17 protein-coding genes (2 of these 17 only partly in view) are annotated in these 57,671 nt (G+C 66.2%); 3 read left to right on the forward strand and 14 right to left on the reverse strand.

Translation table 11 applies throughout. The features are described 5' to 3' along the window. A protein-coding gene (locus AC1AYN_RS05240) for an FtsX-like permease family protein (RefSeq protein ID WP_476532439.1) crosses the window boundary here: on the reverse strand, window positions 1-2,627 show its 5' portion. The gene continues 451 nt to the left of window position 1, outside the view; only the first 2,627 of its 3,078 coding nucleotides appear in the window; the start codon lies at window positions 2,625-2,627; its stop codon lies off the left edge, out of view. 194 nt (window positions 2,628-2,821) lie between these two features. Here AC1AYN_RS05240 and AC1AYN_RS05245 point away from each other — a divergent pair, with 194 nt between their 5' ends. After that, a complete protein-coding gene (locus AC1AYN_RS05245) occupies window positions 2,822-4,309 on the forward strand; it encodes an amino acid permease (protein ID WP_476532440.1) in 1,488 nt (495 codons plus the stop codon). Between the two features lie 429 nt (window positions 4,310-4,738). On the opposite strand, the gene AC1AYN_RS05250 is transcribed toward AC1AYN_RS05245, so the two are convergent. The 10 genes from AC1AYN_RS05250 to AC1AYN_RS05295 all read right to left on the reverse strand — a co-directional run bounded on the left by AC1AYN_RS05250 (window position 4,739) and on the right by AC1AYN_RS05295 (window position 39,992). Then, entirely contained in the window at window positions 4,739-5,476 is a 738-nt protein-coding gene (locus tag AC1AYN_RS05250) for a response regulator transcription factor (RefSeq protein ID WP_476532441.1), read from the reverse strand. Beyond that, window positions 5,473-6,396 (reverse strand): sensor histidine kinase, encoded by a 924-nt coding sequence (locus AC1AYN_RS05255; protein ID WP_476532442.1) that lies wholly within the window; start codon window positions 6,394-6,396, stop codon window positions 5,473-5,475. The genes AC1AYN_RS05250 and AC1AYN_RS05255 overlap by 4 nt, the downstream gene beginning before the upstream one ends. Before the next feature lie 11 nt (window positions 6,397-6,407). Then, complete coding sequence (locus AC1AYN_RS05260; protein ID WP_476532443.1) at window positions 6,408-6,857, reverse strand: hypothetical protein; 450 nt, start codon at window positions 6,855-6,857, stop codon at window positions 6,408-6,410. A gap of 233 nt (window positions 6,858-7,090) precedes the next feature. After that, entirely contained in the window at window positions 7,091-8,119 is a 1,029-nt protein-coding gene (locus AC1AYN_RS05265; RefSeq protein WP_476532444.1) for a Gfo/Idh/MocA family protein, read from the reverse strand. Window positions 8,120-8,254: 135 nt separating this feature from the next. Further along, window positions 8,255-14,260 carry a beta-1,3-specific beta-L-arabinofuranosidase gene (locus tag AC1AYN_RS05270; protein ID WP_476532445.1) on the reverse strand — a complete coding sequence of 2,002 codons (6,006 nt, stop codon included), beginning with the start codon at window positions 14,258-14,260 and terminating at the stop codon, window positions 8,255-8,257. 1,275 nt (window positions 14,261-15,535) lie between these two features. Next, window positions 15,536-20,161 carry a family 43 glycosylhydrolase gene (locus tag AC1AYN_RS05275; RefSeq protein WP_476532446.1) on the reverse strand — a complete coding sequence of 1,542 codons (4,626 nt, stop codon included), beginning with the start codon at window positions 20,159-20,161 and terminating at the stop codon, window positions 15,536-15,538. Window positions 20,162-20,579: 418 nt separating this feature from the next. Continuing rightward, the gene (locus tag AC1AYN_RS05280; RefSeq protein WP_476532447.1) at window positions 20,580-25,667 is read right to left on the reverse strand and encodes a family 43 glycosylhydrolase; all 5,088 of its coding nucleotides are present in this window, start codon (window positions 25,665-25,667) and stop codon (window positions 20,580-20,582) included. A gap of 485 nt (window positions 25,668-26,152) precedes the next feature. Beyond that, window positions 26,153-29,365 (reverse strand): immunoglobulin-like domain-containing protein, encoded by a 3,213-nt coding sequence (locus AC1AYN_RS05285; RefSeq protein ID WP_476532448.1) that lies wholly within the window; start codon window positions 29,363-29,365, stop codon window positions 26,153-26,155. Between the two features lie 435 nt (window positions 29,366-29,800). Continuing rightward, window positions 29,801-33,511, reverse strand: a complete 3,711-nt coding sequence (locus tag AC1AYN_RS05290; protein WP_476532449.1) for a family 43 glycosylhydrolase — start codon at window positions 33,509-33,511, stop codon at window positions 29,801-29,803. Between the two features lie 358 nt (window positions 33,512-33,869). Beyond that, window positions 33,870-39,992, reverse strand: coding sequence for a LamG-like jellyroll fold domain-containing protein (locus AC1AYN_RS05295; RefSeq protein WP_476532587.1), 6,123 nt, complete (start codon window positions 39,990-39,992; stop codon window positions 33,870-33,872). A gap of 1,188 nt (window positions 39,993-41,180) precedes the next feature. Between AC1AYN_RS05295 and AC1AYN_RS05300 the strand changes: the two genes are divergently transcribed. Both AC1AYN_RS05300 and AC1AYN_RS05305 read left to right on the forward strand, forming a co-directional pair. Beyond that, window positions 41,181-45,803 (forward strand): family 78 glycoside hydrolase catalytic domain, encoded by a 4,623-nt coding sequence (locus tag AC1AYN_RS05300; protein ID WP_476532450.1) that lies wholly within the window; start codon window positions 41,181-41,183, stop codon window positions 45,801-45,803. Between the two features lie 108 nt (window positions 45,804-45,911). Beyond that, a complete protein-coding gene (locus AC1AYN_RS05305; RefSeq protein ID WP_476532451.1) occupies window positions 45,912-46,976 on the forward strand; it encodes a LacI family DNA-binding transcriptional regulator in 1,065 nt (354 codons plus the stop codon). Between the two features lie 439 nt (window positions 46,977-47,415). On the opposite strand, the gene AC1AYN_RS05310 is transcribed toward AC1AYN_RS05305, so the two are convergent. The 3 genes from AC1AYN_RS05310 to AC1AYN_RS05320 all read right to left on the reverse strand — a co-directional run. Further along, window positions 47,416-50,478, reverse strand: coding sequence for a family 43 glycosylhydrolase (locus tag AC1AYN_RS05310; protein WP_476532452.1), 3,063 nt, complete (start codon window positions 50,476-50,478; stop codon window positions 47,416-47,418). Between the two features lie 455 nt (window positions 50,479-50,933). Then, window positions 50,934-54,278: an immunoglobulin-like domain-containing protein gene (locus tag AC1AYN_RS05315; protein WP_476532453.1), complete on the reverse strand. Its 3,345-nt coding sequence runs from the start codon at window positions 54,276-54,278 to the stop codon at window positions 50,934-50,936. A 553-nt stretch (window positions 54,279-54,831) separates the two neighbouring features. Then, window positions 54,832-57,671 carry the 3' portion of a family 43 glycosylhydrolase gene (locus tag AC1AYN_RS05320; RefSeq protein ID WP_476532454.1) on the reverse strand. It continues 808 nt past the right edge of the window, so 2,840 of the gene's 3,648 nt are visible here — the last part of the coding sequence; its start codon lies beyond the right edge, outside the window; it ends in the stop codon at window positions 54,832-54,834.

Below are 57,671 nucleotides of genomic sequence, written 5' to 3' on the forward strand. Positions count from 1 at the left end.
ACGACGGCGGGGTCGTCGGCGAGCTTGTCGACGTAGGCGGTCTGGGCGGCGTCGTCGCCTTTGAGCGTCGCGTAGACGGCGTTCCAGACGGGGGTGACGGAGCCACCGGAATCACCCGAATCACCGAACAGACGCTGGTACAGTGACTCGCTCACGTACACGTCCGAACCGACGAGACTGCGCGTGACGGCGGCGACGCGCGTTCTCGCGCGCGTCAGGTCGCCGCCGCGCAACGTGACCATGTTGCCCGCGCGCACGCCGAGCGCGTTCGCCGCGGATTGGCTGACGATCGCGCCGGAGTCGTCGAGCGTGACCTCGCCGCCGCCGGAGCGGCCGAACATGCCGCCGCTGTAACGGTAGAGGTCGTTGTCGCTCGCCTCGCGCAGGTCGATCATCGTGTTGAGGCGTTTCAGCGACCGTTCGGGGACGACGATGAGCTGAATCGTTTCGCTGGAGGCGGGAGCGGATGTGGGCTGGGTGGTACCGGATGTGGTGGCGGTGCCGGCCGCGGCGGATGTCGTGGAGGTCGACAGCTCGCCGCTTTCGACGCGGATGCGCAACGTGGCGGTGGTTTTGCCGTCCTTGTCGAGCCGCGCGCGCAGGGCTGGCGCATCGGCGTCGGCGGAGACGGCCATGAGGTCGTACCGGTAGATGCCGTCGTACTGTTTCGGGCCGATCGCGGCGACCGTGTCGTTGATGGCGAGGCCGCACAGGATGAGCGCGGTGCAGCCGGCCACGCCGCCGACCGTCATCACGAGACGCGACTTGAAACGGAAGATGTTGCGCGCGGTCACCTTGTTGAGGAAGCCCATGCGGCTCCAGACCGGGCGGATGCGTTCGAGGAGGATGCGCGCGCCGGCCTTCGGCGCCTTCGGGCGCATGAGTTCGGCGGGCATGTGGCGAATGTCGCGGCGGCAGGCGAACGCGGTGGCGGCGAGCACGCCGACCACAAACAGCGCGATGCCGGCTGAGCCGTACAGCCAGTCGTATTCGAGACGCGCGCCGGGCAGCGTGTACAGGCCTTCGATCACGACGAGCAGGAACGCGGGGATGCCGAGGAATCCGGCGAGCAGACCGAGTCCGCCGCCGATCAGGCAGGCGAGCAGCGCGAACAGCAGATAGCGGGAGGCCACGGCGATGCCGCGGTAGCCGAGACCGAGATAGGTGCCGATGAGACCGCGGTCCTCCTCGACCATGCGGGCCATCGTGGTCAGGCTCATCAGCACGGCGACGAGCAGGAACACGACGGGGAACGCGCGGCCGATCGATTCGATCGAGGTCATGTCCGATTTGAAGGCGCTGAAGCCGCCGATGTCGGCGCGGGTGGTCACATACCAGCGAACCTGCGGGATTTGGGAGGCAACCTGTATGGTTTGGGAGTCGATCTGCTGAATCGCGGCCTCTTTCTGTGCGGTGAGGTCCGCCTGCGCCTGGTCGAGCTGGGATTGGGCCTGTTGCAATTCCGGGCTTTTCACGATGACGGATTGCCGGACTACTGCGGGGTCGTATGCAGGTTGGGAGGAATGTTCTGCAGGTTGGGCGGAATTTCCTACAGATTGGGGCATCAACCCTGCAGATTGCGCCGCCAACCCATCAACTTGGGCGTCGAACTGCGCGCGTTGCTGGTCGAGTCGGGCTTGGGCGTCCGCGAAACGCTGTTCGGTCTCGGCGCGGGCCTTATCGAGTTTCGCCTGGGCCGCATCGGTGAGCTGTTGACGGCGGGCCTTCTCGCGCTTGGACTGGATGGTGTTCTCGATGCGGCTCGCCACCGTGCGCACGACGGTGTCGTAGTCGTCGGAGAACGTGTCGAGGTCGGAGGTGCCGGTGACGCGCAGGCTGATTGATGTGTAGAGGTCGTCGGCGGTCTCGGAGGCGATGGCGGTGGTGCTGTCGGTCTCACTATTGGTCGGGCTGTCGGCCGTACTGCCGGCCGTACTGTCGGTCACGCCGCCCGCCGGTACGAAGAACGCGTAGTCGTCGGAGGCGGTGGAGCGGAAGGCATTCTTCGAGGCGTACCCATCCGGATTGGCGAGGTCCTGCGGGTCGATGACCACGCCGGTGATGGTGAGCTTCGTCTTCTCCGACTGTTCTGTCTTCTCCGACTGCCCTGACTTGACGGTGAACCGGTCGCCAATCTTGAGGCCGCTGTCGTTGAGGAACCGCTTCGTGACGGCGATCTCGCCGGTCTTCCGCGGCAGCCGGCCCTCCGTGAGGTACGGGCGGTCGAGACCATCCGAAGAATCGGCGCTCGCGGAATCGCCGGACGTACCTCCATCATCCGCGCCGCCGCCGGCTCCCCCGATTTCGCGAATCACCGCGGTCTTGTCCGAACCATGCACGCTCACGGTCACTGTCTGCGAGCGCTCCGCCTGCACCGATTCCACACCGCGCACCTTGCGTAGCGCGGCCACGTCGTCGTCGGTGAGGCCCGCGGTGGAGACGACCTGGATGTCGCGCAACCCCTGCGATTCGTAGAAGCGGCCGGCGGCGAGGAACGCGTCGCGGCAGCCCGCGTAGATGCCGGTGAGCACGGCCACGCCGAGCAGGGTAATCAGCGCGATGGAGACGAACCGCTTCCACGACCGCCGCCAGCAGCGCAGCATGTCCTTGAGAAACGCCTGCGACATCACGCACCTCCTTGTCCTCTTCCATTGTCTTCGCGCCGGTCCGCGGACGCAAACGCGATCGCCGTGGGGAAACGGCATACAATACCGTGGTTGCGAACCGTCGCGCACGGCCCACAAGGTCTCCCGCGGCGGGCGGACGGCGAAGCCGCCCGTGAGACACGACGTGAGATATGAGACAAGAGAGAGAAGAACATATGGCTTCCGAGAACAAGGCCGGCGACACGGCCACGAAGCCGCGCGAAACCGACGATGTGCCGGTGCCCGCGACGTTGCGCAAATCGTTGAAGAACCGCCACATCCAGCTGATCGCGCTGGGCGGCGCGATCGGCACGGGCCTGTTCTACGGCTCGAGCGAGTCGATCGCGCTGGCCGGCCCGTCGATCCTGCTCGCCTACCTGATCGGCGGCCTCGCGATCTTCATGATCGTGCGCGCACTGTCCGAGATGTCGGTCGAGGATCCGAAGGCGGGCGCGTTCAGCTACTACGCGACCCGCTACTGGTCGAAGCGCGCCGGCTTCATCTCCGGCTGGAACTACTGGTTCAACTACATTCTCGTGTCGATGGTGGAGCTGGCCGTGGTGGGCAGTTTCGTCAACTACTGGTTCCCGGCGATTCCGACGTGGGTGTCGGCGGCCGTGTTCCTCGTGGTGATCTGCGCGGCGAACCTGCTCGGCGTGAGCAAGTTCGGCGAGTTCGAGTTCTGGTTCGCGATCATCAAGATCGTGGCCGTGATCGCGATGATCCTGGGCGGTCTCGCGGTGATCGTGTTCGCGCTGCCGACCGAGTCGGGCGCGAAGGCGACGTTCGCGAACTGGTTCACCGTGGGCGGCGGCTTCTTCCCGAACGGCCTGATGGGCCAGGCGAAGGACGGCTCGTGGACGGGCCTGCTGATGGCGCTCGTCGTCGTCATGTTCAGCTTCGGCGGCACCGAGCTCATCGGCATCACGGCCGGCGAGACGGAGGATCCGAAGACCACGATCCCGCGCGCCACGAACGACATCATCTGGCGCATCCTCGTGTTCTACATCGGCGCGCTCGGCGTGATCATGGCCGTGGTGCCGTGGAACCAGATCGACGGCAAGTCCAGCCCGTTCGTGCAGATCTTCGATTCGGTGGGCGTGCACGCGGCCGCCGGCATCCTCAACTTCGTGTGCCTGACCGCCGTGATGAGCGTCTACAACTCCGGTCTGTACGCGAACTCCCGCATGCTGTACTCGCTGGCGAAGCAGGGCAACGCGCCCGCCTACCTCGGCAAGCTGAACAGGCACGGCGTGCCGGTGGCCGGCGTGCTCACCTCCGCGGTGATCACCGCGATCGCCGTGGTCGTCGTGTTCGTGTGGCCCGAGTTCGCGTTCAACTACCTGATGTCGATCGCCACGATCGCCGGCATCATCAACTGGACGATGATCATGGTCACCGAGATGAAGTTCCGCCGCGTGGTCGCCGCCGGCGGCGCACCGGACGACACCGATCTTGCGGGCAAGTCGGGTGCCGAGGCGTTGGCCGCGATCCACTTCAAGCTGCCGTTCGCGAAGGTGACGCCGTGGGTGGTGCTCGCGTTCCTCGCGCTGGTCGTGGTGCTCATGTGCTTCTCCCCCAGCTATCGCGTCGCCGTCATCGCCGGCGTGATCTGGCTCGCGATCCTCTTCGTCGCCTACCAGCTCACCCAAGCGAAAAAGTAGGATTCCGAGCGAACCGAAATGGGGTGCCGGCAGTCATGTCGGCACCCCGTTTCGCGTATTTGGCCCGCGTATCCGACACCGCAGCCCGACAACCGCACGCCCGACACCGCGACCCGACACCGCATACCCGATGCGACAGCGCAGGGTTCACCGATGCCTGCCGCGCCGCACGCCCCAGCACCTTGGCGTCTAATACCGTTACGAGGGGTACATTCTCCGTCGTCTTTACACCTATCTGCGTTGCAAGGGGTATCCCAACAGGGGCATCCCGGGGATATACGGTCTGAAATCGCCCTCGGCGCCCGGAATATCCCCATCCGAGTACCCCTCGTAACGCAGATGGCCTTTCACGAAGCGGCGGAAGTACCCCTTCTAGCGAAGAAACATGCAACCGAAACATGCACCGACGGCGAAGAGCCGCCAAGGCCACTACCGCCGACCGATCTGACGCAGCCAGGTCACCACGGCCTGGGTGAGGGTGGCGGCACCGAGCTTGCGGCGGGCTCGCATCGAATGCGTGCGCACGCTCGCCGGGGTGATGTCGAGCCGGTCGGCGATCTCGTTCTGCGTCAGTCCGTCCGCCGACATCGCCAACACCTGCGATTCCTGAAAACTCAACCGTGACGAAGACGACGCAGCACCAGCACCAGCAGATCGGTCGAGCCGCGCAAGCAGCCGCCGCCGTGCCTCCCGCGGCAGCAGGAACCGCGCGTCATCGGCTTCGCCCGAGCCATCGGCACCTCCGATATCGGCCCCTTCCCGTGCCGGTACCGGCGTCGGCACGGCGAATACGCGCCCGGCGCGGGCGAGCCGGATGGCCCGTTCCAGCCACGGGTAGTCGGCTTTGCCGACGATGCCCTGTGCGCCGGCGCGCGCGGCGTCCCGCCGGTAGCGTTCGGGCGGGTACGCGGTGATAACGAGCATCGCGCACGTACCGTTGCCGGCGCGCAGCCGTCGGCATACCTCCGTGCCGAGCTCGTCGCCGAGTTCCGCGTCGACGAGCAACACGTCCGGCCATCGTTCGTCCTCAAGGCAGTTGACGAGCGCCTGCCGCCCCGATGATGCGGTCCAGATGACGTGGAAGTCGTCGTTGCGTTCCAGCAACGCGGCGAGCGCCTTCACGGTGATGATGTCGTTGTCGACGATCCCGACGGTGATGACGCTCATTCCCAAGCCTCCGCACCCATCCCGGCTCCCTCAGACGAGGGGGCTGTCGGCGGAGCCGACTGGGGGAGCGTCCGCCCTGTCTCCCCCGCAAACGGCACGTGGACCCGCACCCGCCAGATGCCGCCCTCCGCCGATACCGTCATGACGCCGCCGCACGCCTCGACGCGGCGTTGCAGCAGTGCGAGCCCATGCCCCTGGGGCAATGCGACCGAAGCCCCGACGGCATTCCCGCCAGCGCTCCCACCCCAGCCGGCACTCGCATCCGCCGGATTCCTCTTTTCATCGATGTTCCCGAAGCCATTCATCGGATTGGTCTGCACGATGTCCACTCCCCGACCGGACGCGTCGACGTCCAACGTGTAGCGCCTGCCGTCCTCGCCACCATATCGGACGATGTTCGCCGTCAGCTCGCGCAGCACGGCGGCGACCACATCGGCGGTATCAGCGGTCCCCGTAATCCCGTCCTCGGCACGCCCCGCACCGGAATCCCCGCTCTCCCCCAATGCGACATCACCGTCGCCGACACCGCCACCGTCGCCGACACCGCCACCGTCCTCATCCTTACGCCCACCGCCGCCATCCTCCGCAAGAATGCGGATGATGCAATGCACATGTTCGAGCGCCTCGCCCGCGCGCGCCATGATGTCGGCGAACAGGTCGCGCTGCCGTTCCGATACGGCGTCCTGCACGCCGAGCCGCGCCATCAGACTGATGGAGGTGAGTTCGCCGCTAGTGGCGTCGTGCAACCGGTGAGCGACGTCGAGATTGCGCTCGACCTGCCGCACATGCATCGCCTGCCGGCGCAATGTGGCGAGTTCGGTCTGCCGGCGCGCCATCAGTCCGATGATGACGGCGGCGATGTACGTCGAGTTGAGCGGAATCAGCATGTTCAGGGCGATGCCGCCGCTCCACGTCGCCATCTCCAGCCATTTCATCCCGACGAGATAGCCGACACGCCGATGGTGAGCGGCACGCGCGCCCGGTAGGCGATGTATCCGAGCGCGATGGCGAGGCACCATCCGTTCGATTCCAGATACGGGTACGGCAGCAGCACGTCGACCGAGTAGGCCGCGATGGTCAGCACGCTGGAGACGGACGGCGTGACCGCGAACAGCGCGGTCGACGCGATGATGACGAGCTGCATCAGCAGTTTGGGCCATGCCCAATCCTGCGCGCCCATCAGTTCGACGCGCCACTGCGATGCGGACAGCGTCAGCGCCGCCAATGCGATCGGTACCGTCCAGCACCGCCATCCCAACGTCTCGCGGATGCTCCGCCCGACCGCGGCGATGCCACCGCCCCAGCCACCGGCCGCACCGCCGCCGGACCGAGTACCGCCACCGGCCGCACCGCCACCGGAACCGCCTTGTTTCGCCGTCATGGTCCGCTCCTCTCACGTCACCGTGCGATTACGCTTCCCAGCCTACGGCCGCGAATCCGCCGCCGGACCGTGCTTGTCGACTTCAGTCAACACGTGTTGACCGTCTGTCTCGCTCCCCGACTATCACAGTTCACTCCCCGATCATCACGGCTCGCTCCGAGGTTTGCCACGGAATAGTGCGACAAACCCCGGAGCGAATCGTACGCATCCGGGAGCGAACCGTCCAGTTCCCCCTACTCCTCTTCCGGGTAGGTCATGTGCCACTGGTCGCGGCGGATCTCGGTCATCATGTCCATCACGTCGCGCGTGTAACCGATGTGCAGGAGGCCCTCGACCTTCGCCGCGGCCTCATCGGCCGGAATCTCACCGGACAGGCCCGCCTCGTACGTGGCGATCGCGGCCTCCATATCCGCGACCTCGTAGGCGAGCGCGTGCGCGGTATCGCCCGCCTCGACCTCGCGCACCACGGCGCCGGTTGTGTCGTGGATCGTGGCGCGTTCGCCGCGCGGATAGTCGAAGATCTCCACGTAGCCGTTCTCGAACGCGATGGTGCCGCGCTTCGGCTGCTTCGCGTGCAGCGAGAGCGTGATCGTGGCCATCTGCCCGTCCGGGTTGGTCAGGAGGATGCCGGCCTGCTCGTCCACGCCGGTGGGCGCGGCCTTGACCTGCGAGACGATCCGGTCGGGCTTGGAGCTCATGAACCAACGCATGCAGGAGAGCGCGTACACGCCGATGTCGAGCATCGCGCCGCCCGCGAGATTGCGGTTGAAGAAGCGGTTGGCCATGTCGTACTCCTTGTAGGAGCCGAAGTTCATCTGGATGAGCTTGACCTTGCCGAGTTCGCCGCCTGCGATGATCCGGTCGAGTTCGCGGTACAGCGGCATGTGGTAGAGGGTCATCGCCTCGGCGAGCAGCACGTGGTTCGCTTCGGCGAGCGCAATCGCCTCGTCGAGCTCATCGGAGTTGAGCGTGATGGATTTCTCGCACAGCACGTGCTTGCCGGCGGCGAGCGCCTTGCGCAGGAATCCGATGTGCGTGTTGTGCGGTGTGGAGATGTAGATGACGTCCACGTCCGGGTCGGCGAACACGTCGTCGATCTCGTCGTAGACCTTGCCGATGCCGTACTTCTCGGCGAACGCGACGCCCTTCGCGTGCGTGCGGTTCGCCACCGAGTACAGTGTGCGTCCGCCCTGTTCCAGCGCCTGTTCGAGTTGGTTGGCGATGACGCCGCATCCCAGCGTCGCCCACTTGAGTTCGCGCATGTCGGTTTCCTTCCACGTCGATGGTTGCCTGCGGATGATTACGCCCCGATTATAGCCGTGGGATGCGGAAGGGCCTCCGCACCCGGGTGAGTGCGGAGGCCCTTCGATCAGTGTGACCAGTCAGCCGGTCAGCCGCTACGCGCGGCGCTTGCGCCAGATGGTCAAACCGATGCCGGCGGCGGCCAGTACGGCCACCACGCCGAGCACGCCGGCCACGGCGGCACCGGTCGAGGCGGTCACGCCGCCCAAGACACCGCCCAGGCCGGAACCGTTGCCGGCGCCCGGCTGTTCGGCGGCGGTCTTGGCGACATTGACCGCATCCCAGATGAGCGCGCCGTCGGCGAACTGGACGACGAACTTGGTCGCGCCCTGCGCGAGGTCGGCCGGCACGGTGACGACCACCGTACCGTCCTCACCCACGGTCACGCCGGAGGCGACGAGCACCGTCTTGCCGCCCGCGATCGCGTACACGTTCACGGTCTTGCCGGCGAACGCCTTGCCCGCGTTGAGCGTGAGCTTGGCGCCCGGCGCGACGGAGTCGACGCCAATCAGGCCGGTCACCTTGTTCGCGTCGGTCAGATCCTTCTCGGCCGGAGCGGGCTGCTCAGGCTGGTCAGGCTGATCCGGCTTGCCGTCATCCTTCGCGCTGACGGTCACCGCAATCGCGTCGGACTTGGTGTTGTCGACGGTGGAGGTGGCGGTGATGGTCGCCTTGCCGGCGGCCACGGCGGTCACCTTGCCGTTCTCGTCGACCGTGGCGACCGCGGCGTCGGAGGAGGTCCACGCGACGGTCTTCGCCGCGTCGCCGGTCACCTTCACGTCGGCGGTCAAGGCGGCGGTTTCGCCGGCCTTGAGCGCCAGCTTGCCGTCCTTGACGCCGTCACCGGTCACGGTCACGGAATCGACGCTCGCCGCCGGCGGCACCGGCGTCGGATCGGTCACGGTGATCTCGACCGGCGCGGACTCGACGCCGCCCGCGACGGCGACGACCTTGGCCGTGCCCGCCTTGACGGCGGTCACGAGCCCGGTCGCGCCGACGGTCACGACGCCTTCGCCCTCGCTCACCTTCCACGTGACGGTCTTGTCGTCGGCGTTCTCCGGCGCGACCGTCGCGTTGAGCTGCACGGTCTTGCCGGTTTCGAGCGCGATCTTGCCATCCGCGACGCCGTCGCCGAACACGGTGACGGACTGGACCGGAACGGCCTTGCGTACCAGATTGACCGTGTAGGTCTTGACGGTGGTGCCGTCGGCGGCGGTCACCTTGACGAGCACGACGCCGTCGGCGATGGTCGCGACGGCCTTCGCGCCGGAATCGTTGACTTCGGCGACGACGTCGGACGCCTTGACGGCGGCCGGATCGTCGACGGTGATCGACGCGCCGTCAGCGGAGGCGGCGGCCTTGAGGTCGACCGTCTGGCCGGCGACGGTGAGCGACTTGAGCGTCGCGTCATCGGACGGGGCCGGAGTCGGCTCGTCGGTGTCCGGGTTGAACAGCTCGGCCGCGGTGAGCGCGCGGTTCCAGATCTGGAAGTTGTCGACCTGGCCGCCGAAGTACGGGTCGTCGTAGAACGACTTGCCGAGGTAGCCGGAGATGTCGGACGTGCCGATGAAGTCGGCGGCGGTGAGCGTGGTCGACTTGGTGGCGACGAGCGCGCCGTCGAGGTAGTAGTCGATGGACTTGCCGCCCTTGACGACCACGTCGACGTGCACCCACGCGCCCTTGGCCGGGGTGGTGCCGGCGAGCTGGGTCTGCGTGCCGTTCTTCGACGCTTCGACGCGCGTGTTGGAACCGCAGGAGACGATGTTCACCAGGTAGTTCCTGTTGTTCTGGCCGAGCGCCCACGGGTAGATGCAGGTGTTGTTGCCATCCCACTGGTAGTCGGCGGAGATGGTGACGTCCTTCTGGTCGGCGGTGATCGCGCCGGCCGGAATCTGCACGTACGGGGAGGCGGTGCTCTTGGCGCCGCCGGTCAGCGTGAGCGCCTTGCCGTTGTCGGCGTGGTCGGACGCGGACGCGCCGTCGTTGACGACCTTGCCGTCGAGCTTGGAGCCGGCGGAACCGCTGTTGGCGATCGTGCCACCCTTCGCAATCGTGTCCTTGTCGAAGGTGTACTTGAGCACCGGACCGGTCGCGGCGGGCACGACGGCGCCCTCACGCACGATCTGCACCGAGTAGTACACGGTCGCCTCGTGGTTCTGCGCGACGGAGGCGATCTCCACGGTGGTGACGTCGCCGTCGAGCGCGATGGCGCGGGCCTTCGTGTCGTCGATGACGATGCCGTTCACCTTCACGTAGGCACCCGGCTTGTTCACGCCGATCACGGCCTCGACGGACTTGGCGTCCGCCGGAACGGTGAGCGTGTACTGGTGCTTCGCGGCGTCGAACGCGGGCGCGAGCGTGCCGGCGCTGAACTTGAGGGATTCGAGCGACGCGTCGGAGGAGAGCGCCTTCGCGTTCTGGATGCGCACGCCGTAGACGCCGCCGACGAGGCCGCCGTTGGACTTGAACATGACACGCACCTTGCCGTCCTTGACCTTCGCGAGGAGGTCGGCGGGCAGCTGCTGGACATCCCAGTAGAACTCGGTGTTGCCGACGGACTGGGTCTTGCGCGTGAGCTTGACCGCGTTGGCGGAGAGCTCGCCCTTCGAGTTGTCGGCGACCGGGGTCGGATCGACGTAGACGTCGAAGCTGCGGCTGTTGTCCGCGCCGACGTACTGGACGCCGAGATACTCGTCCTTGTCGGAGGAGACGGCGAGATCGTAGCTGAACCAGCCGCCCGCCTTCGCGTCACGGTACTGCTTGCCCTGCCACGTGCCGGCGGTGGAATCGTCGGACTTGGCGGCGTTGTGGGCGAGCTCCTGCTGGAACTCGTTGTCGAACGCGTCGACCGCGTCGGAGACGAGATCCGCGTTGGCGGCGTCGTTCTTCTTCTTGAGGATGTTCTGCTGGTAGGCGTCGGAGTCGACCTCGGCCATATCCCAGTAGATCGCGTACGTGGTCTTGTACGTCGAGTAGTAGGGCTGCAGCGTGAGGTTCGCGGCGTCGCCGTCCACGTTGGCGAACTTGAAGCTCAGGGTCTCGCGGGCGCCCGTGTTCGGGTCGTCGGTGCGCACCAGGTTGCCGGACAGGCCGTCCTCCTTGATGCCCTTGAGCCACTCGGTCACGGTCTGGCCGTTGGTCGGGATGACCGCGGCCTTCGCGTTCGCGTCGGAGTCGTAGTTGGCCACGCGGACCTTCACGCCACCGTACGAGTAGTTCGTCTTGTAGTTGGTCTCGGTGAGCGCGCCGGCGAGCACGACCGGGCCGTACTGGAAGGCGACCCAGTTCTTGTTGTCGGCGGTGTCGATGGCCTGGAGCTTCGCGGGCAGCGTGTAGGCGATCTGCGTGCCGTTCTTGACGGCGACCGTCACCCAGCCGTTCTTGTCCTTGGTGAGGGCCTGCTGCTGGCCGTCGACGACGAGTTTGATGCCGGAGGCGATGGCCCAATCCGGCACGCGCAGCTTGAGGTTCGCGGAGCCGGAGCCGGCCACGGAGAAGGTGACCGTGTCCTGCTTCGGGACGTTCGCGGTCTGCGTGATGGTCAGGTCATGGCGCTTGTCCGTGTAGGTGGACGACCAGAACATGTTCACGTAGACGTCGTTCTTGTCGGTGAAGTAGAACGAGTCGTTGAGCTTCGCGAAGTTCTCGATGCCCGTGCCCTGGCAGCACCAGTACTCGCCGATCGCGTTGCCGAACCACTGGGAGTCGTAGTCGGTTCCGGTCACGCCGAACACCTTCGGGTAGCCGGCCTTCATCGGCTGGAAGTACGTGGTCATGCCGGTCTCCGGGTTCTGCGAGGCCACGATCGCGTTGATGAACGTGTGCTCGTAGTATTCGGAGTACTTGGAATCCTTCGTCACCTGGAACAGGAGGCGGGCGAGCTTGAGCATGTTGTACTCGTTGCAGGTCTCCACGGTGGAGAAGTTGCGGTAGCCGCCGTTCTGGTCGCCGTTCTGCGTGGCGTCATGCCACAGCTGGTCGGCCACGTGGAAGTGCTCGGACTGCGAGTTGCCGCCGTTCACATACGTGTGGTCCTTCACGACGATGTCGAAGAAGTTCTCGGCCGCCTTGAGGTACAGGCTGGTGAGCTTGTCCTGCTCGTCCTTGGAGAGGCTGTTGTACAGGTCCTCGTCCTCGGTGTAGGCGACGTAGCGCTGCATGGCGCCGGTGAGCTTCGGAATCGTGGTGTTCGCGTGCAGGCCGTTGAGGACGTCCTGGCCGTTGGCGAGCTTCTCGAACAGCGCGGTCTCGTCGAAGAGATGCGCGGCCTCGAGCACGGTCTGCTTGTCCTTCGCGTCGGCGATCTCGGCGACCTGGTAGAGGGCGTCGTTCATGCCGCCGTATTCGGTCTTGAGCATGTTGGTGGAGGCGTGCGCCTTCTTCCAGGCGACGACCCACTTGGCGAAGTCGACGGCGGACGCCTTGGCGGCGTCACGCGTGTCCTGGTCGGTGCCGTACTCGTAGGCGAGCACCATGCCCTGCTCCACCTTGTGCAGGTTGTAGAACGGGACGAGCAGTCCGCCGCCGCCGTTCGGCACGTAGCTCACCGGGAACGCGGGGAAGAAGCCGGCGTTGGTGGCGTCATTCTTCGCGTAGGCCTCCTGCGCCTCGCGCAGGCCGGTGACGACCGCCTTGAGCTTCTCGGCGAGCTGCGCCTTCTGCTCGGGGGTGGCGAACGTGGAGCGCTGCGCCTGCGACGCGGCGGAGATCCAGTGGCCGACGAAGTGGCCGGTGAATCGGGTCGGGTTGCTGGAGCCGTCCGGGTTGCGGGAGGCGGACGGGCCGTTCTCCCAGCCGCCGTAGTTCTTCGCACCCTTGGTGTCGAGGCCCGCGTTGGCGCGGAATTCGGTGAGCAGTCGGTCCGGCTCGAAGCTCAGGAGGTATTCGACCTCTTTCTTGCCCGCGTTCTGCAGGTAGGAGTCGGAGACGGTCACGTTCTCCATACCCTGCTCGGACAGGTAGTTCTTCAGGTACTGGACGTCATGGTCGCCGCCGTTCTCGGTCTGCGCCGGCACGGTCACGGTGAACGTCTTCGAGACGGCCGCCGAGCCGTAGCTCGCGGTGACGGTGATCTTCGCGGTCGCGTCCTTCTCGCCCACGGCCGGGCGGGTGACGACGCCATCGTTGGAAATCACGGATTCGTTGTCGGAGGCATAGGTGAGCGTCGAACCGTTCGCGGCGTCGGCGGCGAAAGTGAGGTTCGCGGTCGCCTCGCTGGCGATGTCGACCTTGTCGAGCGCCGCCTGGGCGAGCGTCTTCGCGTCGAACTTGGCGTCGCCCTCCTTGACGAGGTTCTCGACGTCGGCGGTGGTGGCGACGGTGCTGTACTGGCGCACCTCGTCGATCGTCGCGTTGAGCGAATCGATCTTGTACTGGGCGCCGTTCCAGCCGAGGCCCTTCTCGTCCGCGGTGGTGCCGATCACGCCGGTCGCACCGTCCGCGCCGTAGTTATAGGTGACTTCGGTGGTCTGCTTGACGCCGTTGCGGTAGATTGCGGCGGCCTTCGTGTCGGAATCGTAGGTGACGACGACGTTCGTCCACTGGCCGGCCGGGAAGAAGTCGTCGCGCGCGGTCGGCACGGAGATCATGTACGGCTGCTTGTTGGCGTTCGCCGGGCCGGCGGACAGCTGCAGCGCCTTGTTCTTCGTGGTGGTCAGGTACCAGCCGTCGCCGTACCATGCGGCCTTGTTCCAGGCGATGAGCTGCTCGCCGCCGCCTATCGAGCCGTCCGGCTTGAGCCAGAACGAGAACGTGAGCTTGCCGGACTGCAGGGTGTCGGCGGTGCCGAGGCTCACATGCTGCTTGCCGGTGAGTTTCAGGGCCTGGCCCTTTGCGCCGTCGACGTAGCTGGAGCCGTCGCCGACGATGGTGCCGTTGTTCTTGGCGTTGGATGCGTCGTTCGTGTTGCCGTCGAACGCGAGATTCAGCACGTTATTCTCGCTGTTGGTGGCGGGGGCGATCATCGATGTCGCGTCGGCGGCCACGGCGGTGCCCGCGGTCATCAACGTGAACACCATCGGCAGCGCGACCACGGCCGCGACGCCTTTGCGCCACACGCCCTTCCCCTTCTGTTCGTTTCCGTGATTATCGGTAGTTCTCATACGCTGAGAGCCTCTCCTTCAATGCACTTCGTTGTTGTCGATTGTTATCGAATCGTTATCGAATCGCCCGCCGTGACAACCGCACACGGGCGCGGCGGCTCCTCTTACCGCCCGATCCGACGTTGTACCCGCATCGCTGCAGGCTGGGTGACGCCGTGCCCAAACCCACGAAACACAACGGTTTCGCGAAGCCTGCGCGCGGCATCACGGCACAGTCAAACTGCTTACAGCATTATATCGTTAGCGTTCACCGGGCGGAATGACGAAAGTGCGTGACAACGTTTTCGCACAACAGCGATGTGCGGTTCACACATGTCCGGGCACGACGCCCCCTCTGACGGGCTGAGCCGTGAAACGACGAAATGCAAAACGGTCTTTGGCCCCCTCTGACGGGCTGAGCCGTGAAGCGGAGAGCCCGGTGGGCTCTCCGTAGGCGAAGGCGAGCGACAGCGAGCTGATATGAGGTCGGCCGTAGGCCGTCCTTGATTGCGGTCGGGCTCCCGGCGAAGGCCGACTGGGGGAGAGACAGCGGCCGTAGGCCGCGGGAAACGGAATCGGCCTGCGGCCGATGCAATATCCCCGCGGTCTACGGCCGCTCATCTTCTCTCCCTCCGTCATCGCTTCGCGATGACACCTCCCTCGTCAGAGGGAGGCAATGGTGGCTGGCCTTATGTCGGTTCGCCTGTCGGCTCGCGCATCGCCTACAAACGCCTCCGGCGCTTGCCTCATCGAGGCCCCGCGCCCGATCCACGGCACATCAACCTAAGCAACACGCAATGCGCCTAAGAAACGAGGCAGCGCATCCGAAAACCCAGATGCACGCAGTCACAGCGCGCCACACAAGCGGCCGCGAGCGGAGTTGTGGCACGGCGACGTGCCACAACCCGCGAATCCGACGCGATTCCGGGTTACGTGGCTCGATAATCCCGCCACACAACCCCGATAACCCCTTCATAAACGCTTGCGTGGCACGATACCGAGCCACGCAAGTCTCTCCCAGCGCGATTTCCCCCAGTTGTGGCAGCCGCTCTGCCACAACTCCGCTCTTACGAGCTTATGTGGCATGCGCCGACGCCTACGGCGGGCAAAACCAGCGAGCAGGCACCATGGATACGACAAGAGGCCGTGGGCGGGGATTCTGGGATGGAATTCTCGCTCACGGCCCCTTGGGGTTGTGGTGTTGTGCGCAAGACTAGGAGCGGCTGGGGACCGCTGTCTCTCCCCCAGTCGGCCTACGGCCGACAGCCCCCTCGTCAGAGGGGGCTTAGAGAACCGTTAGGCCTGGCGCTTGCGCCAGATAGTCAGGGCGACGCCGGCGGCGGCCAGCACGGCGACCACACCCAGCACGCCCGCCACGGCGGCGCCGGTCTTGGACAGGCCGTTACCGGGGTTCGGTGTCGGCTGCGGCTTCGGGGTCGGCGGGTTCGTGGTGTCGTAGGCGAACGTGTACGTCTGCGCGAACTTGCCGTCCGGGCTCGTCACCTTGAACACCTGGCCCTTGGCCGCATCGGAGGTCACATCGGCGACCTTCCAGTCGACCGGGACGCCCTGTAGCTTGACCTTGCGGCCCTTCGCGATCTTGAACGGACCGGACTGGTCGTAGCGGAACGAAGTCACCTGGGCGCCGTTGTCCGCGTAGTTCGCGGTCACGGCCTTGAGGTCGGCCACGCTGTACTTGGTGTCCGGCGTCGGGGTCGGGGTCTCCGCCTCCTTGACCGACACGGTGAACGTGGCGGTCAGCTTCGGATCGGCCTTGGCCTGGACGGTGACGGTCACCGCATCGGACGCCTTCTCGGAGGAGAAGCCGAGCAGATCGTACTCGTCGGAGCTCAGCGCACGGGTGGTGGTGCCGCCGTTGCCGTCGGCCACGGTCGCGGTGACGACCAGACCGGTGGCGTCGAGCTGCTCACCGACCTTGTACTCGGTCTTCGTGGGCTTGGAGGTCACTTCGATGCCGAGGAGCGTGCCCTTGGCCGGGTGCTCCGGCTCGGGCGTGTTCTCGGCGAGCTTGCCCTGCGCCTCAGTCAGCGCGGCCACAGCGGCGTCCACGTCCTTCTGGGCGAGGCCGTTCGCCTCGAACGCGGCGAGCTGCTTCTTGGCGGCGTCACGGGCGGTGGTGAACGCCGTCCAGCTGGCCTCCGTATACTTCGCGCCATCGTCGCCGAGCTTGTCGGCCGCCTCGATCGCGCCCTGGAGCGCGGTCACGTCGGCCATCTCAACGGAGACGCCCTCATCGGTCGGATGGATGGTCTCCATGAGGCCGTCCGCGTCGAAGTGGATCTCGTCGATGGCGGTCTCGCGGTGGTAGCCGAGGCCGGAGGTGAACACGCCGAGCGGCGTGTAGTGACGGTGGTAGGCCATGAACCAGCGCTCGTTGCCGTTCTTGTCGATCACGTGCACGTCGGACTGGTGCGCGGTGCCCTGAAGGTTCTTGGAGGAATCCTTCTCGAGCAGCACGCCCTTGTACGTGATCGCGCCGTCGATCGAATCGGAGACGCCGTACTCGACGTGGTAGTTCGGCGAGTTGGCGTCGTCGCACGACCAGGTCCAGTGGTACTTGCCGTCGCGGTAGGCGACAACCACGGACTCGCGGAAGTTGCGCAGGCCTTCCAGCTTGCGCACGGTGCCGGCCTTGACGCTGACCATGTCGTCGTTGAGTTCGGCGATGGCGGGCGAACCGTTGCCGTACGTGATGTACGACTTGCCGGTGGTCGGATCGGTGAAGATCGACGGATCGATGGCCTGGCCGACGGTCACGCCTTCCATGGAACGCGTGACGATCGGCTGGTCGGCGGCCTTGTACGGGCCGGCCGGGTTGTCGGCCACGGCGACGCCGATCGCGGACTGGCCGTTCGGGTACTTGGCGCAGTAGTAGAAGTAGTACTTGCCGTTCTTCTTCTCGATGGTCGGCGCCCACGCGGAGCCCACGGACCACGGCGAGACGGTGGTCTGCTCGGTCCAGTAGTCCTGCTTCTGGCCCTCGTGGCTCTTGTCCACGTCGAGGATCACGCCCTCGTCCTTCCAGTTCACCAGATCGGTGGACGACCAAGCGTGGAAGTAGTTGCCACTCCAGCCGGAGAAGCCGTCGGTGGTCGGGAAGATCCAGAACTTGCCGTCGAAGTAGTCGATGTCCGGATCGGCGTACTGGCCGGGCAGCACCGGGTTGTTGCCCACAGTGGCCGCCTTGAGCGTCCACGTCTCGGACGTGCCGTCGGCGTAGGTGACGACCAGCGTGCGGTCCTTGGTAAGGTCCGCGGTGCCGCCGTTCGTGAACGACTTGCCGTCGAGCGTGAGCTTGACGGTGTCGGCGTCACGGTTGAACGTCACGGTGACCGGCGTCTTGGCGGGGTCGCCGCGACGGTTGAGCACGGTGGTGACGGTCTTCGTGGACCAGTCGAGCGCGGAACGCACGAGCGAGTGGTCGTCGGTGCCCCTTGCGGCGGACGGATCGGCCGGAACGGTGCCCACGGCGATGCTCTGCAGCGCGACCGGGCTGGAAGCCTTGATCTCGTCGGCGGTGAGCGCGCGGTTCCAGATCTTCACGTTGTCGAACGAGCCCTTGAAGTAGTCATCCTGGTAGAACGACTTGCCGAGGTAGGCGAGCAGGTTCTTGCCCAGATCGGTGACCTTGTTCTTGGTCGCCGCGTTCTGCGCCACCTGGGCGCCGTCCGCGTAGACGGTCATCACGTTGTCGTCGAGGGTGACGGTGACCTTGTGCCACGCGCCGTTGCCGGTGAGCGAGGCGTTGGCCGCGTCCTCCGCGCCGTACGAGTTCGTGGTGATGCGGCTGGCGAGCTCACCCGAGTTGTTGTACTTGAGGAAGTAGTACTTCTGGTTGTCCTGGCCGAAGGTGAACGTGAACTGGTTCGCGTTGATCTCGGACTTGACGTCCATCTGCACGGTCAGCTTGTTGCGGCCGTCGAACAGGCCCTGCGGGAATTCGGCGTACGTGCCGGAGGCGCCGTCGAGCGTCAGCACGTTGCCCTTCGCGGAGTCCTCGGAGACCTTGGCGTTGCCGTTGAAGGTGAGATCGTGCTTGTTGCCGGTGGTGTCGGTGCCCTTGCCGTCCTCGAAGTCGTAGGAGGCGATCGGCGCGGAACCGGCCTTGTCCGGGTCGACCGGCTTGACGGTGCCGGAGTCCTCGCCATAGGCGTCGAGGACGGCCTTCTGCTCGTCGGCGGTCAGCTCGACCACGGTGCCGTGACGGAACTTCTCGCTGAAGCTCACGCCGGAGGCGGCGGAGAAGGTGCGGCCCTTCTTCAGGTCGGACAGACGGTCGATGGTGAAGCCGCGGTAGCCGCCGTTGTCGCCCATGACCATCCACGCGCCGCTGTTGAGCTGGTAGGCGGTGAGGCCTTCGATGTGGTTGCTCAGGCCGGAGGCGGAGGTGGAGATCACCTTGTCACCGGTGATCTTCGAGGTGCCGTCGGCGTTGATGTCGGAATCACGCTCGACCAGGCGGGTCCACTTGCCTTCCAGCGAGGAGGCGACATCCACGGTGGTGAACCAGTCGGAGGTGGAGAAGCGGTAGTAGTCGCCGTCATCGCCCTTGACGATCGTGGTGTCGATGATGTTGTGCAGGCTCTGCGAGCTCTGGTCGATCCAGACGGTCGGGTTCTCGAAGGACTCGAAGTCCTTGGTGTGGGCCTTGTACACCTTCAGCGCGGTGTTGGAGGTGGTGGGGTCGTTGCCGCCGGTGGACAGGTCACGGCTGGACCAGTACACGAGGTAGTCGTTGGACTCGGCGTCCCAGATGGCTTCGGGAGCCCAGGCGTTGCCGACCTTGCCCTCGAGACCGGTGGAGACGAGCTTCGGCGTGGTCCAGGTCACCAGATCCTTGGACTTGGAGACGACCAGGTACTTGCTGGCGTTGATCTGGCCCCAGCCGCCGCCGGAGGCGGAACCCTCGGCGTGCAGATCGGTGCCGATCATCACGTACTTGTTGCCGTCCTTGTCCGGGGATTCGAGCTTGAGCAGGTGCGGGTCGCGCAGACCCTTGGTGCCCACGGTGGACGTGATGACGGCCTTGCCGCCGTTGAGCGCCGTCCACTTGTAGCCGTCGGCGCTGTAGCCGAGGTTCACCTTCTCATAATCGGTGGCCTTGAAGTTGAGCCACAGGTAGCCGTTGTTGCCGTGTTCGCCGGCGCCGGGCAGTACGGAGGACTGCTTCTTGGCGGCGAGACGGTCGGCGGTGTCCTTCTTCGCGGCGTCCGCGGTCGCGGCGGAATCGGCGACGGTGATGCCGTCATACGTGCCGTTGAGCACGAAGCTGGTCTCGTAGCCGTGGCCGATGTACGCCTGCGTGCCCTGCTGCGCGCTGAGCTTGAAGCCGAGCGCGGTCGGGGCGAGGATCTGTTCGCCGTCCATGTAGACGGCCACGTTGCCGGTCGTATCGTTCTCGTTGTAGACGACGGACAACGCGGCCCACTGGCCGACTTCCGGCGTCTTCGAGAGGGCGGCGGTCTTGCCGCTGTTGCCGCCGGCGGTCGCGCCGTAGCCGAGTTTGCCGGTACCGAGCAGCAGGTTGACGGCCTCACCCTTGGTGCCGATGGTGAATGCGGATGATTTCTCGTTCGCGTCGCCGGCGAGCTTGACGTCGGCGTTGAGCGTCCATGCCACTTTGTTGAACACGGTGGCGTCCTTGAACGTGGCGACGGCCTTGGTGGGCACGCCGTCCGTGGCGCTGCCGTTGACCCAGCTGCCGGAGATGTTGACGACCTTGCCGTAGTCGGCGTCGTCGGCGATGGTGGCGTTCGCATCGCCGGAGGCGACGGTGATGCCGCCGTTCTCCTCAAGCGACGTGGCGTCCGCGGCCATCGCGGTGCTCGGCCCCAGGGCGAGCCCCGCGACCATCATCGGCAACGACGCCAGCGCCGCCACCAGTTTCTTCCAGTTCCCCATAATGCTCCTTCGATGAGGGGACTTCGCTTTCCTCACATCGCCGGCGATGGCGGCCGTCACCCTTCCGCTGTGACGTTGTTCCCCACCGTTCCCCGGCGATTCCCGCGATTCCGCAGTCGACAACGGCCACGAACCCGCAGATGTACGTTCCCATTGTACTGTGAACGCTACCATTACGCCACGCCGAAAGCGGTTACAGGGAAACGGATGATTCAGACACGAGACGAATAAGCCCCCTCTGACGAGGGGGCTGTCGGCCGCAGGCCGACTGGGGGAGAGAAAAGGAGCGACCGCTGGCCGCGGGAATATCGTATCGGCCGAAGGCCGATTCCGTTTCCTGCGGCCTGCGGCCGCTGTCTCTCCCCCACCCGGCTTCGCCGGGAGCCCCCTCGTCAGAGGGGGCCAAGACGACGTCGCGCTACGCGCGGCGCTTGCGCCAGACGGTCAGGCCGATGCCCGCGGCGGCGAGCACGGCCACCACGCCCAGCACGGACGCCACGGCGGCACCCGTCTTGGACAGAGCCGCACCGTTGCCGGACGGCTTGGCCGTCGGCTTCGTCACGGCACCACTACCGTTGCCCGAGCCGTTGCCGGCACCTGGCTTGGTCGCGGAACCGTTGCCCGAGCCGTTATCACCAGCACCGTTGTCACCCGCACCGTTGTCACCGGAATCGCCCTTGGCGGTCACGGTCACGGTCACGCTGGCGGTCTTGCCGCCCGCGGTCGCGGTGATCGTGGCGGTGCCGGCCTTGACGCCGGTCACCTTGCCGTTCGCGTCGACCGTCGCGACAGCGGCGTTCGACGTCGTCCACGCCACATCCGCATCGGACGCATCGGACGGCGTCACCGTCGCCTTCAACGCGACGGACGCGCCTTCCTTGACCGTCACCTTGCCGTCCGCGACGCCGTCGCCGGTGATCGTGACGGACTCGACCGGGACGGTGGCCGGCTTGGCGGCGACCTTGACGGTGTTGACGGTGGTCAGCTCGAACGTCTTCGACGGGGACGCGCCGGCGGTGCCCGGCTGCGCGTTCTGGAGGACGCCGGTCGTGTTCTCGCCGATCGCCTTCGCGAACACGGTCTTGCCCGCGTCCGCATCGGTCAGCGTGTACTCGGCGGCGGTCGCACCGTCGATGGCGACGGCCTTCGCGACGTCCGCGGAATCGGCGGAATCCGCGCGATACCACTGGACGGACGAGAGCTTCCAGCCATCGTTGAACGCGGCGGTCAGCGTCGTACCCACCGGAGTCGTCGCATCCGCGGAATCACCGGCGACCGCGCCCGTGACGGACACGGACGGCGTGGTCTCCGGCAGCACGCCCTCGTACGTGACGGGGATCGTCTCGATCTTGCCGTCCTTGTCGTACGTGACGCGGGCGATGCGGATCTCACGCTTGTTGCCGTTGGCGAGCTGCGCGTTGTTGTGCGTGGAATCGTAGCCGCGCGGGCGCATCTCGTCGGTGAGGAACGCGTGGTACACGACGTACCAGTCGTCGGTGCCCGGAACCTGCACGAACGAGTGGTGTGCGGTGCCGAGGATGCCCTTCGCGTCGTCCTTCGACAGGATGTAGCCGCCGTACTGCCAATCCGCGCCCTTCACGTCGCTCAGCTTCTTGGCGGAGACGTACGCGTAGCCGACGCTGTAGCGCGGCTCGTTGGTGTCCCAGCACGAGTAGCTGTAGTAGTAGATTGTGTTGCCGGGCTTGTTCGGATCCGGACGGGACGTGATGTAGGAGCCCTCACGCATGTCCTTCGTGGCGTTGGTGGTCACCGTGGTGCCCGCCTTGATGCCGGTCATGTCGTCGTTGAGCTCGGCGTACTTGCCCGGGGACTGGCCCCACGCGAGATAGTACTTGTCGGGCTCGTTCGGGTCCTGGAACACGGCCGGGTCGATGCTCGACTCGACCTTGACCTTCTGGATCTTGTAGCCGGACGTGATCGTGCCGCCCTTCGCCGGGTCGGAGATGGCCACGTTGGTCATGCCGCCACCGGAGAAGTACAGGTAGAACTTGCCGTTGCGGACGGCGAAGCCCGGGGCCCACGCCTTCTCCTTGCGGCCGTCGATCATGTCGTTGTAGTCCTTGGACAGGTCGACGACGGTGCCCTTATCCTCCCAGTTGACCATGTCGGAGCTCTCGAACACGTGGATCGAGTGGCCGGCCCAGCCGGAGTAGCCGTCGGTGGTCGGGAAGATGTAGTACTTGCCGCCATAAGCGACGACCTGCGGGTCGGCGAAGAACTTCCAGCCTTCGTTGCCGGTCGGATCCTTCTCGCCGATGCCGGAGGCCTTCGCCTCGTCGCCGCTGATGCGCACCGGGGTGACGAGCACCTCGACGCCGACCGTGTAGTCCACGGTCTTGCCGTCGTAGGTGAGCTTCAGCTTGAGCGGCTGTGAGTAGTCGGCGATCTTGTTCAGGTCGGCGGCGGTGAGCGTCTTGCCGGACTCGTCCGCGACGGTCACGCCGTCGGGGATCTCATAGTCGAAGGAGACCTTCGACTTGTCCGACTTCGCGCCGGTCTTCGCGTCCGACCAGTAGTCGAGCACGATCGTCTTCGTGACCGCGCCGGAACCGTCGGTGGCGGTGGTCGCGTTCTGCGAGAGGATCTGGTCGGTCTTCTTCACCTTGAGCGCGGCGGCCGGGCCCTGCACGTCGAGCGCGGACTTCGCGTAGTTGTAGACGTTCACGTCGTCGATACCTCCGTTGTAGGTGCCGTCGGCCGAGTAGAACGACTTGCCGAAGTACGCCTTCGTGTTCCTGCCGAAATCGGTGATCGCCACGTCGGTGTCGACCTGGCCAGCGAGTTCGCCGTCCACGTACAGCGCGATGTGCTTCGCGGTGACGGTGAGCGTGTACTTGTGCCACGTCTGGGTGTCGATCGCGCCGGAGATCTTCTCCTCGCTCTGGTACGAGCCCTTCGTGATGGCCACGTACGCCTCGTTGCCGCGCAGGCGGATGAACAGGTACTTGTTGTTGTCCTGGCCGAGCGCGAACGAGAAGAAGTTGCCGGAGGTCTGGCGCGACTTCGACGAGAATTCGAGCGTGAACTCGTTGCGCCCGTCGAACAGGCCGGTCGGCAGCTCGGCGTATCCGCCGTCGCCGCGCAGCTGGATGACCTTGCTGCCCCAGTCGCCCGGCTTGCCGAACTCCTTGACGCCGTTGAGCGTCAGATCGTTGCCGTTGCCGGTCGTGTCCTTGCCCAGATCGTTGTCGTCCTCGAAATCGTAGGACGCGATCGGCTTGGAACCGGACTTGTCCGGCGTGACCGGCTCAAGCGGCTGGTTCTCGTCGAACGCCTTCATGACCGCCTCGTATTCGGAGGCCGTGATCGGCAGGATCGTGCCGTGGCGCTTCTTGAGGGAACCGAAGTTGACCTTGCTCGCGGCCGCCCAGTCGGCGGTGTCGGTGCTGCCGAGGTCCGCGGAGTAGAACGGCAGGTAGCCCTTGCCCTCCGCGTACTGGTCCCACATCAGGCCGTACTTCATCTGCTTGCCGTTCGCGGTGAGCACGTCGTCGTCGTTGTAGCGGAACAGTTCGGGGCCTTCCAGCTTCTTGCCGGTCCACTTGCTGTTGCCGACGAGGTCGCGGAAGTAGCCGACGAACTCCCACTGCTGGTCGTCCTTGCCGTGGTTGTAGCCGTCGCCTTCGCCCACGAAGGTCGTCGCGGTCGGGTTCTTCGTGCGCTCGACGCCGAGCTCGGTGTCGCCGGAGACACGGTAGTAGTAGCCATCGTCCGCCTTGAGCATCGTCGTGTCGATCACCGACTGCGGGCGGTCGATCCACTTGACCGGCGTGCTGAACGTCTTGAAGTCACGCGTCAGCGAGTAGTACATGTTGGTCGGGTCGGCGGCGTTCGGATCCTTGTCGTCCTGATCGGACGTGGTCGCCCAGTAGACCATGTACTGGCCGAGTTCCGGAATCCAGTAGGCTTCCGGCGCCCACGCCATGGCGGCGTGCGGGATCTTCGACGCCACGTCCACGGCGTACGGCTCGCCCCAGTTCACCAGGTCGTCGGACTCCCAGACGATGAGGTCCTTGCTGCCGTTGTACTTCTGCGCCGGGTTGTCGCCCCAGCCGCCGCGATGGTAGATGCTCAGGTCGGTGGCAATCAGGTAGAAGTGGTCGCCTTCCGGGGAGCGCACGAGGTACGGGTCGCGCACGCCCTTCTCGCCCAGATCGGAGGTGAGCACCGGGTCGCCCGCGGAACGGGTGTCATGCCAGGTGAGTCCGTCCTTGCTGGTCGCGAAGTACATCTGCTCGTCGGTGGCGTTGCGTTCCGTGCCGGTGAAGTGCGCGAACAGGTAATCCGTGGTCTTCGGCTTCTCGACGGCGGCCTTGACGGTCAGGGCGAAGGTCTTCGTCGCGGTGGAGCCGTCCTTGCCGGTGACGGTCGCGGTGAGCGTCACCTTCGTGTCCGCCTTCTGACGGGTGACGACGCCGGCGGGAATCTCGCCGTTGCCGCCGGTGGCATGGTCGGTGACGACGTTCGCGTCACTCGACTTCCAGCTGATCGTCGAACCGTTCACGGTACCGGTGGTCGGCAGGGTGATGCTGGAACGCACGTCGTCGGCGTTCGGGATGGTGAGCGCGTTGGCATCCGCCTCGGCCTGCTTGGTCTGCTGCGTGCCGGCCTCGTAGTCCTTCTTGATCTGGTCGGCGGTGTGCGCGGAACCGTAGATCTTCAGATTGTCGAGCAGTCCGGAATAGTATTCGCCGTTCACCCAGTTCGCCTTGCCGAGCTGGAGGACGCCGCCGTCCGCGCCGAGGATGTCCGCGAGTCCCTGCTTGACCGCGCCGTCGGGCGTGGCCGTCGCGACCTGTTCGCCGTCGATGTACAGCGTGGACGAGGTCGGCGCGAGCACGATGTCGACGTGACGCCAGTCGTTCTTCAGGTCCTTCGCCGCGACGCTGCCGGATTCGTTGCGTCCGGAGCCGTCGTTGTTGTAGCGCTGGAACGTGAGCGACGTGGTCAGATCCATGACGCCGAGGTAATGCTCGGACTTGTAGACTGGTGCCTTCGCGTCGGGCGCCGCGTAGAACGACCAGCCCTGGCCGGTGCTCGCCGACTTCGAATCGTAGCTGATCGTGACGGCGTCCTTGCCCTTGAGCACGGCCGAACCGTCGGACTTGGTCACGTCCAGCCAGAATCCGGAACCCAGTTGGGCGGCGGTCGTGCCGTCCTTGCCGGTGCCGGTCGCGGCCTTGCCGTTGATCGTCGCCTTCACGCCGGTGGTCGCGTCGGTGATGCTGCCGGTCGCGCCCGCCTTCACGTCGTTGAAGTCGAGGTTCGCGAGCAGGTCGGTATCCGCGGCGTCCGCTGCGGGCGTCGCGCTGCCGCCCGCGCCCGCGGCGTTCTGCGCGACGGCCTGTTGCAGCGCCTGTTGCGCGGTTTGTGATTGCGCGGTTGCGGCCGATGATGACGCGTCCGCGGCCGTCGCCGATGGCACAATCGTCATCAGCATCGGCAGCGCCGCGACTGCGGCCACCGCTTTCTTCCAACTCCCCATAATGCTCCTTCGGTAAGGGGATTGCTTCCTCGCACATCCGATGCCCGCTTGCGACATCGTCCCCGTTCGCAGGCTCCCATCGGAGCTCTTCCACCACTCCCCCAAGGTACCCACGACCGAACAAACCAGCATCGGCCATGTACAATCCCCCATCATACCTGTGAGCGGTAACAAAAACCATGGGGCATACAATTAGGCCCCCTCTGACGGGACATCGCCGTGAAGCAAACGCCGGAGGCGTTTGTAGGCGATGTGCGAGCCGACAGGCGAGCCGATGTGAGGCCGGCCGCAGGACGTCCGTAATCGCGGTCGGGCTGTCCGCGGCAGCGGACTGGGGGAGAGAAGAAGAGCGGCCGCAGGCCGCGGGGAAATCGAATCGGCCTGCGGCCGATACCGTATCTCCCGCGGCCTGCGGCTGCTGTCTCTCCCCCACCCGGCTTCGCCGGGAGCCCCCTCGTCAGAGGGGGCCAAGGACACCGATCGCGTTAGGCGCGGCGCTTGCGGAGGGTGAGGGTGGCGCCGGCGGCGGCGAGCATCGCCGTCACGCCGATCAGGCCGGCGACGGCGGAACCCGTCGCGGACAGGCCGCCCTTACCGGCGTTCGCGCCGTTACCTTGGTTCGTGCCATTACCCGCACCCGGGTTCGGGTTCGGCGCGGGGGTGCCAGCGTACGCGAACGCGTAGGTCTGCGTGAACGCGCCATCCGGGCTGGTCACCGTGAAGGTCTGGCCCTTCGTGGCGTCGGGCGTGATCTCCGCGATCTTCCAGTCGATCGGAACGCCCTGCAGCTTCACCTTACGGCCAGCAGCGATCTTGAACGGACCGGACTGGTCGTAACGGAACGAAGTCACCTGAGCGCCGTTGTCCACGTAGTTCGCGGTCACGGCCTTGAGGTCCTCCACACCGTACTTGGTCGCCGGCTCGTCGCCGGACTTCTCGACCTCGAGCGTGAACTCGACGGTCTGGTCGCCGGCCGTCACCGTCACCGTGGTCGTGCCGGCCTTGACGCCGGTGAACGTGGCGGTGTCGCCGGTCGCCGGGTCGACGGAGGCGACGGACGGATCGGCGGAAGTCCACGTGACCTGCGTGCTGTCGGCGAGGCCGCTGGTCATGGCGCTGAACGTGGCCGTCGCACCGGCCTTGACCTTGACGGTCGTGCCGGCGACGGACGCGTTCGCGGAGTCAAGCACGGTGAGCGACTTGGCGGCCGCGGCGTCCTCGGAGTAGTTGTTCTGCAGCGTGGTGCCGTTGTAGGCCTTCATCACCGCGTCATACTCGGTCTTCGTGATCGGCAGGATCGTGCCGTGGCGCTTCTTGAGCGAACCGAAGTTCACGGAGGAGGCCGACGACCAGTCGGATTTGTCGGTGCTGCCGAGGTCCGCGGAGTAGAACGGCAGGTAGCCCTTGCCTTCCGCGTACTGGTCCCACATCAGGCCGTACTTCATCTGCTTGCCGGCGGTGTTGGTCGGAATGTCGTTGGAGTTGTAGCGGAACAGCTCCGGACCTTCCAGCTTGGAACCGGTCAGACCGGTGCCGGTGAGGTCGCCGAACGTGCCGACGAGCGTCCACTGCTGGTCGTCGTTTCCGGTGTTGTAGCCGGGCGCGGTCTCGCTTTCGGTGACGGCGAGCGGGTTCTTCGTGCGCTCGATGCCGAGGTAGGTGTCGCCGGAGACGCGGTAATAGTAGCCGTCGTCCGCCTTGAGCATCGTCGTGTCGATGACGGAACGCTCGCGGTCGATCCACTTGACCGGGTCGGAGAAGTGGACGAAGTCACGCGTGGTCGCGTAGTACATGTTCATCTGGTCGCCGTACTTGTTGCCCAGCGGGTCGCTGGCGGCACCGTTCGTGGTCGTCGCCCAGTAGACCATGTATTCGCCAAGTTCCGGAATCCAGTAGGCTTCCGGCGCCCAGGCGCAGCCGGCACCCGGGATCTTCGAGGCGACGTCGACGAGGCGCGGCTTCGACCAGGAGACGAGGTCATGGGATTCCCAGATGACGAGCTTGGTGCTGCCGCCCGCGCCCGGACGGAAGTGCCAGCCGTAGTGCTTGACGCTCAGGTCGGTGGCGATCAGGTAGACGGTGTCGCCCTCCGGGGAACGCACGAGGTACGGGTCGCGTACGCCGGTCTCGCCCACGTCGGAGGTGAGCACCGGGTCGCCGTCCTTATGCGTATCGGTCCACTTGAGACCGTCCTCGCTGGTGGCGAAGTACATCTGCTCGTCGGTGACGTTGCGCTCGGAGCCGGTGAAGTGCGCGAACAGGTAGTCGGTGGTGGCCTCCTGCTTGACGGCCTTCTTCACGGTCGCGACGAAACGCTTGACGGCGGTCGCGCCCTCGACGGAGGCGGTGAGCACGACGGTCTTGTCGCCGTCGGACGGACGGGTGACGACGCCCGGCGCGACCTTGCCGTCGGCCTTGTCGGAGATGACGGACGGGTCCGACGAGGTCCACGTGATCGGGCTGCCGAACTTCGAGCCGGTGGTCGGGAGCGTGATGCTCGAGTACACGGCGTTGAGGTTGCCGAGGTCGATCGCGTCGAGGTCGGCCTGCGCCTTGTCGGCGGCGGATTCCTCATGCTCGACGGTGACGGCGAAGGTCTTGGACTCGCTCGTTCCCACGACGGTGGCGGTGAGCGTCACCTTCACGTCCGCCTGGTCGGAGGCCGGGCGGGTGACGGTCGCCTTGCCGGTCGCGGCGTCGATCTTGACGGCGTCGTTGTCGGACGTCCACGCGATCGCGGTGCCGTTCGAGCTGACCGGCACGGTGAAGTCGGCGGTCACGGATTCCGGCACGTCCGCGTTGGCGAGCGCGTCGGCGATGGCCGCGGCGGTGGAATCGTAGACCTTGAGGTTGTCGATGTCGCCGGTGAAGTATTCGCCGTTGCCCCAGTTGCCCTTGCCGATCTGGAACACGCCGCCCTCGGCGCCGAGGATCGACGTCAGCGGCGAATCGGCGGTGTCGGTGGAGACGCCCTGCTGCTTGCCGTCCACGTACAGCGCGGAGAACTCGTCGGTCACGACGATGTCGACGTGCTTCCAGTTGCCGGCGGTTCCGGCGTTCTTGTCGATGGTGGCCTTGTCGGAGTTGCGGCCGTTGATGTAGCGCTCGACGCGCGTCTTGTTGGTCTGGTCGAGCACGCCGAGATACGTGGGCGCGTTGCCGTTGACGCCGTTCGCGTTCGGCGCGGCGAAGACCGTCCAGGCGCCGCCGGTCGCGTTGGCCTTGGAATCGTAGCTGATGGTGACGGCGTGCTTGCCCTTGAGCAGGGCGGAACCGTCGGCGTTGGTCAGGTTCAGCCAGTTGCTGGAGCCCAGCGTGAGCGCGGTCGTGCTGTCCTTCGCGTTGGTCGCGGTCGCGGCCTTGCCGTTGATGGTCGCCTTGGCCTTGCCGGTCTTGTCGTTCAGCGTACCGGTCTGGTCGGCCTTGACGTCGTTGAAGTCGTAGTTGGCGAGCAGGTTCGCGTCCTTCTCGTAGTTCGCGAGGTCGCTCGGACCCTCGGTGGGTGTATCGGCGGCTGCGGCGGCGGTATCGTCCGCCGTGATCGTTCCGTTCTGCGCGACGGCGGCCGCGAGCGCCTGCTGCGCGGCCGGCGTGTTCGCCGCCGACGTCGTCGCATCGGCCGCGTTCGCGGCCGGCGCCAACGCCATCAGCATCGGCACTGTGGCCACCAGCGCCACCGCCTTCTTCCAGTTCCCCATAATGCTCCTTCAATCAGGGAATCATGTTCTTCCGACGGTCTCCTCCTCGCCCACCACCGCCTACCTTGCGATGCCGGGATTCGCCTGTGCACCAGCCGCCCATCGAAGACCTCACCATCTTCCCCAAGGAGCCGATGACCGAACCTACCATCGGAAATGTTCGTTCCCATCATACATGTGAGCGGTCACAAAGCCACGCCGAAAGCGGTTGCAGAACTCGGGCCGACCACAGGCCGTCCATGATTGCGGACGAGGTGTCATCGCGAAGCGATGACGGAGGGAGAGAAGAAGAGCGGCCGCAGGCCGCGGGGAAATAGTATCGGCCGAAGGCCGATGCCGTATCTCCCGCGGCCTGCGGCCGCTGTCTCTCCCCCAGTCAGCCTGCGGCTGACAGCCCCCCCCCTCGTCAGAGGGGGCCGAGGATGGCGTCTACCGCTACGCGCGGCGCTTGCGCCAGACGGTCAGGGCGACACCCGCGGCGGCGAGCACGGCCACCACACCGAGCACGGACGCCACGGCGGCACCCGTCCTCGACAGAGCCGCACCGTTACCGAACGGCTTGGCCGCCGGCTTCGTCACGGCACCATTACCAGCACCGTCACCAGCACCCGGCTTGGTCGCGGAACCGTCACCGTTACCGTTGTTGTCGCCAGTGCCCGGGTTCGGGTTCTCGCCGGAATCCTTCTTGACGAGGGTGACCTTGTAGGTCTTCGTGGTGGTGCCGTCGGCGGCGGTGACCTTCACGGTCACCACGCCGTCGGCCACGGCCACATCGGCCGAAGCGCCGGCGTCGGTGGTCTCGGCGGCCACGTCGGCCACGGTCACCGCGGCAGGATCGTCGACCTTCAGCGACGCGCCCTTGTCGGACGCGGCGTCATCGAGCGACACCTCGGAACCCGCCACCGTGAGCGACTTGAGCGACGCATCGGTGGACACCGGCTTGTCGGCCACGACGACCTTCAGCGTGACGTCCTTCTTCGACTGGTCAAGCTCCTCGCTGGTGGTCATGTCGATGATCGGCGTGCCGTCTGCGCGGAAGTGCACCGGGAGGATGCCGGCGTCGCGCGCGGTGTTGCGCGAACCGTTGGTCATTGCGTGGTACACGTTGTACACGTCACCGTACGGGTCGGTGAAGTAGGAGTTGTGGCCGAGACCGAACTGGCCGGCGAAGGTGCCGTTGTGCAGCCACGGGTAGTTCGACTTCGTCCAGCTGGACGCCTTGGTCAGGTCGGAGCCCACGTTCGCGATCAGCATGCCGGTCGCGTACTGCGGGGTGACGAGCTGGGCGGAGAACACCATGTACACCTTGCCGCCGGAGACGAGCACGTTCGGGCCCTCGTTGACGCCGTCGAGCTCCCATCCCCATTCGGGGCGCATGATGCGCTGCGGCGTGGTGAGCGCCACCCACGGCTTGTCCGGATTGACTTCGGCGATGGAGACATTGGCCTTGGCGCCGGCGCGCTCCTCGTCACCCTGGCTCCAGGCGATGTAGGACTTGCCGCCCGCCTCGAAGTAGGTCATGTCGATGGTCAGACCGAGGTTGGAGAGGTTGTCGAGGCTGCCGTCGGCGAGCTGGCGCTGCACACGGTGCTCGATCCAGTCGGCGGTCTTGGTCGGGTCGCCGCCGTCCTTGAGCTCCATGATGTACGCGACGGGTGCGGTGCCGACCCAGTTCGGGCCGCCGTAGGCCTTGTCGGGCACGGTGGCGTAGAAGCAGTACAGCTTGCCGTTGATGACGTGCAGCTCCGGCGCCCAGTGGTAGCCCTTGTGGCCGAGTCCGTCGTTGTCGCCGAACAGGTAGGTGTCCTGGCCTTCGACCTTGTAACCGCCGTCTGCGACCACTCCGGCCTTCTGGTCCTTGAGCCCGGCGAGCGTGTCGGAGGAGCGGATGAACAGCGTGTGCATGCCGCCCGCGTCGGACGTGCCCATCGCGTAGTACTTGCCCTTCCAGTACACGATGTTCGGGTCGGCGCGGTTCTTCATCATCGGGAACTGCTCGGAGTAGTTCTGCTGGTTGATGGTGCCGCTGATCGTGTATTCGCCGGCCTTGGTGAGGTCGATGTTCTTCAGCTCGTCCTGGTTCCAGTTGACGCGGAAGTCGAAGGTGGAACCGTCGGAGTAGGTGGCGGTCGCGGTCGCGCCCTTGGAGAGCAGGCCGTTGTCGAGCGTCGTGCCGCCATTGACCTGCTGGAGCAGCTCCTGCTCGGTGGTCTTGCCCGCTTCGACGGTCACGGTCTTCGGGGCTTCGACGCCCGTGTTGTGGACGCGGCCGAGCCGCTCGGTGACGGCAGCCGCGGCGGCCTTGGTCAGGGCGATCGTGTTGCCGCTGCCGGCGAGTGCGTTGGCGACGCCGCTCAGGTCGGCCTGCGTACGCGCGAAGCCGACACCGGTCTTCACGTCGGAGAACGTCTTGAAGTCCTTGGTGGTCACGTAACGGCTGACGCCGCTGGTCTTCCAGGAGATACGGTATTCACCGGTGGAAGCGTCGTAGCCGGCGGCGATGGTACCAGCGTCGAACAGCGTGGCATCGTCGGTCACCTGGACCATGTCGCCGCGTTCGTCGTCGTTCGGCTTGCCGGACCACTCGGTCAGGTCGCCGGACGTGGAGAAGGCGATCTTTCCTCCATCCACGCGGTTGCCGTTGACGTCGGTGAAGACGGCCACGTACGCGTACTTGCCGTCCTTGAGCTGGAACAGGTACGGGTCGACGAGTCCGCGGACATCGGTGGTCTGCGTCGGGTAGCCCTTGTCGTTCTTCGGACCGACGGTGATCTGCGCTTCGGCGAACGCGACGCCGTAGTCACTGTTCAGTGCGGCGTAGGAGGAACCATCCGCGCTGAGCGCGAGATGGAGGGCGTCGCCGACGCGCGCGCCACCGTTGATGGAATGGTCGCGCGTGTACGAAGCGAGCGTCTCGGCGCTCTTCGGCATGACGCGCACGGCCTTGAACGTCTTCGTCGCGGTCTTGCCGTTCAGCGTGATGGTGGCGGTCAGGTCGACGGTCTTCTCGGCATCACCGGAAACGCCGACCACCGTGCCGTCGTCCTTCACGAGCGACGTGTCGGACGACTTCCACGCGACGGTCGCGCCGGGAGCGGCGGCGATCGTCGCCGGCAACGTCGCGCCCGCGGTGAGCTGGTAGTCGACGAGCAGTCGGTCCGCGGCCGCGTCAGCGGTGGTGATGGCCGCGGTGACGACCACCGTGAACTGCTTCGTGTAGACGACGCCGTTCACGGTGGAGGACGCGGTGAGCGTGACTTCGGTGTCCTTGGCAGGCGCCTTCACGACCTTGCCGTCATTGCCAAGCACGGTCGTGTCGGACGACGACCACGCGAGCGGGTTGCCGAGCGCGTCGGTCGCGGGCAGCGTCACGCCGGTCTCGGTGGAGCCGGGCACGGTGACGCCGTCCCAGATCATCGCGTCGGAGACGTAGGCGGCCTTCCACACCTTGATGTTGTCGAGTCCGCCGTTGTAGTACTTGTCGCCGTTCCACGTGGACTTGCCGAACGTGACCGGCAGATCGGCACCGAGGTCGGAGAGTTTCGTGGTGACGTTCCTGTTGATGCCCTTGAGCGCGCCGTCCTGGAACACGGCGATGAAGCTCGGGCTCACGGAGATGCGGTACGTGTGCCACACGTTGGACGTGTTCGTGTTCACGGTCACGCCCTGTTCGCCGCCGTTGGAACCCTTCGTGATGGCGGTGTACACGCTGCTCGGGCGCAGACGGGAGAAGAAGTACTTCTGATTGTCGTTGCCGATCGCGAACGAGAAGAAGTTGTCGTTGTCCGCCATGCGCGACTTCGAGTCGAACTGCACGGTGAACGAGTCGGTGCCGTTGAGCAGGCCCTTCGGCAGCTCGAGGTACTGGCCGTCGTTGCCGCGCAATTGGACGACCTTGCTGGTGAAGTCGCCGGGCTTGCCGTACTCGACATTGTCGCCCTTGATGGTCAGGTCGTTGCCGTGGCCGGAGACGTCCTTGCCCTTGTCGTTCTCATCCTCGAAATCATAGGATGCGAGCAGATTTGCGTCGGTGAGGCCTCCGTCGGCCGGGTCCGCCGCCATCGCGGTGCTCGGCCCCAAGGCCAGCCCCGCGAGCATGACCGGCAGCGCCGCAAGGGCCGCCACCGCTTTCTTCCAATTCCCCATGATGCTCCTTCGGTAAGGGGATTTCTTCCTTCGATATTCAGTTATGTGGTGAAGTGTGTTGGGTAAAACTGCCTCCCTCTGAGGGGACATCGCCGTGAAGCAAACGCCGGAGGCGTTTGTAGGCGATGTGCGAGCCGACAGGCGAGCCGATGTGAGGTCAGCCGCAGGCTGTCCGTAATGGCGGACGAGGTGTCATCGCGAAGCGATGACGGAGGGAGAGACCACGGCCGTAGGCCGCGGGAACATCGAATCGGTCTTCGGCCGATGCCGTTTCCTCAGCGGCTCACGCCGCAGTCTCTCCCCCACCCGGCTTCGCCGGGAGCCCCCTCGTCAGAGGGGGCCAATTCGCACGGTCGGCTCAGGCCTGGCGCTTGCGCTGGATGGTCAGGGCGATGCCTGCGGCGGCGAGCAGGACGGTCACGCCGAGTACACCGGCCACGGCGGTGCCTGTCGCGGACAAGCCCGCACCGTTGCCGTTCGGCTTGGTCGCGGAACCGTTGCCGTTCACGGAACCGGCTCCGGCGTTGCCGTTGCCGGCACCACCGTTATCACCCGCGTCGCCGTTGTCACCCGCGTTTCCGCCGTTTCCGCCGTTGTCGCCGGAATCCTTCGCCTTGACGGTGATCTTGAGGGAACCGGAGACGCCGTTCTTGGCGGTGGCGGTGATCGTCGCGTCGCCGGCGGCGCGCGCGGTCACGGCGCCGTTCTGGTCGACGGAGGCGACGGTCGCGTCGGAACTGGTCCACACGAGACCGGCGGCCGCGGCGTCGCCCGCGTCGCCGGACCACGTGATGTCGGCGGCGAGCTGCGCGACGTCGCCGACGGTGAGCTGCTGCTTGCCGCTCACCGTGACGGCGGTGACGACGCTCTCACCGGGCTTGTCCGGGTCGACCGGCGTCTCGCCCGTGCCCTTGACGGTCACGGTGACGGTGACGGTGCGGTTGGCGGGCGCGACCTCCTGGTCCTTGCTCAGCGACATGTCGAGCATGCCGTTGGCGCGCACGTTCACCGACTTGACCCACGTGTTGCGGTCCTGGTCGAACAGGCCGCCGGCCGCGCTGCCGGAGTGGGGCTCCGGGTAGGGGCGGGCGTGGTAGGCCATGACGATGTTGCCGGCCTCGTCGTGCACGAGCGAGATGTGGCCGGGGCCGGCCTGCTTGCGCTCGTACGAGGTCTCGTCGGCGCCGTACTTGCCGGTGTAGGTGTCGTTCGTGTCGATCGACGGGAAGTCGGCGGTCGTCCAGCTGGCCGGGTCGGTCAGGTCGGCGTCGAGGGAGGCGCGCATCACGTTGGTGTTGTAGTACTTGTCCACCGTGGCGCCCGCGTACGCGATGTACACGTACTTGCCGTGCGCGAACATGAACGGCGCCTCGACGATCGCCTGGTCCGAGCCTTCGGTGTTGTCGCCGGGGGTCGGGGACTGCTTGCCGTACTCGAACTGCTGGCTCACCTGGTAGATGTGCTTGAGCGAGCCGTCGACGAGCGGGGTGACGCCGTCGCCCATCTTCGCCTTGGCGAGGTACAGGCCGGCGCTCTTCGGGAACAGCCAGTAGCCCTGGGTCTTGCCGTTCTCTTCGCGTTCGAAGTACGTCACGTCGAACGCGGCGCCTTCGAGCACGGTCGGCTCGCCCCAGTTCTCGGCCTTGAGGAAGCCGCCGTCCTTGATGGACTGCTCGTCGCCGGTGTACGGGATGAGGATGGTGTTGTTGCACCAGCCGCCGTTCACGCTCGAGACTCCCTTATGGAAGCCGGCCACGATCCACCACTTGCCGTTGATCTTGTGGAACTCCTGGGCCCAGATGAACGCGCTCCACCCGTAGAACGAGTCGGGGTACTGGTCCTTGTGACCCGGAGTGCCGTTCTCCGGCTTGATGATGATGTGCTCCTCGGCGCTCTTGAGGCCGTTGATGGTCTTCGCGCGCTTGAGTCCGATGGAACGGTAGCTGTTCTTCTGCAACGTGCTCGGATCGGTGGACTTCACCTCGTAGGTGGAACCGGTGAGGTAGTAGTAGCCGTCGTCCTCGTTGTAGAAGATGTCCGGATCGGCGCGGGCGTCGTTATACATGGCCTCGTCGGTCTGCTTGACGGTGCCCTGGACCTTGATCGAACCGCCCTTCGACTTGTCGAGCGATGCGAGCTGATCGGCGATCGAGTCGGTGTTCCAGTCCACGTCGAACGACTTCGTGGAGTCATCGTTGTAGGTCATCGTCGCCTTGGTCTTGGCGACGTCCTTCGCGATGGATTCCGCGGTGGCGTCCTTCGCGTCCGCCTCGACGCCCTTCACGGAAACGCCGGTGTTCTGGAGGTCCACGTAGTTCTTGTGGAACTTCGCGAACTCCGTCTGGCTCACCGTGAACGCGCTGGTCTGGCCTTCGCCGGCCCACGCGGGCAGGCCGTCGGTCGCGCCGGACACGCCCATCTGGGCGGCGTCGGCCTTGTACAGGCCCGTGACCTTCGCGGAGGCGGTCAGGTCGGAGAGCACGGCCACGCGGCCCTCGCCGGTCAGGCCGTCGGTGAAGAACACCTTGTAGCCCTTCGCGGCGGCGTCATAGACGATGCGCGGGTTGGTGACAGTATCGGAGGAGGACAGCGTGATCGCGCGCTGGTTGGTGAACGTCGCGCCGTCGCCCTTGCCGTCCCACACGTAGATCGCGCCGGTCGCGTTGTTCTGCGACGCGACGACGCCGAGCGTGCCGTCCGCGGCGCGGTAGAACGTGGGCGAACCCATCTGCGCGTTCGGCTTGGCGGACTGCGAGCCGTCCCACTTGACCGACAGGATCGACTGCGAACGGTTCAGCGTCGTCCACGCGCCCTCGCCCGCGGCCTTGTCGGCCACATACAGCGAGTCCGCGCGACGATCGTCGTTGTAGGCGAGCGGATCGTACTTCGCGCCGTTCTGATCGCTGCGATCGACGTCCTTGACGTAGGACGCGATCTGGCCGCCGTCGTCGAGAATCGTCGCGTCCGCCGTGACCGGCGTCGCGACGCCGTCGATCGTCGCCGTGAGCGCGACCTTCACGGGCGCGCTTCCGGCGGCAGGCAGCGTGACCTTGCCGTCCGCGGCGACGAGCTTCGCGCCGTCGCCCGCGGCCTTCCACGTGACCGTCTTGCCGAGCACGGTGGACGGCAGGTCGCCGGTGATGCGCGACGGGATGGCGAGCGCGGCGGCGTAGTCGGTCTTCGCGCCTTCGACGCCGAGTTCGTCGGCGGTGAGCGCGCGGCCGGTGATCGTCAGGTTGTCGAGGAGTCCGGTGAAGTATTCGCCGTTGCCCCAGTTCGCCTTGCCGATCTGGAGGATGCCGCCGTCGGCGCCGAGGATGTCGGTCAGGACCTGGCCGTTGGTGTTGACGGCGACGAGCTGCTGGTCGACGTACAGTTTCGCGGTCTTGCCGGCGATGACGATGTCGACGTGCTTCCAGCCTTCGTTCTTCGCGGTGGTGGAGAGGTTGCCGGAGGAGTCGCGACCGCTCGCGTTGTTGTAGCGTTCGACCGTGATGCCGGTGGTCTTGTCGAGGACGCCGACGTAGTGCTCCTTGCCGTACTCCTGCTTGGTGACGTTGGAGGCGGCGAAGAACGTCCATCCGGTGTTCGCGTTGCCCGCGTCGGGCTTGGAGTCGTAGGAGATCGTGACGTCGGTCTTGCCCTTCAGGAGCGGGGAGCCGTCCTTGGCGGTGACGTTCAGCCAGAAGTCCTTGCTCAGCTTCACGGCCTTGCCGTCCTTCGCGTCCTTCGAGTCGGCGAGCGCGGCGGTGCCCTGTGTGGCACCGGTCGCGTTGCCGCCGTCGAACGTGCCGTCGGCGGAGGCCTTGTCGAACGTGAAGTCGGCGAGCTGGTCCGGGTCAGTGGGCTCGGTGGTGCCGTCGCCGGCGACCTTCACCTTGGCGGTGACGGTGATCGCGGTGGAGCTGTAGAGCGGACGGTTCTTGTCGGCCGTTGCGTTGTCGACGAAGCCGCCGGTCTGCTTCCAGCTGTTGTTCGCGTTCGCGCCGCTGTTGATGAGGTCGTCCTCGTCGGTCTTGGCTTCGCCGGCCGCGTTGGTCCACTTCCAGTGGTTCTTGTTCGCGCCGATCGTGTCGACCGTGCCGGTGACCGTGTACTCGCCGGGCTTGGCGGTGTCGACGCCGGAGACGTCCCACGTGACGTCGCGGTCGGCGGTGCCGTAGCCGTTGGAGAGCGTGACCTGCTGCGTCTTCGGGAGCTTGGACGTGACGTCCTTCGCGTCGGCGTTCTTGTCGACGGTGACCTCGTCGGAGACGGCGAGGTTCTGGTTGTCGGAGGCCTTCGCGTCGGCGTTGCGGATCGCGTCGTACTGCGCCTTGGTGAGGGAGACGACGCCGCCGTGCTTGGTGTTCGCGGTGAGGAAGAAGTTGGTCTCGCTCACGTTGAGCGGCGTCCACGGGTTCTCCGCGTTGAGGTCGGTGGCGATCAGCGGGTTGTAGCCGTAGCGCGCGCCGGAGGCGACGGAGCCGTAGTTGTCGACGAACAGGATCCACTTGTTCTCGCCGTTGACCTTGAACGCGTTCGGGCCTTCCTGGGACGAACCGAACGTGCTGCCGATGTTCTTCTGGCCCATGACCCAGCCCTTGGCCGGATTGGTGGCGCCCTGGTCGCCGCGCCACCAGTCGGCGCGGTCGGTGTACTCCATGAAGATGCGGCCGGATCCGCTCATGCGGTAGGAGCGGCCGTTGTTCTGGGTCATCGTCGTGTCGATGGTGTTGCGGTTCACCGCGCTGTTCGGCACGAACACGCCGCCGAAGTGGTAGGTGTCCTGCGTGAAGTCACTGGTGTAGCCCCACACGACGTTGTTGTTCTTGGAGCCGCCGTCCACGCTTGCGGAGACGGACCAGTACATGACGAACGCGCCGCCCTTGGCGGAGCCGTTGTCCTTGCCGTCGTCGTTGAGGTCGTAGAAGTCGGGGACCCACGTGGCTTCGGGGGCCCACGCCATGCCGATGTCCGAGATGGTCTTGCCGGTCACGCTGTCGGTGAGCGTCGTGTCATGCTTGCCGTTCTCGTCCACCGCGGTGTCGAGTTCGGTCATGTCGTCGAAGTGGATGAGGTCCTTCGAGGCCCACACGTGCAGCTTCGTGCTGTAGCCGTTGGTCCACGCGGTCCAGTTGGCGTTATCGCCGCCGAACACGCGCAGGTCGGTGGCGAGGATGTAGTAGGTCTTCGCCTGCGGGTTGTAGGCGATGAACGGGTCGCGCACGCCGGTCGTGGATTCGTTGCTGGCGAGGATCGGCTCGCCGCCGTTGAGTGTATCCCACTGGTAGGGGTTGTCGCCGCGGGAGATGTCGAGGTAGATCTTCTCCGCGTAGCCCTTGTTGTTCTCGATGAAGTGGACCATCGCGTAGCCGTACGGATCGTCGGCCTTGACTTCCTTGACGGTCACCTTGATGCTCGCCGTGACGTTCGCGGCGGCGGTGGAGGTGGCGGTGATCGTGGCGGTGCCGGCTTTCTTGGCGGTCACGCTGCCGCTCGCGTCGACGGTGGCGACGGCCGGGTTGTCGGACTCCCACGTGACGGTCGGCTCGGCGGACGCCGGTTCGACGGTCGTGGTGAGCGAGGTGGAGGAGCCTTCCTTGAGGGTCAGCGTGCCGTCGTCGGCCACGGCGGAGCCGCCGATGTGCAGCTTCGTGGGCGAAGCGACGCCGAGGTCCGCGGAGGAGAGGGCGGAACCGTAGATGGTGAGGTTGTCGAGCAGGCCGGTGAAGTATTCGCCGTTGCCCCAGTTGCCCTTGCCGATCTGCAGCACGCCGCCGGAGCCTCCGAGAATAGTGGAGAGCTCCTCGCCGTTCACGTTGCTCGCGACGAACTTGCGGTCGACGTACAGTTTCGCGGTCTTGCCGGAGATCACGAGGTCGACGTGCTTCCACGCGTCCTTGGTGCCCGCGTTCTGGTCGATTGTGGCGACGTCGCTGTTGCGGCCGTTCAGGTAGCGTTCGACGCGCGTCTTGTTGGTCTGGTCGAGCACGCCGAGATAGGTGGGCGCGTTGCCGTTGACGCCGTTCGCGTTCGGCGCGGCGAACACGGTCCATGCGCCGCCGGTCGCGTTGGCCTTGGAGTCGTAGCTGATGGTCACGTCGTTGAGGCCGGCGAGCAGCGGGCTGCCGTCCGACTTGGTGACGTTCAGCCAGAAGTTCTGGCCGAGCTGGGCGGCCTTGCCGGCGTCATCGTTCTGGCCGGCGACGAGGTTCGCGGTGCCGTTGACGGTCGCCTTCGCGTCGCCCTTCGCGCTCGTGAACGCGGCGGTTCCGTTGTCCTGCGCGGCCGGGTTGGCGTTGAAGTCGAAGCTGGCGATCGGGTCGGCGGCGGTTGCGGCGGCCGCCTTGGCGGACTTGGTCGTATCGGCGGCGGCCTGCGCCTGGGTTTGGGCTTGGGCTTGCGCGGCGCGCAGCTGCGCAGTGGATGCCGTCGCGGACTGCGTGGCCGTGGCCACGGCGTCGTCCGCCGACGCGGTCATGGGCAGAATCAGTCCCATGCCGAGCGTCGATACCGCGGCCACGATGGCCGCGAGTCGTGTGGCTCTCTTCACTGAGATTCCTTCCTCGGATTTCCTCAAGTTCCTTCGTTGGATTGCGTTCGTCTACCGCGCGCCTGCCCCCTCAGTCCGGCCTATGGCCGGCCAGCTCCCCCACATACGTGGGGGAGCAAAGGGAATGGAACGCGCCACGCAGCACAACCATTCCTTTGCGCCCCCTTCAGGGGGAGCTGTCGCGCGAAGCGCGGCTGAGGGGGACTCGATGTCTGGCAAACGAACACCCGATTTGTAATTTTGTTACCAAATCGTTATCGACGACCGGCCGCCAATCCTCCTCAAGTGGCGTGTTTCGCCGTCGCCCTCCTTCACGGCGCACGCGACGCCGCAATCGGTCTCCTTCGCCGGAAACGCCCGCCGCACCCGCAATCCCAGTCACCACAACGTTTCCCGGAACAACGTTTTCGCACGGCCGGCTCCCCGGCTCTTGTGCCCCTCATTATACTGTGAACGCTCACTTTACTTAAGCGCTTACAGTGACGGGAATCGCGCCGGGGGCAAGCGCGCTCCACTCCCCCTCAGTCCGGCCTACGGCCGGCCAGCTCCCCCACATACGTGGGGGAGCGAGATAACGGAATGCGCCTCACGGCGCACACCATCCCTTTGCTCCCCCTTTCAGGGGGAGCTGTCCGCGAAGCGGACTGAGGGGGTACCTGCGCACGCATAGGCCCCCTCTGACGAGGGGGCTGTCGGCCGCAGGCCGACTGGGGGAGAGACAGCGGCCGCAGGAAACGGAATCGGCCTTCGGCCGATGCGATATCCCCGCAGCCTGCGGCCGCTCTTCTTCTTCCCCTCCGTCATCGCTTCGCGATGACACCTCGTCCGCAATCAAGGACGGCCTGCGGCCGGCCCCACATCAGCTCGCCTGTCGGCTCGCACATCGCCTGCAAACGCTTCCGGCGTTTGCTTGACGGCGATGCCCCCTCAGTCGGCCTACGGCCGACAGCTCCCCCTGAAAGGGGGAGCAAAGTAATGGCATGCGCCGTAAGGTGCATTCCGTTAGCCGGCACCTCGTAAGAAAACGCTTTGCGTAAGCGGTCACATTGCTGTCATCACGTGTCCTCCCTTGGTTTATAATTGAAGCGTTTCAATTTGCATGTCAACGATAACACACTTACAACGAGGTAGCTCATGCATCACGTCATCACGCGGGCAACGGAACGCCCGCGACAAGACACCGGCACAGGCACAAACACAAGCATCATCCGGAACACAGGCAAGGCCAGGACGCCGGCGCGTGTCCTCTGCGCCCTGCTCGCCGCGGCGGGCATGCTCATCGCGCCGATGACGGCCACCGCCGCCGAAACCGCGCGCCCCGCCCCGACCATCACCGGTCTCACCACCGATTACCTCACCAATCCGGTGGGCGTGGAGACCGACGGCGTGACCTTCGGCTGGCGGATGGACTCGAAGGTCATCGGCGCCACGCAGTCCGCCTACCAGATCGACGTCACGGCCGACGGCAAAGGCACGGTATGGTCCAGCGGCAAGACGGACGGCGGCACGTCCGTCGGCATCCCCTACGCGGGACCGGACCTGACCGATGGTACGGCGTACTCGTGGACCGTCACCGTCTGGGACGGCGACGGCGCGAAGGCCGTCTCCTCCCCCGCCACGTTCGAGACCGGCGTGACCGACACCAAGCAATGGCAGGACGCGCAGTTCATCCGCATGAACAAGTCGTCGAGCGCCCCGATCTTCCGCACCGAGCGCAAGGTCGGCAGCGACATCGTCTCCGCCCGTCTCTACATCACCGCGCTCGGCGCCTACCAGGCGTATCTGAACGGCAAGGAGGTCGGCGAGACCCAAGCGGACGGCACCGTCACGCATGATCATATGAACCCCGGATACGGCAACGGCGACGTATCCCTCGGCTACCAGACCTACGACGTCACCGGCTATCTCAAGGGACAACGCGACATCGCACTGTCCGTCGTGGCCGGCAACGGCTGGAAGTTCGGCCTGAACACGACGGCCGCGCAGCCGGCGGTCAAGGCGCTGCTCGCCGTGACCGGCACGGACGGCGACGTCACGTACATCCCCACCAACACCACCGACTGGAAGGGCACGCTCAGCGGCGGCATCCTCAAGAACGGCGTCTACTACGGCGAGGACTACGACGCGCGCGTGGCCGACCGGCTGGGCGACTTCACCAAGGTCGGCTACGACGACGGCGACTGGACCGGCGCGGACAATACCGCCGCGACGGTCGTGCCGAAGCTCACCGACACCTTCGACACCGCGAAGGCGCGCTACGTGCGGCTTTCGGTGAGCGCCACCGGCCCGGCCATCAAGGAGGACACCAACGAGAACCGCCTGCAGATCATGGAGATGGGACTGTACGCCGACGGCGACGGCACCGGTACCGGCTCCGGCACCACCAATCTGCTCAAGGGCCTGACCGCGCAGGCGTCCGACACCTTCGACTGGGATGACACGTGGGGCGTGGCCAAGCTGACCGACGGCGACGACGGCGTCGAATCGGACGCCGGCTACTCCAGCGGCGTGCTCGCCAACAACCAGAGCGAGGTCGCGCTCACGCAGCCCATCACGCTCACCTTCGACCTGGGCGAGGCGAAATCATTCGACAGGCTCACGCTGCAGCCGCGCGTGCAGGCCGATTCGATCGACGGCGTGCAGGCGGCCAACTATCCGAAGGACTACACGCTGCAGATCTCCGACGACGGCGAGCACTGGACCGACGTGACCACGAAGCACGTGGACTCGCTGCGCAACACCGTGCTGCACCCCGAGACCGCGATGCCGGCCGTCACCACCTCGCTCGACGAGACCACCGCCAAGGACGTGCGCGTGAGCGTCTCGCAATCCGGCCCGGCCAACGCGCAGGACAACGAGAACCGCCTGCAGATCATGGAGATGCAGCTCACCGACGCCGACGGCGACGTGGTGTCCGGTGGCGTCACGCCGACCGTGTCCGACACGTTCACCGGCGGCGACCAGTGGAAGCCAGCGAACCTGACCGACAGCGACCTGGGCGAGACCAGCGACGCCGGCTGGTCCAGCGGCATCCTCGGCAAGGGGAACGTCACACAGGACATCGACGAGCCGATCACGTTCGACTTCCACTTCGACAAGGCCGTCTCCATCGCCGGACTGACGATGACCCCGCGCACCAAGGTCGATTCCATCCTCTCCGGCACCGCGGCGAACTACCCGCAGACCTACTCGGTGCAGGTCTCGAAGGACGGCGGCAAGACCTGGACCGACGTCAAGAGGAATGTGGACGCCGGCAGCGTGCGCAATACCGTGCTCGCCGGCGCGCTCGCGCTGGGCACGACCACCTACGCGGGGAAGATCGTCGCCAAGCCGGGTCTGACCGGGCGCATCGTCGACGCGTTCTCCGCCGAACCGGTGTCAGCCACCGTGTACGAGGGCGACGCCGCGACCAGCGAGTTCGCCGGCGGGCAGGTGAACGTCGTCGACTACCGCGCCTACGCGAAGCCCTCCGACGCCCTGTACCAGTCCGCGTACACGAACGTCGCCAAAGGCGACAGCCTCTTCGGCAGGAACGGCCTCACCCTGAAGAAGGGACAGACGATGATCATCGACATGGGGCAGAACCTCACCGCCGTGCCGACGCTCACCTTCGCCGCGGCCTCCGGGACCAAGGCGACCGTCCGGTTCGGCGAGATGCTCAACGACGGCAGCGCGGTCGGCAACGGCAACACGCAGGCCGACGGGCCGAAGGGCTCGATGTACCAGAAGAACCTGCGCAACGCCCGCTCGCAGGCCACCTACGTGTTCGACGGCGGCGGCAGCAACAGCAGCAACGGCAAGGAGACCTACCAGCCGCTGATGTCGTACTTCGGCTACCAGTACATCGAGCTGACGGCCACCGCCGACATGACCGTGTACGCGGCGAAGTCGAACGCGCTCTCGTCCGTGAGCCGCCAGACCGGCACGATCAGCACCGACAACGCGCACGTGAACAAGCTGTTCTCGAACACGCTGCACGGCCAGCTGAGCAACTACTACACCACGTCCACCGACTGCCCGCAGCGCGACGAACGCCTGCTGTGGACCGGCGACCTGCAGGCGTTCGCGCAGACCGCCACCTACAACTTCGATTCGGTCGCGTTCCTCGACGACATCCAGGACATCCTCGACGAGAACACGATGATCAAGGGGTACACGCCCTCGGTCGCCGACCAGCTGAGCGGCTACTTCAGCAACCAGGCGGCCGGTTGGAGCGACGCGCTCATCATCGACGCCTGGGTCATGTACCAGCAGACCGGCGACGCGTCCATCCTCTCCCGCAGCTACGAGGCCCTGACCAAGTACATGGACTTCATGATCGCCGGCGAGCGCGGCCCCGACCAGGCGCGCGTGACCGGCGACAAGAACTTCGGCGACTGGCTGTCGTTCCAGGGCACGAACGTGAACATCATGGCCGACTACTACTACGGCTATGACGCGCAGCTCATGGCGAAGATCGCCGGCGTGCTGGGCAAGTCCGACGACGAGGCCCGCTACGCGGCCAAGTTCGAGGCGATCAAGGCGAAGTTCCTCGCCACGCACGTGACGTTCACGGACGGCACCCTGACCATCAAGTCCGGCGACACCGCGAGCAGCAAGAACCAGTTCCAGATGAACCTGGGCAAGGGCGGCACGTGGGAGGACAACTCCCAGACCGCGCTGCTGTGGATGCTCAAGCTTGGCTTCTACGATTCCGACGCGATGCGCGAGGCCGCGACGAAGCTGCTGGTGGACAACATCCGCAACGAGAACCCGGCCGAAGGCTCGGTGCGCGCGAGCATGGCGAAGAACTCGCTGGCCGTCGGCTTCCTCGGCGCGAACGTGATCGCCCCGACGCTCACCGACGCCGGCCAGTCCAGCGTCTCGTACGACCTGCTGCTCAACGACGCGCAGCCCTCGTGGCTATTCGAGGTGAACGCGGGCGCGACGACCATCTGGGAGCGTTGGAACTCCTACACGCCGGGCGTCGGCTTCGGCGATTCCGAGATGAACTCGTTCAACCATTACGCGTACGGCGCGGTGGTCGAATGGATGTACCGCTACATGGCGGGCATCGCCTCCTCCGAGGACGCCCCCGGCTTCAAGCACATCGTGCTGCAGCCGACCATCGACACCGGCGACCAGTACAACGACGAGAGCCGCATCTCCCACGCCAAGGGCACCTACGATTCCTACTACGGCACGATCGCGTCCGAATGGACCAGCACCGGCAAGGGTGCGGCCTCCACGTTGAAGACCTACAAGGCGACGGTTCCGGCGAACACGACCGCCACCCTGTACCTGCCCGTCGCCGAGTCCGCGGCCAAGGGGTTCAAGGACATCGCCGGCGTGACCTATAAGGGCATGACCGAGCACAACGGCGTCACGGCCGCGCGCTTCGAGCTGCAGTCCGGCGGCTACACGTTCGCAGTCCGCGACGGCGTGCTGTCCGCCGCCATCGCCGACGGCTACACGGCATCGTCCGGCGAGACGAATCCGGATCAGCCGAATCAGCCGAATCAGCCGGACAATCCGAACAATCCGAACCAACCGGGCGATTCCGGTGACGGCGGCAACAGCGACGGCGACGGCGCGAACGGCACCGGCGACGGCACCACGGGCAACGGCAACGCCGGTTCCGGCGCGAACGCCGCCGACGGCACCGGCGCGGCGACGCTGTCGCACAGCGGCGCGGCGGTGGCCGTCGCCGCGGCCGCGACCGCGCTATGCGCCGCGGCGGGCGTCGGCCTCACCGTCTGGCGCAAACGTCGCGTCTGACCTGACGATGGCGACGACATGACGACGGCGTCGCCGCGGTGATTCCACTGCGGCGACGCCGTTTTCCGTATTATGGATAGCCGTACCGACGCGACGAAAGGACGATTCATGGCACGAGTGACCATCAGCGACGTCGCACGGCAGGCGCACGTCTCGCTGGGAACCGTGTCCAACATGCTCAACCACCCCGAACGCGTCCGGCCGGAGACCCGTCAACGCATCCAAGCGGCCATCGACCGGCTCGGCTTCGTGCCGAACCGCAGCGCGCGGGCGCTCGCCGGAGGCACGAACCAGGCGTTCGGGCTGCTGCTCACCGGGCTCGACCATGCGTTCTCGCTGCAGCTCGCGCAGGGCGCTCATGATACGGCCCGCGCGGCCGGATACGACCTGCTCATCACCAGCACCGACAACGACCAGCTGCTCGCCAACCATTACGTCGATTTCTTCCGCGGCGCTCACGTGGCCGGCATCGTGATGGAGCCGCGTCCCAGCGCCTCGTGGATTCCGCAATGGCCGGACGACCTGCCGATGGTGCTCGTCGACTATCACGACGAGCGTCGGGAATTCGGGCAGGTGTACGCCGACAACGTGCAGGCGGGGCGGGAGGCGGCCCGTCACGCGCTGGAGCTCGGGCGGCGGCGCATCGCCGTGCTGACCGCGGACGACGACATCCAATCGCTCGCCGACCGCATCGCCGGTGTCCGGTCGGTGCTCGGCGACGGCGCCGAAATCGTGACCGCGGCCGACTGGCGGGGGCCGCGCGCCGGGCTCGACGCCGGAATGCGGCTCGCCGGGCGGCCCGCGGCGGAACGGCCGGACTTCGTCATCGCGTTGACCGACGTGCTGGCGGCGGGATGCATCGACGGGATACGGCGTTGCGGACTGGGCATCCCCGACGACATCGCGGTGATGGGCTGCGACGGCAATCCGCTGGCATGGGGCGGCAGCGTGCCGCTGACGACGATCGAGCCGCACGGCTACGAGATGGGTGCCGCCGCGATCCGGGTTCTCATCGATGAGATCCGGCAGGGGGCAGACGGGCAGAGCGATGGAAGCCTGCCGGGTGCGGAGGCCCGGCAGGATGCGGACGGACGGGGCCACGCAGCGCACGCCCAAGTGGCGATCCCCTCACGACTGCTGATCCGCGAAAGCACGGCCGGGCGAAAGCGCTGATTCGACGGAGCACCTGATGGGCACAGACTCGACCCCCTCAGTCCGGCCTATGGCCGGACAGCTCCCCCACATGCGTGAGGGAGCAAAATAACGGAATGCGCCTCACGGCGCATACCATCCCCTTGCTCCCCCTGTCAGGGGGAGCTGTCCGCGAAGCGGACTGAGGGGGTATCCCGCGCACATAGGCCCCCTCTGACGAGGGGGTTGTCGGCCACAGGCCGACTGGGGGAGAGATAGCTGGAACGTAACGTTTGCGGTATCTCTCCCCCAGTCCGCTTCGCGGACAGCCCGACCGCAATCAAGGACGGCCTGCGGCCGGCCTCACGTTGGCTCGCCTGTCGGCTCGCACATTGCCTACAAACGCCTCCGGCGTTTGTAGGCAATGTCCCGTCAGAGGGGGCCAAGAAATCGGCATGCGCCGGAGGCGCGTGGCGGTCCGTTATGCGCGGCGCTTGCGCCAGATCGTCAGGGAGATGCCGGCGGACAGCATGATCGCGGTGAACGCGGTCGCGCCGACGATTCCCGCACCCGTCGCCGACAGCGCCGAACCGGCGGTGCCGGCGCCCGACTGCTGCGCGGAGTCGCCGGACGGCTGCTTGCCGGGGGCTGTCACGGTGCCGTTCGTATCCGAACCGGCGCCGGCACCGTTGCCGTCGGCACCGCCATTGCCGCCATTGCCGCCGTTGCCATTGCCGTTGTCGCCGGAACCGTTGCCGCCCTGGTCGCCGGAACCGTTGTCACCGCTGTTGTCACCGTCACCGTTATCACCGCCGGAACCGTTATCGCCGGAACCGTTATCGCCGGGACCGCCGTTATCACCATCACCGCCATCGTGCTTCGCGGCGGTGAACGTGTACGACGCGACGTCGAACAGTTCATCGGCGGAATCGCCGTCGAACACGAAGTAGACGTCGTGGACGCCGGTGGCGCCGGCGAGGTCGGCGTCATACGTGGCGTACCCGCTGAAATCCGTGGCGGACGCGCCGTCGCCGGCGGGAATCGTCACGGTGCCGGCGAGCGGCCCGTCGACCGAATCAAGGTGGATGGCGATGGTGCCGCCCGCCTTGCCGATGGCGCGCACCGCGACGCTCGCGGCACCGGTCGCGCCATCCGCGCCGAAGTTGACGCCGGAAAGCGACGTCCACTCCCCCGCGTTGACGTTCGTGAGCCGCACGCCGTCCGCATTGCTCACGCCGTAGTCGCTCACACGCACGCCGGAATTCCGGTCGAGCGTCTGGAGGCCGGACGAACGGGCGATCGTGGTCGCCGCGACGCCGCCGGACGCGTACGGATCGAGGCGCTGAGTCTGCGGCACGCCGGTCATCGTCATCGTGACCGGCTCGATCGTGCCGTCGGCGTTCACGGTCATCTCGTCGATGTGCGTGGAACGGTAGGTGTAGCCCTTCTCGACGCCGTCGTCGGTGGTGCCGCCGCTGGGCGCGACGCCCGCGTCAATCAGCGACTTCATGACGGTCTGCGCGTGGTAGACCATGTACGTCTTGCCCTTGAACGTGAACATGGCGTGATGGTTGTTGCCGAAGATGCCGAAGAAGTCGCCCGGATTGCGCATCACGTCGCCCTGGTACGTGTACGGGCCCATCGGGTCCTTGGAGGTCATCACGTGGATGTCGCCCTTAGGCAGGGTCAGGCCGTCGGTGGTCACGTCGTAGCTGAGGTTCGAGCAGTACGAGTAGTAGTACGTGTCGCCGATCTTCATGATTCCGGAGTCCTCGTACATGCCTGGCGCGTCGATCGCCTTTACGTCGCCGGTCAGGGAGATCATGTCGTCGCCGAGCTTGAACACGCGCGTGTACTTCGGATGCGCGGCGTTCGCGCCCGTGCCGCCCTCGTTGCCCTGGCCGCCGCCGAGGTAGAGGTAGCCGGTGCCGTCGTCGTCCACGAGCGCCGCCGGGTCGAACACCCATTCCGGCGTGGTGGCGCCGTCCAGCTTCACGCCGGCCGTGCTCTTCTTCACGAGCGCGCGGCCGCCGAGCGGGTCGGTCCACGGGCCGACCGGCGAGTCGGAGGTCAGCACGTGCACTTCGTTGTTGTCGGTGTAGTACATGAAGAACTTCTCCACGCCGTCGATGGTCTTGTGCACGACGGCCGGCGCCCACGACCAGCGGCCGTTCGGGTTCGCGCCGCCCGTTCCGGAGACGCGGATCTGGCCTTCGTTGCGCCAGTTGGCCATGTCGTCGGTGGAGATCACGGAGATGGTCTTGATCTGCCGGTACGTGTTGTTCTTCAGCGATCCGTCGCCGTTGGTCTCGTAGGTCTGCACGACCTGCCCGTCGCTGGTGACCTGCATCGCGTCGGAGCTCATGTACACGTAGAGTCGCCCGTCGTATTCCATGGCCCACGGGTCGGCGCCGTACTGGTAGTCCATCAGCGGGTTGTCCATGCCCGCCTGCTTCGCCGACGGCGCGGCCTTCTGCACGGTGAGCGTGAACGTCAGGCTGGCATGCGCGCCGGTCGCGTCGGTGGCGGTCAGGCGCATCGGGTACGTGCCGGCGGCGAGTCCGGCGGCGATGTCCAGTCGTTTCGCCGCCGCGTCCCATGTCACCTTGCCGGCGGCCACGGCACCGGCGGCCGTGCCGTCGCCGCCCGTGGTGCCGTCGCCGGCGTCCGTCACGGTGACGGTCGCGCCGTCACCGGTGACGTCGAAGGCGGGCGACGTCGTGGCCGCGTACCCGGCGAGCACGCTCATCGCGCTCTGGCCGTAGACGCCGACGGATTTCGCGCTGCGGGTGACGCGCAATGCGGGAGCCATGCCGGTGTTCGCGTTGGTGAGGTTGCGGGAGCCCTCCGTGCTGACGAAATGCAGCTGTTCGGCGGCCGTATCGTTCACGGCGAGCAGCAGCGTGGAGTCGCCGCGCGCGATGGCCGCGTCGACGAGCCCGGCGACGTCCGCCGTGGCCTGCGTGCCGCTGATGGTCACGTCGGCGGTGACGGACGGTACGTCGGTGCCGTCGATGGCGAACGATTCGGAGGTGACGACGTCGTTCGCGTCGGCGGTGAACTGCGGGCGATTCGCCCACGTGATCTTCGAGAAGTCGCACTGCGCGTCGGTCGTGCACGCGGTGGACGGGTCGATGGCGGCGACGCGCAGGGTGCCGGTCGAACTGGTCACGCCGGTCTTGCGGCCGATCAACGTCAGTGTGAGATCGGCGGACAGGGGCTTCTGACCACCCAGCGACGAGAGGTCGAAGGCGAGGAACGTCATCTTGAGATCGGTGGCGTCGTTCGTGTTCGTGGAGACGAATTGCTCGCCCAGCTCGCCTTGGCTCCGGCCGCCGTCGGCGGTGTTCTGCACGACCAGGTCGTTGGCCGTGTTGTAGTTGTCGAGCTTCTGCTTTTTCCACGAGGCCACAAACGTGTCGCTCGTGGCGACGATCGAGCTTTCGCGCACGTCGCTGGGTGTGTCCGCGGTCGCGGCCGGCGCCATCGCCAGCATCATCGGTATGGCGGCGAACGCCGCCACCACCGCCTTCCATCGTCCCATGATTCTCCTTCGATTGGATCGGCACGGCCTCCCCGCCGTGCTCCAGCGCACCCAGTCCACACCGCATGCGCCTTACTGCCCACAGTAATGTGAGCGCTTACAAAACACGATTCATTGTAGCGCTTCAATTTTGCGATGGCAACGTGGGGACGGGATTTCTCGGACCTTCCTTCCGCGCAGGGTACCCCCTCAGTCCGGCCTACGGCCGGCCAGCTCCCCCACATCCGTGGGGGAGCAAGATAACGGAATGCGCCACGGCGCATACCATCCCTTTGCTCCCCCTGTCAGGGGGAGCTGTCCGCGAAGCGGACTGAGGTGGGACATCGCCGTGAAGCAAACGCCGGAGGCGTTTGTAGGCGATGTGCGAGCGACAGCGAGCCGATATAAGGCCAGCCAACATAGGCCCCCTCTGACGAGGGGGCCGGAAAACCAGCATGCGCCGGAGGCGCATACCGTCAGGCGCGGCGCTTGCGCCAGATGGTCAGACCGACGCCGGCGGCGGCCAAGACGGCCACCACACCCAGCACGCCCGCCACGGCGGCACCCGTCCTGGACAAGGCGCTACCGGTGCTCGGAGCCGGAGTCGGCTTCGGAGCCGGCAGGTTCGCCGTATCGTACGCGAACGTGTACGTCTGCGTGAACTTGCCATCCGGGCTCGTCACCCGGAACACCTGACCCTTCGACGCATCGGAAGTCACATCCGCGGACTTCCACGCAACCGGGACGCCCTGCAGCTTCACCCTACGACCAGCAGCGATCCTGAACGGACCGGACTGATCGTAACGGAACGACGCCACCTGAGCACCGTTATCCGCATAGTTCGCAGTCACATTCTTCAAATCGGCCACACCGTACTTGGTGGACGGCGTCGGCGTCGGCGTCTCGGCCTCCTTGATCGTGAACGTGACCTTCACCGTACCCGAGTACTTGCCCGCGCCGGTCACGGTCACGGTGGCGGTGCCCGGCTCGACGTTGTTCGCGTAGGACACGGTGTAGTCGCCCTCGCCCAGCACGGTGCCGTCGGCGAGCGTCACGGACTCGACCGCGGGCTCCTTGGCGGCGCCGTCGGCCGTGTACTCGGTCTGCGCGAGCTTCACGGTCGCGCCGGAGATATCGATGCCGGTGACGGTCACGGTCGCTTCGACAGGCATGCGGGAGTCATCCTGCGCGACGCCCTTCACGGTGAACGTGCCGGTCTTCGCGTAGGAATCAGCCGGAACCGCATCCCACTTCACCGCGACATCCGCCTCGGAGCCGTCCGCATGCGTGAGGTGCACGGTCGCCGGCAGCTTGGCGGTCGGATCCTCACCGACCTTCGTCTCGACGACGTCCAGCGCACCCACGGACTTGACGGCCACGGCCGGGGCGTACGCCTCCAGCACCTTCTGGTACTGGGCGCGCGTCACCGGCAGCACGGTGCCGTGACGCGGCTTGCCGCCGTCGGAGTTGGTCGGGAAGTTCTCTTCCGGCATCTTGTCGCCGATGACCGTCCACTTGCCGCTGGCGATGTCGTTGGTCGCCATCGGCACGTAGTGGTTCGGACCGCCGTGGTAGTTCGGCTGGTCGGCGAACAGGTAGTACTGGTAGCCGTTCACGTCACCGTCGTTGGCCTTGAACAGGGACGGGCCCTCGCCGGAGGTGAACTTGCCGCTGCCGGTGGCGTAGCCGTTGGGCTGGCCGTTGCCGATCTTCTCGGCGACCAACGTCCACTGGTCGGCCGCGCCGGTGGTCCCCGGGTAGTCGCCCTTCACGGTGGCGAGCAGGTTCGTGGACTTCTCCTGACGCAGGCTCATCGAGTTCTCGTCCTTGTAGACGCGGTAGTAGGTGTCGCCCACCTTCTGCACGGTCGCGTCGATGGAGCCCTTACCATCCTTGCCGTTGCCGCGCTGCGAGTCGATCCACACCTTCGGCTCCGAGAAGTTCACGAAGTCGTCGGTGGTGACGTAGATCATGCGGTTGTAGGTCATCGCCTTGCGGTCGGCGGAGTTCTCGGTGTCGTACATGTTCGACGCCCAGTAGACGACGTACTTGCCGATCTCGTCGTCCCAGTACGCCTCGGGCGCCCACGTATTGCCCGCGTAGTCGGAGCTGACCTTCACGTGCGACTGCTTGGACCAGTGGACCAGGTCGTCGGACTTCCAGATCTCGATGTACTTGGAGCCGTTGACCTGCGCGCCGGCGAAGCCGTTCAGGCTGCTGATGCCGTTGGCGTTGGCACGACCGGAGATCTTCAGGTCGGTGGCGAGCATGTAGAACTTGTCGCCGTCCTTCGACTTCATGATGAACGGGTCACGCAGGCCCTTCTCACCATATTCGGAGGTGAACAGCGGGGTGCCGTTGTTGAGCGTGTTCCAGTCGAGCGCGTTGTCGCCCTTGGAGGCCGCGAGGCTGATCTTCTCGCCGCCCACGCCTTCGCCGGTGAAGAACGCCCACACGTAGGCCTCGTCCTTCTCCTCGGCGGCCGGCATCGGCTGGATCGTGATCTCGAAGTCCTTGGTGAGCGTGGCGGCGCCATTCTTCGCGGTGGCTTCCAGCGTGACCTTGACCGCGTCCTTGCCGGAGGCGGGACGCTTGACGGTCACGGTCGCCGACTTGTCGTTCACGCCGTCGCCGACGGTGGCGTAGTCGCCGCCCTTGACGATCTTCCACGTGATCGCGGAACCGTTGTCGCCCTTCGTCGCGATGGAGATGTTCGAACGCACGTCGTCCGCGCTTTCGATGGCGATCGCGTCGAGGTCGGCCTGCGCCTTGCTCTCGTCGGACGGCTGCTTCGGCACGGTCACCGTGTACGTCGCGGTCTTGCTCGCGCCGTCGAGCGTGAACGTCGCGGTGAGCGTCACCGTCGCGTCGGCCGCGTTCGCGGCGGGACGCGTGACGGTCGCCTTGCCGGTCGCGGCGTCGACGGCGATGGCCGCGTTGTCGGACTTCCACGCGACGGTCGCGCCTGCGGCGGCGACCGGCAGCGTGAAGTCCTCCGTCGCGCTCGACGGCACGGCGGCGGCGACGGCCGCGGCGGCCTTGTCGAGCGCTTCAGCGCTGTAGAGTCCGGCGACGTCATCGGCGGTGAGCGCGGTGCCGTAGACCGCGTAGTCGTCGACGTCGATCTTCGTGTTCGGATCGGCGTAGGAGGATTTCGCGATGTACGCGACGAGGTCGCCGTAGTTCGTGAGGCCGCCGGCGGGGATCGTGTACGTCTTGTCGCCGACCGGCTGGCCGTTCAGGTAGAAGCTCATCGTGCCGTCGGTGCCGTCGATCACGGTGGTGTAGAGCGCGAGCGCGTTCGTCGCCTTCGCGCCGGTGGTGGCGGCGTTGGTCGCGGCGGGACCGACTTCGGTGCCCCACGGGCTGTTGTTCGGGGCGGCCGCGGTGGCGGTGGTCATCACGGACTTCACGTAGCCGGACGGGTTCGCCGGATTGAGCAGGAAGTAGCCGTTCTTCGTCGCGCCATTGCCGATGTACGCGGCGGCGACGTTGCCGTTACCGTAGTTGTTCTTCAGCCAGATGGAGACGGTCACGTCCTTCTGGCCCTTGATCGCGGTGGTCGGCACGCTGATGGTCTGCGATCCGGTCAGGTTGATCTGGCCGTTCGCGACGGTCGCGTCACCGGAGAGGGTGGCGTCGCTGTTCGCCGCGGTACCCTCGTTCGCGATGGTCTTGCCGCTCGGCGCGGTGTCGAATGAATAATGGATGAGCGGCTTCGGCACGCTCGCCGCGGCCGCCGTCATCGGCAGCATGAGACCGGCGGCCAGCGTGGCGACGCTCGCCACGATGCCAACGGCCTTTCTTGTCCACATCCCCATAATGCTCCTTCGATAAAGGGAATCGTCTGTATCTCCTCGTATCGCGCCGGGTGAACCGCACGCCGCCCTTCCTCACGACGCCCACGCGGCGACCTGTCGTGGTCCCCGCCGGTTCCGTTGCGCACGACCAACCTCGACCGCGCGCACGCCATACAGTGTTCAGTGTACTGTGAACGCTCCCATTACGCCACGCCACAATCAGCGGCGTGTGCGCACAGGTGATTTTCACAGGGTCCACATATGCCGGCCCCCTCTGACGAGGGGGCTGTCCGCGAAGCGGACTGGGGGAGAGATACCGCGAACGTAACGTTCCAGCTATCTCTCCCCCAGCCTCACTTCGTTCGGCAGCCCCCTCGTCAGAGGGGGCCAAGAAATGCCACGCCGCAAGCAGCACATCCGTTCCCCTTTGCGCCCCCTTGAGGGGGAGCTGTCGGCAAAGCCGACTGAGGGGGTGACCGGCTAGCCGATATCGACATCAGCTCAGTCACCCCCTCAGTCTCGCTGCGCGAGCCAGCTCCCCCTGAAGGGGGCGCAGGGGGGATGCACGCGACCGTCAGGCGCGGCGCTTGCGGAGGGTGAGCGCGGCGCCGGCGGCAAGCACGAGCAGCGTGACCGCGGCGACCGCGGCACCGGCCACGGACGAGCCGGTCCTCGACAGGCCCGGCTTCTTCGCCCCGTTCGAGCCGTTTGCCCCGTTCGCACCAGCACCAGCACCAGCACCAGCACCCGGCTTGGCCGACGGAGTCTCCGGCTTGGTCGCGTCACCATCGCCGTCGCCCTTGTCCGGGTCGGTCGGTGTCGTGTCGCCGTCATCCGCCACGACCTTCACCTTGACGGTTACGGTCTTCAGCGAGGCCTTGAGCTCTTCGGACGAGCTCATGTCGAACACGGGCATGCCGTCGGCGGCCCAGTGGACGCGGCGCACGAACGTGTCGCGGCCGGTGGCGTTGACGGAACCGAGGTTCTTCGTCGCGTAGGCGTGGAACACGTAGATCATGTTGCCGTCCTCGTCCTCGCTCCACATGCCGTGGCCGGTGCCGAGCTGCATCTCGCCGTTGAACGGGCCGGACTTCTGGATCGGGTAGTTGAGCACGGTCCAGCTGGCCGGGTCGGTCAGGTCGCTGCCGGAGGCATCGGCCACCGCGAGGCCGGTGGTGTACGTCTTGCCGACGGACGAGCCGGAGAACATGAGGTACAGCTTGCCGTCGCGCATCGTCACGTTCGGGCCTTCGGCGATGGTCACGTTCCACGGGTATTCCGGCGAGACGATGCGCACCGGCTTGGACGTGATGAGGCCCGGGTTCGACGGGTCCATCGTCGCGATGTAGGTCGCGCCGAGCTGCTGCCACGCGTAGTAGGACTTGCCGTTCGCGTCCTTGAAGTAGGTCATGTCGAGCGACATGCCCACGTTGCCGTTCGCGTCGAGCGCGAGGTCCTTCTTGCCGTTGACCTGCGAGGCGGCGTCGCGGTAGATCGGCGTCGGCGTGGTCCAGTTGGCGGGCACGCTCGGGTCGAGGTCGTAGCCGTTCGCGTCCTGCTTGAGCTGCATGTACACGGACTTGCCGTTCGACCACGTGCTGCCGTAGCCGGCCATGAACAGGATCGTCAGGCGTCCGTTGATCTCGTGGAACTCCGGGGCCCAGAAGCTGTGCATGATCGCCTTGCCTTCGGAATCCTTGACTCCGGCGGTGAGCAGCGACACCTCCTTGTTGTTGTATCCGTTCGACTGGATGAGCGCGTCCGGGTTGCCCGGCTCGTCGGCGAGCGCCGCGATCGAGTCGGCCATGCGGAACGGCATGTGCGGGGTGCCGTGCTGCCAGGTCACGTCGCCTTGGATGTCGTTGGAGGCGATCATCAGGAACTTGGTTTCGGTGACTTCCTTGCCGTCGACCTGATGCGTCCACTCCCACTTGGTGATGGACGGGTCGGCGCGGTCCTCGGCGAACGGGATTTGGTATTCGGTCTGCTTGACGGTGCCGGTCACGGTGTAGCCGTCCGCGTTGCCGCTCGCTTCGCCCGTCACCTTGGACGTGTCCACCGCCGAAGTGTCCCACGACGAGATTGGCAGCGAGCCGGTGGAGCCGTCGGAGTAGGTGAGGTCCACATTCTTCGGCAGCTGCTTGGTCACCTCGTCCATCGACGCGCCCTGCTTGACGGTGATCGTCTCGGGCAGGTTGCTGGCACCGGTGTTGGTGGAGCGGCCGAAGCGCGTTTCGAGCGCCTTCACGGTGGCGGCGTCGACGGCGATCGTCGCGCCGGAACGGAAGTCGGCGATGCCCGTGACCGCGCCCGCGCCGGATGCGGCGAGCCTGCCGGACGTCGCGTAGGCGCCGACGATCACGTCGCCGTGCTTGGCGGCCTTGCCGTCGTTGGAGAGCGTGGCGAACGTCGTGTGCTTGGCCACGCCGTTGTCGTCCTTCCAGCCGACGAGGTACTGCTTGGCGGCGGTGTCGTAGACCGCGTACGGCTCGTTGACGCCGTTGGTCTCGCCGAGGTCGACGATCGAACCGGAGTTCGCCTTCTCGCTGTAGGCGAGCAGGTCCTTCGACGTGGCGATGAGCACGCTGGACTTGGCGGTGGAGTCGCCGTTCGCGGTGCCGCGGTTGGTGCGCACGGCGATCACGGCGAACGTGCCGTCGGCGAGGCGGAACAGGCTCGGGTCCTTGAGGTTGCGGGCCACATCCTCGGTGTTCATGTTGAGCGGCTGGGACTTGTATCCGAGCGGGAAGAAGATGCCGTAGTTCTCGTTGTACGGCGCGTAGGAGCCGTCGTCGGCGAGTCGCGCGAGGTGCATGCTGTACGCGATGTCGCCGTTGTTCGCATCGTCGACGCTGGTGGCGTTGCGGTCGTAGGCGGCGATCGTCGCGGACTTCGACTTCGGCAGGACGGTCACGGCGAACGTCTTGTCGAGCGTTCCGGCGGTGCCATCCTTCGCGAACGTCACGGTGATGGTGCCTTCCGCGGCTTTGTCGGCGTTCCCGTCGGCCGCGGCGATGACGCCGTCGGCCGCGGTCACGCCGCCGGTGGTCGCCTTCACGGTCGCCGTGGTGCCGTCACCGGGCGTGGGCAGTGCGTCGCCGGAACGCACGATGGCCGGGATCGCGTAGCCATCGGCGGCTTCCTTGAGCACTTCGGCGGCGGTCTTGTCGGTCGGATTGACGGTCACCGTGAACCGTTTCGTCGCGGTGACGCCGCGCACGGTGACGGTCGCCGTCAACGTCACCGTCTTCGCGGCCTCGCCTTTGGCGGGCTGCGTGACGGTGCCGTTCGTCGCGATGACGCTCTCGTCGGACGACGTCCACGTGACGCCGTTCGCGGTGGGCAGCGCGACGTAGGATGCGTTGATCTCGCCCGGCACGCTGATGCCGTCGAGCGCCGATCCGGTGAGCTCGT

The organism is Bifidobacterium sp. LH_413 (genome assembly GCF_056357015.1).

Bases quoted from the DNA above. Each gene is read 5' to 3' on its own strand.
- AC1AYN_RS05245 (WP_476532440.1), top strand. From the start codon at position 2,822: ATGGCTTCCGAGAACAAGGCCGGCGACACGGCCACGAAGCCGCGCGAA.
- AC1AYN_RS05250 (WP_476532441.1), bottom strand. From the start codon at position 5,476: ATGAGCGTCATCACCGTCGGGATCGTCGACAACGACATCATCACCGTG.
- AC1AYN_RS05255 (WP_476532442.1), bottom strand. From the start codon at position 6,396: ATGGCGACGTGGAGCGGCGGCATCGCCCTGAACATGCTGATTCCGCTC.
- AC1AYN_RS05260 (WP_476532443.1), bottom strand. From the start codon at position 6,857: ATGACGGCGAAACAAGGCGGTTCCGGTGGCGGTGCGGCCGGTGGCGGT.
- AC1AYN_RS05265 (WP_476532444.1), bottom strand. From the start codon at position 8,119: ATGCGCGAACTCAAGTGGGCGACGCTGGGATGCGGCGTCATCGCCAAC.
- AC1AYN_RS05270 (WP_476532445.1), bottom strand. From the start codon at position 14,260: ATGAGAACTACCGATAATCACGGAAACGAACAGAAGGGGAAGGGCGTG.
- AC1AYN_RS05275 (WP_476532446.1), bottom strand. From the start codon at position 20,161: ATGGGGAACTGGAAGAAACTGGTGGCGGCGCTGGCGTCGTTGCCGATG.
- AC1AYN_RS05280 (WP_476532447.1), bottom strand. From the start codon at position 25,667: ATGGGGAGTTGGAAGAAAGCGGTGGCCGCAGTCGCGGCGCTGCCGATG.
- AC1AYN_RS05285 (WP_476532448.1), bottom strand. From the start codon at position 29,365: ATGGGGAACTGGAAGAAGGCGGTGGCGCTGGTGGCCACAGTGCCGATG.
- AC1AYN_RS05290 (WP_476532449.1), bottom strand. From the start codon at position 33,511: ATGGGGAATTGGAAGAAAGCGGTGGCGGCCCTTGCGGCGCTGCCGGTC.
- AC1AYN_RS05295 (WP_476532587.1), bottom strand. From the start codon at position 39,992: ATGGGACTGATTCTGCCCATGACCGCGTCGGCGGACGACGCCGTGGCC.
- AC1AYN_RS05300 (WP_476532450.1), top strand. From the start codon at position 41,181: ATGCATCACGTCATCACGCGGGCAACGGAACGCCCGCGACAAGACACC.
- AC1AYN_RS05305 (WP_476532451.1), top strand. From the start codon at position 45,912: ATGGCACGAGTGACCATCAGCGACGTCGCACGGCAGGCGCACGTCTCG.
- AC1AYN_RS05310 (WP_476532452.1), bottom strand. From the start codon at position 50,478: ATGGGACGATGGAAGGCGGTGGTGGCGGCGTTCGCCGCCATACCGATG.
- AC1AYN_RS05315 (WP_476532453.1), bottom strand. From the start codon at position 54,278: ATGGGGATGTGGACAAGAAAGGCCGTTGGCATCGTGGCGAGCGTCGCC.